61 protein-coding genes and 1 tRNA gene are annotated in these 55,365 nt (G+C 55.3%); 30 read left to right on the plus strand and 32 right to left on the minus strand.

Features of this window, described 5'->3' with window-relative positions:
* Positions 1-386: CBS domain-containing protein (locus tag V5A26_RS03160; protein ID WP_332322213.1), on the plus strand; the 386-nt coding region annotated here is incomplete at its 5' end.
* 242 nt (positions 387-628) lie between these two features.
* Positions 629-2,029 carry a heme o synthase gene (locus V5A26_RS03165; RefSeq protein ID WP_332320110.1) on the plus strand — a complete coding sequence of 467 codons (1,401 nt, stop codon included), beginning with the start codon at positions 629-631 and terminating at the stop codon, positions 2,027-2,029.
* A 31-nt stretch (positions 2,030-2,060) separates the two neighbouring features.
* On the opposite strand, the gene V5A26_RS03170 is transcribed toward V5A26_RS03165, so the two are convergent.
* A complete protein-coding gene (locus tag V5A26_RS03170) occupies positions 2,061-2,936 on the minus strand; it encodes a COX15/CtaA family protein (protein WP_332320111.1) in 876 nt (291 codons plus the stop codon).
* A 93-nt stretch (positions 2,937-3,029) separates the two neighbouring features.
* Here V5A26_RS03170 and V5A26_RS03175 point away from each other — a divergent pair, with 93 nt between their 5' ends.
* Complete coding sequence (locus V5A26_RS03175) at positions 3,030-3,572, plus strand: cupredoxin domain-containing protein (protein ID WP_332320112.1); 543 nt, start codon at positions 3,030-3,032, stop codon at positions 3,570-3,572.
* Between the two features lie 21 nt (positions 3,573-3,593).
* On the opposite strand, the gene V5A26_RS03180 is transcribed toward V5A26_RS03175, so the two are convergent.
* From V5A26_RS03180 to V5A26_RS03215, 8 genes are all read right to left on the minus strand, one after another.
* Positions 3,594-4,256 carry a DUF7546 family protein gene (locus V5A26_RS03180; protein WP_332320113.1) on the minus strand — a complete coding sequence of 221 codons (663 nt, stop codon included), beginning with the start codon at positions 4,254-4,256 and terminating at the stop codon, positions 3,594-3,596.
* Positions 4,257-4,317: 61 nt separating this feature from the next.
* Complete coding sequence (locus tag V5A26_RS03185) at positions 4,318-5,064, minus strand: ABC transporter permease (protein ID WP_332320114.1); 747 nt, start codon at positions 5,062-5,064, stop codon at positions 4,318-4,320.
* On the minus strand, positions 5,061-6,002 hold the full coding sequence (locus V5A26_RS03190; protein ID WP_332320115.1) for an ABC transporter ATP-binding protein: 942 nt from the start codon (positions 6,000-6,002) through the stop codon (positions 5,061-5,063). The genes V5A26_RS03185 and V5A26_RS03190 overlap by 4 nt, the downstream gene beginning before the upstream one ends.
* Before the next feature lie 313 nt (positions 6,003-6,315).
* Positions 6,316-6,642 carry a zinc ribbon domain-containing protein gene (locus V5A26_RS03195; protein ID WP_332320116.1) on the minus strand — a complete coding sequence of 109 codons (327 nt, stop codon included), beginning with the start codon at positions 6,640-6,642 and terminating at the stop codon, positions 6,316-6,318.
* 40 nt (positions 6,643-6,682) lie between these two features.
* Positions 6,683-7,267 carry a transposase gene (locus V5A26_RS03200; RefSeq protein ID WP_332320117.1) on the minus strand — a complete coding sequence of 195 codons (585 nt, stop codon included), beginning with the start codon at positions 7,265-7,267 and terminating at the stop codon, positions 6,683-6,685.
* Positions 7,268-7,276: 9 nt separating this feature from the next.
* Positions 7,277-7,885 carry a DUF420 domain-containing protein gene (locus tag V5A26_RS03205; protein WP_332320118.1) on the minus strand — a complete coding sequence of 203 codons (609 nt, stop codon included), beginning with the start codon at positions 7,883-7,885 and terminating at the stop codon, positions 7,277-7,279.
* Positions 7,886-7,970: 85 nt separating this feature from the next.
* On the minus strand, positions 7,971-8,489 hold the full coding sequence (locus V5A26_RS03210) for a plastocyanin/azurin family copper-binding protein (protein ID WP_332320119.1): 519 nt from the start codon (positions 8,487-8,489) through the stop codon (positions 7,971-7,973).
* Between the two features lie 194 nt (positions 8,490-8,683).
* Positions 8,684-9,028: a DUF7471 family protein gene (locus V5A26_RS03215; RefSeq protein ID WP_332320120.1), complete on the minus strand. Its 345-nt coding sequence runs from the start codon at positions 9,026-9,028 to the stop codon at positions 8,684-8,686.
* A 276-nt stretch (positions 9,029-9,304) separates the two neighbouring features.
* On the opposite strand from V5A26_RS03215, the gene V5A26_RS03220 reads away from it, so the two are divergent.
* The 5 genes from V5A26_RS03220 to V5A26_RS03240 are packed head-to-tail and all read left to right on the plus strand — an operon-like array spanning position 9,305 to position 13,261.
* Positions 9,305-11,038 carry a cbb3-type cytochrome c oxidase subunit I gene (locus tag V5A26_RS03220; protein WP_332320121.1) on the plus strand — a complete coding sequence of 578 codons (1,734 nt, stop codon included), beginning with the start codon at positions 9,305-9,307 and terminating at the stop codon, positions 11,036-11,038.
* Positions 11,035-11,748 (plus strand): cytochrome c oxidase subunit II, encoded by a 714-nt coding sequence (gene coxB / locus V5A26_RS03225; protein ID WP_332320122.1) that lies wholly within the window; start codon positions 11,035-11,037, stop codon positions 11,746-11,748. Before V5A26_RS03220 ends, coxB begins: the two co-directional genes overlap by 4 nt.
* Positions 11,749-11,750: 2 nt before the next feature.
* Positions 11,751-12,587 (plus strand): cytochrome c oxidase subunit 3, encoded by an 837-nt coding sequence (locus V5A26_RS03230; RefSeq protein WP_332320123.1) that lies wholly within the window; start codon positions 11,751-11,753, stop codon positions 12,585-12,587.
* Entirely contained in the window at positions 12,587-13,045 is a 459-nt protein-coding gene (locus V5A26_RS03235) for a DUF7541 family protein (RefSeq protein ID WP_332320124.1), read from the plus strand. The genes V5A26_RS03230 and V5A26_RS03235 overlap by 1 nt, the downstream gene beginning before the upstream one ends.
* A gap of 3 nt (positions 13,046-13,048) precedes the next feature.
* On the plus strand, positions 13,049-13,261 hold the full coding sequence (locus V5A26_RS03240; protein ID WP_332320125.1) for a DUF6684 family protein: 213 nt from the start codon (positions 13,049-13,051) through the stop codon (positions 13,259-13,261).
* Positions 13,262-13,375: 114 nt separating this feature from the next.
* On the opposite strand, the gene V5A26_RS03245 is transcribed toward V5A26_RS03240, so the two are convergent.
* Together V5A26_RS03245 and V5A26_RS03250 are read right to left on the minus strand one after the other, a co-directional pair.
* Positions 13,376-13,582, minus strand: coding sequence for a hypothetical protein (locus V5A26_RS03245; protein WP_332320126.1), 207 nt, complete (start codon positions 13,580-13,582; stop codon positions 13,376-13,378).
* Complete coding sequence (locus V5A26_RS03250; RefSeq protein ID WP_332320127.1) at positions 13,579-14,103, minus strand: winged helix-turn-helix transcriptional regulator; 525 nt, start codon at positions 14,101-14,103, stop codon at positions 13,579-13,581. Before V5A26_RS03250 ends, V5A26_RS03245 begins: the two co-directional genes overlap by 4 nt.
* A 234-nt stretch (positions 14,104-14,337) precedes the next feature.
* Between V5A26_RS03250 and V5A26_RS03255 the strand changes: the two genes are divergently transcribed.
* Genes V5A26_RS03255 through V5A26_RS03270 form a run of 4 tightly spaced genes read left to right on the plus strand, consistent with a single transcriptional unit; the run spans position 14,338 to position 16,648 of the window.
* Positions 14,338-14,502, plus strand: coding sequence for a hypothetical protein (locus V5A26_RS03255; RefSeq protein ID WP_332320128.1), 165 nt, complete (start codon positions 14,338-14,340; stop codon positions 14,500-14,502).
* Positions 14,495-14,746: a hypothetical protein gene (locus V5A26_RS03260; RefSeq protein ID WP_332320129.1), complete on the plus strand. Its 252-nt coding sequence runs from the start codon at positions 14,495-14,497 to the stop codon at positions 14,744-14,746. The genes V5A26_RS03255 and V5A26_RS03260 overlap by 8 nt, the downstream gene beginning before the upstream one ends.
* 5 nt (positions 14,747-14,751) lie before the next feature.
* Positions 14,752-15,390, plus strand: a complete 639-nt coding sequence (locus V5A26_RS03265; RefSeq protein WP_332320130.1) for a Rieske 2Fe-2S domain-containing protein — start codon at positions 14,752-14,754, stop codon at positions 15,388-15,390.
* A 1-nt stretch (position 15,391) separates the two neighbouring features.
* The gene (locus tag V5A26_RS03270) at positions 15,392-16,648 is read left to right on the plus strand and encodes a cytochrome b (protein WP_332320131.1); all 1,257 of its coding nucleotides are present in this window, start codon (positions 15,392-15,394) and stop codon (positions 16,646-16,648) included.
* 4 nt (positions 16,649-16,652) lie between these two features.
* Here the strand turns inward: V5A26_RS03270 and ilvD are convergent, their stop codons facing one another.
* From ilvD to gvpA, 6 genes are all read right to left on the minus strand, one after another.
* Positions 16,653-18,395: a dihydroxy-acid dehydratase gene (ilvD, locus tag V5A26_RS03275; RefSeq protein ID WP_332320132.1), complete on the minus strand. Its 1,743-nt coding sequence runs from the start codon at positions 18,393-18,395 to the stop codon at positions 16,653-16,655.
* Between the two features lie 89 nt (positions 18,396-18,484).
* Entirely contained in the window at positions 18,485-18,790 is a 306-nt protein-coding gene (locus V5A26_RS03280) for a MazG-like family protein (protein WP_332320133.1), read from the minus strand.
* A gap of 455 nt (positions 18,791-19,245) precedes the next feature.
* Positions 19,246-19,641, minus strand: a complete 396-nt coding sequence (locus V5A26_RS03285; protein ID WP_332321126.1) for a gas vesicle protein GvpO — start codon at positions 19,639-19,641, stop codon at positions 19,246-19,248.
* 38 nt (positions 19,642-19,679) lie between these two features.
* Positions 19,680-20,720 carry a gas vesicle protein GvpN gene (gene gvpN, locus V5A26_RS03290; protein ID WP_442908742.1) on the minus strand — a complete coding sequence of 347 codons (1,041 nt, stop codon included), beginning with the start codon at positions 20,718-20,720 and terminating at the stop codon, positions 19,680-19,682.
* Positions 20,717-21,931 carry a MucR family transcriptional regulator gene (locus V5A26_RS03295; RefSeq protein WP_332322214.1) on the minus strand — a complete coding sequence of 405 codons (1,215 nt, stop codon included), beginning with the start codon at positions 21,929-21,931 and terminating at the stop codon, positions 20,717-20,719. Before V5A26_RS03295 ends, gvpN begins: the two co-directional genes overlap by 4 nt.
* A gap of 61 nt (positions 21,932-21,992) precedes the next feature.
* On the minus strand, positions 21,993-22,211 hold the full coding sequence (gvpA, locus tag V5A26_RS03300) for a gas vesicle protein GvpA (RefSeq protein WP_332321129.1): 219 nt from the start codon (positions 22,209-22,211) through the stop codon (positions 21,993-21,995).
* A 176-nt stretch (positions 22,212-22,387) separates the two neighbouring features.
* Here gvpA and V5A26_RS03305 point away from each other — a divergent pair, with 176 nt between their 5' ends.
* The 10 genes from V5A26_RS03305 to V5A26_RS03350 all read left to right on the plus strand — a co-directional run bounded on the left by V5A26_RS03305 (position 22,388) and on the right by V5A26_RS03350 (position 29,685).
* A complete protein-coding gene (locus V5A26_RS03305; protein WP_332321130.1) occupies positions 22,388-23,923 on the plus strand; it encodes a gas vesicle protein GvpD basic region 2 domain-containing protein in 1,536 nt (511 codons plus the stop codon).
* A 35-nt stretch (positions 23,924-23,958) separates the two neighbouring features.
* Positions 23,959-24,594: a gas vesicle protein GvpF gene (gene gvpF / locus V5A26_RS03310; protein WP_442908766.1), complete on the plus strand. Its 636-nt coding sequence runs from the start codon at positions 23,959-23,961 to the stop codon at positions 24,592-24,594.
* Positions 24,595-24,596: 2 nt separating this feature from the next.
* Positions 24,597-24,848, plus strand: a complete 252-nt coding sequence (gene gvpG / locus V5A26_RS03315) for a gas vesicle protein GvpG (protein WP_332321132.1) — start codon at positions 24,597-24,599, stop codon at positions 24,846-24,848.
* Positions 24,845-25,375, plus strand: a complete 531-nt coding sequence (gvpH, locus tag V5A26_RS03320; RefSeq protein WP_332321133.1) for a gas vesicle protein GvpH — start codon at positions 24,845-24,847, stop codon at positions 25,373-25,375. Before gvpG ends, gvpH begins: the two co-directional genes overlap by 4 nt.
* 384 nt (positions 25,376-25,759) lie before the next feature.
* A complete protein-coding gene (gene gvpJ, locus V5A26_RS03325) occupies positions 25,760-26,056 on the plus strand; it encodes a gas vesicle protein GvpJ (RefSeq protein ID WP_442908743.1) in 297 nt (98 codons plus the stop codon).
* A 3-nt stretch (positions 26,057-26,059) separates the two neighbouring features.
* Positions 26,060-26,398, plus strand: coding sequence for a gas vesicle protein K (locus V5A26_RS03330; protein ID WP_332321135.1), 339 nt, complete (start codon positions 26,060-26,062; stop codon positions 26,396-26,398).
* Entirely contained in the window at positions 26,391-27,176 is a 786-nt protein-coding gene (gene gvpL, locus V5A26_RS03335; protein ID WP_332321136.1) for a gas vesicle protein GvpL, read from the plus strand. Before V5A26_RS03330 ends, gvpL begins: the two co-directional genes overlap by 8 nt.
* A 9-nt stretch (positions 27,177-27,185) precedes the next feature.
* Entirely contained in the window at positions 27,186-27,473 is a 288-nt protein-coding gene (gene gvpM / locus V5A26_RS03340) for a gas vesicle protein GvpM (protein WP_332321137.1), read from the plus strand.
* A gap of 11 nt (positions 27,474-27,484) precedes the next feature.
* On the plus strand, positions 27,485-29,023 hold the full coding sequence (locus V5A26_RS03345) for a bacterio-opsin activator domain-containing protein (RefSeq protein WP_332322216.1): 1,539 nt from the start codon (positions 27,485-27,487) through the stop codon (positions 29,021-29,023).
* Between the two features lie 143 nt (positions 29,024-29,166).
* On the plus strand, positions 29,167-29,685 hold the full coding sequence (locus tag V5A26_RS03350; RefSeq protein WP_332321139.1) for a PadR family transcriptional regulator: 519 nt from the start codon (positions 29,167-29,169) through the stop codon (positions 29,683-29,685).
* Positions 29,686-30,142: 457 nt separating this feature from the next.
* Here V5A26_RS03350 and V5A26_RS03355 read toward each other — a convergent pair whose 3' ends face one another.
* The 8 genes from V5A26_RS03355 to V5A26_RS03390 all read right to left on the minus strand — a co-directional run bounded on the left by V5A26_RS03355 (position 30,143) and on the right by V5A26_RS03390 (position 37,251).
* Positions 30,143-30,994, minus strand: a complete 852-nt coding sequence (locus V5A26_RS03355; protein WP_332321140.1) for an SAM-dependent methyltransferase — start codon at positions 30,992-30,994, stop codon at positions 30,143-30,145.
* Positions 30,991-31,386, minus strand: a complete 396-nt coding sequence (locus tag V5A26_RS03360; protein WP_332321141.1) for a 6-pyruvoyl trahydropterin synthase family protein — start codon at positions 31,384-31,386, stop codon at positions 30,991-30,993. The genes V5A26_RS03355 and V5A26_RS03360 overlap by 4 nt, the downstream gene beginning before the upstream one ends.
* 85 nt (positions 31,387-31,471) lie before the next feature.
* Positions 31,472-32,482: a zinc-dependent alcohol dehydrogenase gene (locus V5A26_RS03365; protein WP_332321142.1), complete on the minus strand. Its 1,011-nt coding sequence runs from the start codon at positions 32,480-32,482 to the stop codon at positions 31,472-31,474.
* Positions 32,483-32,771: 289 nt separating this feature from the next.
* Positions 32,772-33,317 carry a phosphatase PAP2 family protein gene (locus V5A26_RS03370; protein WP_332322217.1) on the minus strand — a complete coding sequence of 182 codons (546 nt, stop codon included), beginning with the start codon at positions 33,315-33,317 and terminating at the stop codon, positions 32,772-32,774.
* A 70-nt stretch (positions 33,318-33,387) separates the two neighbouring features.
* Positions 33,388-33,855: a metal-dependent hydrolase gene (locus V5A26_RS03375; RefSeq protein ID WP_332321144.1), complete on the minus strand. Its 468-nt coding sequence runs from the start codon at positions 33,853-33,855 to the stop codon at positions 33,388-33,390.
* A 26-nt stretch (positions 33,856-33,881) separates the two neighbouring features.
* Positions 33,882-34,652, minus strand: coding sequence for a CDP-alcohol phosphatidyltransferase family protein (locus V5A26_RS03380; protein WP_332321145.1), 771 nt, complete (start codon positions 34,650-34,652; stop codon positions 33,882-33,884).
* A 147-nt stretch (positions 34,653-34,799) separates the two neighbouring features.
* A complete protein-coding gene (locus V5A26_RS03385; RefSeq protein ID WP_332321146.1) occupies positions 34,800-35,186 on the minus strand; it encodes a DUF7475 family protein in 387 nt (128 codons plus the stop codon).
* Between the two features lie 94 nt (positions 35,187-35,280).
* Positions 35,281-37,251 carry an aldo/keto reductase gene (locus V5A26_RS03390; RefSeq protein WP_332321147.1) on the minus strand — a complete coding sequence of 657 codons (1,971 nt, stop codon included), beginning with the start codon at positions 37,249-37,251 and terminating at the stop codon, positions 35,281-35,283.
* 88 nt (positions 37,252-37,339) lie between these two features.
* Between V5A26_RS03390 and V5A26_RS03395 the strand changes: the two genes are divergently transcribed.
* Positions 37,340-38,209, plus strand: coding sequence for a sulfatase-like hydrolase/transferase (locus V5A26_RS03395; RefSeq protein WP_442908746.1), 870 nt, complete (start codon positions 37,340-37,342; stop codon positions 38,207-38,209).
* A gap of 48 nt (positions 38,210-38,257) precedes the next feature.
* On the plus strand, positions 38,258-39,370 hold the full coding sequence (locus tag V5A26_RS03400) for a glycosyltransferase family 4 protein (RefSeq protein ID WP_332321149.1): 1,113 nt from the start codon (positions 38,258-38,260) through the stop codon (positions 39,368-39,370).
* A 374-nt stretch (positions 39,371-39,744) separates the two neighbouring features.
* Here the strand turns inward: V5A26_RS03400 and V5A26_RS03405 are convergent.
* From V5A26_RS03405 to V5A26_RS03420, 4 genes are all read right to left on the minus strand, one after another.
* A tRNA-Gln gene (locus V5A26_RS03405) sits at positions 39,745-39,846 on the minus strand.
* Between the two features lie 57 nt (positions 39,847-39,903).
* Positions 39,904-41,121, minus strand: a complete 1,218-nt coding sequence (gene sufD, locus V5A26_RS03410) for a Fe-S cluster assembly protein SufD (RefSeq protein WP_332321150.1) — start codon at positions 41,119-41,121, stop codon at positions 39,904-39,906.
* Positions 41,118-42,545: a Fe-S cluster assembly protein SufB gene (gene sufB / locus V5A26_RS03415; RefSeq protein ID WP_332321151.1), complete on the minus strand. Its 1,428-nt coding sequence runs from the start codon at positions 42,543-42,545 to the stop codon at positions 41,118-41,120. Before sufB ends, sufD begins: the two co-directional genes overlap by 4 nt.
* A gap of 12 nt (positions 42,546-42,557) precedes the next feature.
* Positions 42,558-43,460, minus strand: a complete 903-nt coding sequence (locus V5A26_RS03420) for an ABC transporter ATP-binding protein (protein WP_332321152.1) — start codon at positions 43,458-43,460, stop codon at positions 42,558-42,560.
* A gap of 119 nt (positions 43,461-43,579) precedes the next feature.
* Between V5A26_RS03420 and V5A26_RS03425 the strand changes: the two genes are divergently transcribed.
* From V5A26_RS03425 to V5A26_RS03435, 3 genes are all read left to right on the plus strand, one after another.
* Complete coding sequence (locus V5A26_RS03425; protein ID WP_332322218.1) at positions 43,580-44,332, plus strand: SDR family oxidoreductase; 753 nt, start codon at positions 43,580-43,582, stop codon at positions 44,330-44,332.
* A 40-nt stretch (positions 44,333-44,372) separates the two neighbouring features.
* On the plus strand, positions 44,373-44,768 hold the full coding sequence (locus tag V5A26_RS03430; RefSeq protein WP_332321154.1) for a VOC family protein: 396 nt from the start codon (positions 44,373-44,375) through the stop codon (positions 44,766-44,768).
* 138 nt (positions 44,769-44,906) lie between these two features.
* Positions 44,907-46,685: a PAS domain-containing sensor histidine kinase gene (locus V5A26_RS03435; protein ID WP_332321155.1), complete on the plus strand. Its 1,779-nt coding sequence runs from the start codon at positions 44,907-44,909 to the stop codon at positions 46,683-46,685.
* 39 nt (positions 46,686-46,724) lie between these two features.
* Here V5A26_RS03435 and V5A26_RS03440 read toward each other — a convergent pair whose 3' ends face one another.
* Positions 46,725-49,409, minus strand: coding sequence for a DNA-directed DNA polymerase (locus V5A26_RS03440; protein WP_332321156.1), 2,685 nt, complete (start codon positions 49,407-49,409; stop codon positions 46,725-46,727).
* A gap of 100 nt (positions 49,410-49,509) precedes the next feature.
* Between V5A26_RS03440 and V5A26_RS03445 the strand changes: the two genes are divergently transcribed.
* Positions 49,510-49,692, plus strand: coding sequence for a DUF7331 family protein (locus V5A26_RS03445; RefSeq protein ID WP_332321157.1), 183 nt, complete (start codon positions 49,510-49,512; stop codon positions 49,690-49,692).
* Positions 49,693-49,734: 42 nt separating this feature from the next.
* On the plus strand, positions 49,735-49,980 hold the full coding sequence (locus V5A26_RS03450) for a DUF7322 domain-containing protein (protein ID WP_332321158.1): 246 nt from the start codon (positions 49,735-49,737) through the stop codon (positions 49,978-49,980).
* A gap of 15 nt (positions 49,981-49,995) precedes the next feature.
* Here V5A26_RS03450 and rad50 read toward each other — a convergent pair whose 3' ends face one another.
* Both rad50 and mre11 read right to left on the minus strand, forming a co-directional pair.
* Entirely contained in the window at positions 49,996-52,665 is a 2,670-nt protein-coding gene (rad50, locus tag V5A26_RS03455; protein ID WP_332321159.1) for a DNA double-strand break repair ATPase Rad50, read from the minus strand.
* A complete protein-coding gene (mre11, locus tag V5A26_RS03460) occupies positions 52,662-53,909 on the minus strand; it encodes a DNA double-strand break repair protein Mre11 (RefSeq protein WP_332321160.1) in 1,248 nt (415 codons plus the stop codon). Before mre11 ends, rad50 begins: the two co-directional genes overlap by 4 nt.
* Before the next feature lie 159 nt (positions 53,910-54,068).
* On the opposite strand from mre11, the gene pan1 reads away from it, so the two are divergent.
* A complete protein-coding gene (gene pan1 / locus V5A26_RS03465; RefSeq protein ID WP_332321191.1) occupies positions 54,069-55,280 on the plus strand; it encodes a proteasome-activating nucleotidase Pan1 in 1,212 nt (403 codons plus the stop codon).
* The last annotated feature ends 85 nt before the right edge of the window (positions 55,281-55,365 follow it).

A 55,365-nucleotide genomic window follows, 5' to 3' on the forward strand; every position in this document is an offset into this window, starting at 1 on the left:
CACGACTCATGACCTCGGATCTCATCACTGCAGATCCCGATACGTTTGTCGAAGAGACGGCACATACGCTCTTGGACAATCAGATCGGGTCGATAATCGTTTCGGACGTCAATGGCGAACTCGAAGGGATCCTCACAAACACCGACTTCATTCGCATCGTCGCAGAAAGTAAACCAAAGGCCAAAACCACCGTCGAACGGTACATGACCAAGGACGTGGTCACGGTGGGCGCACAGGACCACATACAAACGGCCGCCGACAAGATGATCGAGAAAAACATTTCACACCTCCCAGTCACGGACGAGGACGACATCGTGATCGGTATCATCACCAAAACCGACCTGACGGCGTACCTCTCAGCAGTAGAAGACCCGACACCGTCTTAAGCAAAAGAAAATCGGCGGCTGCCATTTTTCGTCCAATGTTTGTCAAAAACCAGCCATCGGGTTCTGCCGACGTCCCCGTAACTTAATAACACACAATACTAAGGGAATATTATAGTCTCAGTAAACACAATGGTTGCACACGAAAAGTGACTATCTGGAGCAGGATAGGGTGAATCAGTCCGGTATATCCCCCAAGCAAGCTACCCGGACAACGCTCAAAATAGCAAATGGACCTCTCAACTATGGCAAAACGCCGTTTCTCCACTCCAAGAGCGACCACGCTAATCGTTGCATCAAGCATTGGGACCTATCTGCTCATACTCACAGGGGTTTCAAACGCCCTTGCGAACACGGCAAACGCCTGCAGCGGATGGCCACTCTGTAATGGACCGTGGTTCGGATCTCCGGAAACAACCCTCGTCTTTGGACATCGAATTGCCGCCTTTACGGTGGGTCTGCTTTTGCTATGGACGGGTTACATCGTCCTGACACAGTCCCATTCCTCGAAAGTCCGATTCGGACTGGGTGCAGCGCTCCTGCTTTACCCCTTCGAGGTCTTCATAGGGGCTCAAGCAGCAGTTTCAGGAACAACGACAGCCATCAGCACCATTCATCTCGTATTTGCACTGACGATTTTTTCGGCGTTGATGGCCGCCTTGGTGTGGCAATTGGAGGCCCACGATAGTGAAAGAGTTGTTCAAACCGATGACCCCAATCCAGAACCATCACCGGACGATGAAGACGCCAAACCGGGATCCGCTGAACCGAAAAATCCAGGTCCACTAACTATCGGACGTGCCTACCTCAGATTGACAAAACCCTACCTTTGGTGGCTTTTGGGTCTGGTCGCACTCGCGAGTATGGGATTGGCGGCACAAGGGATTCCCCCATTCGGGACAGCACTGGCGACGATTGCGGGCGGCGTCCTCGCTATCGGGGCGAGCGGAACGTTCAATAACGTGCTCGAGCGGGATCGGGACAAATTGATGGCCCGAACGAACGATCGGCCGCTCGTCACCGATATCATTCCCCCACACCGCGCAGTCGCGTTTGGGTTTCTCCTCTTGGGCGCTTCGATGGCCGTGTTTCTCTCTTTCGTCAACGTGTTGGCAGCCGGATTGGGACTGCTCGCGGTTCTCTTTTACAGTGTCGTCTATACGGTGATTTTGAAGCCGAATACCGATCAGAACACCGTCATTGGCGGGGCAGTTGGAGCCCTCCCGGCGCTGATCGGCTGGGCAGCAATTACGGACTCGGTCGGTATGCCAGCGATCGTGTTGGGTGCCGTCGTGTTTCTCTGGACGCCGGCTCACTTCTACAATCTGGCCTTGATTTACAAAGCGGATTACGCCCGGGCAGGCTTTCCAATGCTGCCGGTGGTTCGAGGCGAACAAACCACGAGACGCCACATCGCTGCCTTCCTTGGGGCGACAATGCTCGCAGCGGTACTGCTTGGAACCGCGTCAGGGCTCGGGCCTTTGTATGCTACTGTTGCTGTGCTGTTCGGCGCCCTATTTCTCGTGGCCACCGTCCGATTGCATCGCATCCAAACCGATCTGGCCGCCAAGCGGACCTTCATCGCCGCAAATGCCTATCTCGGCGCGGTACTTTTTGCAGTCGTCATCGATACGATGATCGTTTAAATTCCACTGAAACCCTCTGCTAGAACGGCGTTCAGGTTCTTGACCCGGCAACCACAAGCCTCGCAAACAGCACCAGCTGGACGAAAAGCAGCATGTACACCACTACCTGTACTCCATCCGAAATCAGGAAAATACCGATCACGAGAAACGTGTTTGCGAGTCCAACGCCCACCCCAAGGCCACTTGCGATTCCGGCATCGACAGACTCGATCGATCGGGCCCAGAGCGCACCCACGAGGAACGCGGCCACCGAAAGGTGGGCAAAGAAGTGATAGCCAGTTTGGATGGCCGGCCAGAACGTGAATACGAGATCCGGAGCGAAAACCGCCTCTAAGCCTGTGAAACCGAGACCAACCATTCCAAGAGCATAGAGCCGACTATGTGTTCCACCAGTTGCTTCACGCTGGTCGATCCAGACCACGGCGGCGACCAATAAGAGGAACAAGGCCAGTGCAGTCCCAAGATGGGCCAATTGGACGGCCGGAGTGTATCCGTCCGGAAATAGCGTCGCGAAGGTGACGGTAACCCCGCCGAGAACCACTTGAATTGGCAAAAGCATCGCTGCAAGCCAACCGGCCCAGGAAATACGGGTCCCTCGATATCGGTACCATAAAACGAGGGCATTTGTGATGATGATGAATCCCACGAGCATCGCGAAAAATCGGTGGAACCATTCGATAAACTGCGGGATCGACAGGCCGATCGGGGACAGTTGTCCGGCACAGCCAGGATAGGTGAAATTACAGGTTGCGCCGGCCCCGGCAGCGGCCGTGAACTCTCCAATTAATACCAGCAGGAACGTGAGTCCCGCTGTTCCCATCGCCACGCCACGTGCCCGCGAGACAATCGAACGGCCGGCCCGATGGAGTACCGTCCCATTCGTCGATCTATCCGTCAACGAGGCCATTGTCCCTTGTTATCGGAGCATCCCATTTAGATGTTCACGATACCGGCATTCGACGGGCCGAAGATTTTTGGTTGACTGCAGCCTGCATCTGGTATGAAACGGCGCGAGTTTCTGGCAACAGGGGCAGCGACCCTGGGCACCGCCATCGCGGGCTGTGCGAGTGGGGAGGGTCTCGGATACGACATCGCGATGGTTTCCAATGCCTTCGTTCCCGGTAACACGAGCCCAGTTCCGGAAGACGCGCCAGAGTGGGTGCCCTCCGAGGATCCAACACTCGAAGTCAGAATCGGAGACACTATAATCTGGGAAAACACCGATTCACGGATTCATACCGTGACAGCAGCGACAGTCGATCACGAAGAAGCCGAGGCGATGCTGGGGACTGACGAGGGCGACGAAGGCCATCATGAGACCGGGCCAACCCTCCCGTCAGCGGGGACCTTTTTTGCATCAGGGGACTTCGACGACGAATTAACGGCTGTCGAGTCGTTCTTCGAGAACGTCAGTGGTGGCGGAGCGATTCCACCGGGCAAACAATACGCACACACGTTTCACACCCCAGGCTGGTACCATTACTACTGTATTCCCCACGAGACAGCGGGAATGATGGGGAACGTCCATGTCCTCGACGTGTGAGGCGGCCGGTTCGGGTTTCACTTAAATGAGCGGCCGATAATACAAGAGTCCGAGTGCCGTGACGAACACGACAGTACCGATCCCATAGGTTTGACTCAGTGCAAACGCTGTCACGGCAGACCCGCTGCCAAAAATCGAAGTCACGATGGTGCCCAGAATCGGCCAACTACAGGACAGACACGAGAACAGCCCAAGCAGCCCAGGAACGGCCCCAGCTGCGGCGTCCAGGACTGTTGCGTAGACGAAATAGGCCAGCGTGAGATATCCGATGACCGTGTAGGGCTCAAGCACCAGTTTGAACAATTCGTTTTCGAAGAGAAGTGCCGGGGCATATCCAGGCGGCGGGGCCCAATTGAGATGCAAGGCGACTGATTCGGCTCCGGTTCCAAACAGCCCCCCGAAATATCCCAGAACGACGAAATACCCGAGAGCGATGGTACCGGCTCCCAGTCGTTTTTGCACCGGGCCCACAGGTCGATTGGTTTTGTAAACGGCCAATAGACTGGCATTGATCCACACAAATGGATAGATCAGAACGAGTGGATCAGTGATGATCGCATCAGTGGTCAGGACGTAGGACCCCACAAGACCGGTTTCGAGAAAGACGAGCCACAGAAAAAGCGTTCCCGTCGATAGATCGGGCCCGAAATCGAACTGCAACCCGACGGCGGGCACCTCAACCATGGAGAAGTGTTCCTTATCTCGCCTCAAGAACCTCCGTTTCACAGCAGGACCCACTCCTTTCTCAATCGGGTTGTGGAACCGCCACCGCACCCAGAACGAAGAAAAGGATGGCAAAACCGACGAGCACGAGTAATTCGGAGGTCGCTGGCGCCTGCTGATATGTTACCTGACGAACACCCCGTGCAAAGTAGGTGAGCGGAGAGAGTTCGATGAGTAGTGACCCCCATGCTGGAAGTTGGTCAGGTGCTACGAACGTATCCGAGAGAAACACGAGTGGTAATGCCACAGAATTGCTCGCCGCGATAACCCCATCACGTGAATCAGCGATCCGGCCGAGAATAGCACCAAGTCCCACGAACACCACAACGCCAGCGACGATGAAAGGAACGAGGAATAGTGAAAGAGTGATCTGAGCGTCGGTCAACGCCATGAGAACGGCCAGGACCAACCCGCTGGCCAGGAGAATAATACCCGTATTGACGATCGTATGAGCCCCGAGCCATTCAGCGCCGCTCAATGGGGTCGTCGCCAGTTTTTCGAACTGTCGCCGGTCTCGATACCGGGCGACAGTACTCCCAATCCGCGACAGCGGCGTAAACAATACAATGACAGCGAGATACCCTGGGACGTAATATCCCACGGGCCGAGCGAACAATCCAGCACCCGTCGGGTCGGTCTGGACAATGACGCCGAAAATCCCCACGAGGAGGAGCGGAAACCCGAACGTGAAGAAAATCGCTGTTCGTTGCCGAAGAAACGAGTGCCAGGAGGCCTTTGTTTCGGCCCAAATGCGAGAGAGCCTGTTCATGGGTCACTGTATGCCGATGATTTCCGGTATCCGGTCGCCGACCCCAATGAGTCGTTCCCTGTCAGTTGGAGGTAGGCATCTTCGAGGCTCGGTTCCGTCCAGGTAATCGACCCGTACCGAACCTCCAGTTCGTTTAATTGGGTCACAAATTGCCCGATCGTGTCCGGTTGGACGTTCCGTATTTGAAGTCCAGATGGTGATTGCTCAACGTCGCCCTCGAATTGCCCAATCTGGGCTTCTGAGAGTGTTTCTTCGGTTTCAATCCGGAGCACCGAGTCCCCGCCATACTGGTCGATGAGTGAGCCAGGGGATCCGCTTTCGACCAGTTCGCCGTCATCAAGCAACGCGACTCGATCACCGAGAGTGGCCGCTTCTGCCATATCGTGTGTTGTAAGAACAATCGTTGCCCCATTGTCCGATAGCGCGTCCAGCAGCGACCACACCGACCGCCTGCCGACTGGATCAATTCCGGTCGTCGGCTCGTCCAAAAAGAGGACCTCTGGATCGTTGATCAACGCACTCCCGACACAGACACGCCGTTTTTGGCCCCCAGAAAGGTTCACGTACCGGGTCTCTGATGCCGCAGTCAAGCCGACATCTGAGAGCACCTTGGACACTGCAAGTGACTGATCGTACAACCCCGCATAATACTCGAGCAGTTCACTCGCAGTCAACCGATCATGTGGCGCAAACGATTGGGGGAGCAGTCCGATTCGTGATGGGTCCGTGTCGTTCACCGGCGTCTCCAACACCGAGACCAACCCTTCATCCGGCTCTATCGTCCCGGTAAGCGCCCGGACTAGTGTCGTTTTCCCCGCCCCATTGGGCCCAACTAGAACGAAAATCTCACCAGAAGAGACGGAAATCGACACGTCGCTGAGAGCGACGGTGTCACCGTAGTCTTTGGAGACACCGTCAGCAGACACGGCCGGGGTCATAGGGCATGCTTGCCCTCCCCAGCAAAGAAGGTTCCTCCCGGAGCGGTTTGGGCCGTTGAACCGAACATCCCGAGAGATCTGACGGTTCGGGTACTTACATACGGAGCGGGCCGCAGGTGACCGCTATGGATCATCCCGCCGCGATGGCGTTTTTGCACCTCGTGTTTGCAGGCATTTGGACCGGCAGTGTCGTTTTCTTGACTTCCTCCCCGCCCTGAAGGGGCTTGCCGAGACGCGTAGCGTCTCGTTGCACCCGAAAACGCTTCGCGTTTTCGAGGACGAGTATTCCTCCGTGGGCAATCCAACCAGTCGATTACCCTGGCTGTGAACTTGCGGGTTCGCTGACACTGGTTTGGTCGAGCGACCACGACTGTTCCCCAAAACCGAGGGGTGTCCACTCGAGTTCATCCCACTCCCAGTACGCTCCGTCACAGGATTCGCCCCTTTCGCGTTCAGCAGACAGGGCAGCGGGCCGAGCCATCGGCCCAACCTCTGACTGCAACAAATTCCACGCCCCAGCAACATCACTATGTGCTTCTAAGCTACACTCGTGACACCGGAATTTGTCACCGTTCCGGTGAACATTGTCTGAGCCACATTCCGGACACTCGCTGCTCGAGTCCGCTTCACTCCCTTCCACAATGGAGAGGCCAACATCGCCAAGCGTGAGTGCAAGACGGTCAGTGAGTTGCCCATGGCTCCAACGCGTGGGTTTTCTCGTTCACCGATGCCGACCAGTGCGTGGACAACACGTCTCTGAAGTCGCCCACGTATACCGTGTCCACGTTCCGTTCGAGCAGCCATTCAGTGGCGTGCTTCACGGCAGCGTTCCGACTGTGGTCGCGCTTTCGGGTTCGCTCAGCGTACAAGCGCCGTATTCTCTGACTCGAATGCCTGTCCTCAGGGAGTTCCGCTTGCAGTTCAGCGACACGTTCCGAATATTGGTGGAACTGTTCGAACTCCGGGCGTGTGTGGTAGACCGCGGTGTCTCCAGTACTGGTGACGATAGTGAGGGTATTGTTAGCTCCTACGTCGATAGCAGCTGTATGCGTCGTGTTCTCGGAGTCGAGTGTATGAGTGAAGGCATCCAATTGCTGTGCTTCAAGTTCGTCTGGTTGTATGCGAACTGGATGCTTGACACGGAACACATCAGCCGTTTCGTCGTAGATAATTTCTAACCGGCTATCGTCGACGTTCCACTCTGGGTTACCACGAACTTCGAGTGTAAGAGTGTTGCGTACAATCAGAGAGCCTGCGAAGCTCAATATGAACACTCAGAGAACAGCCCATCCATAGACATGATTCAGAAGGACGTAGGTAAGAATGCCCAACGCGAGACTTATCGACCAGACCCAAACGGCAATCCGACCAATCTGTGGATGCCTGGTTTCGACCAATTCCGTGGGCGTATGGGTAATTCCAAGCAGGACCGCATACAGGACAACAGGCACCGCCACGATAGAGAGGAAAACGTGAATCCCCAGTAGCGCCCAGTACGCGTAGGTGACGAGTGTTGCGTAGTCTGCAAGGAACTGCCCCTGGCTGATCACGAACTGCTTCGTGAAACCGCCCGCCTGTTTCCAGACATAGAGGACGAGAAAGAGGAGGATGAGTCCAAACGATGTCATCATCGCAGCCTGATGTTTTCTGACTGCCCCACGTTTGATGAACCACCACCCGGATAGCAGAGCTCCCAAGGCTATCGTGTTGATCACCACGATAGCATCTCCAAATAGTATCGTCGTCTCCTCTGTGAGCGAAGGAACTGGGACGAATCCCGCAAAGGAACCAATGACCACAGCATAGCCAATGAGACTGAGAAAAATAGTGACTCTGGCCGGATGATCGCGGGTGTAGGCGATGAGCGTGGTATCAGTGGACATCGGATGGCTCTGTGAGTCGGTTTCGGAGTGGGATCGACTATTTTTGGTCCGGTTGCCAGACCCCCATGTGAGGATCCTGAAAGTGTTACCCTTCAAACTCGCCGTATGAGACACTGCCTGAATCGACGATCGAACCACTTTCCGGAACGTCTCTATCGGGGGGCATACTCCCTTCAGCCGGACCACCTGGATCTCCAACGACGATTCTGCCGATCATACCAACTGTTTTGTGCGGGATACAAAAATAATCGTAGGTCCCTTCCGTGTCAAAGGGAACCGCTTCGGTGGCCCCCTCCTGAGTCAGCACCCCCGTATCGAATTGGGGCCCACCCTCTGGGATTCGGGTGACATCCGATTCCTCATGGCTCTCGTAGTATGCCGTGGCCGAGTGAGAACCGCTATCGTTGTTGAAGGTAACTGTCGTTCCTGGCTCCACATGGAGCCCGATCGGATCGAAGTAATACTCCTGTCCTTCTGTGACCATATCGACAGTGACACCCTCCTCGTTCGACCCATCATCCTCAGGGCCGCCGCCACTGCAGCCGGCAAGCATACCGATCCCAGCGAGACCACCAACTGCTTCTAAGTATTGTCGTCTTTGCATACGTGATAATCTTCGACATGTTTGTGAAAACCCTTTATGGTAAGGGAGTCGAACCTGGGGCACGCCCTGCCGGTAGCGGTGATGAATTGTGATTCTCGCCCCCAAATCATAACAGTTCTATCCGGCCGATAGATCGATTTAATCCGGCCTGTCCGGTCCCTCCTCCGGCCGGACAGAACAACGGTTCGACTAGCTCAATCCTCCGGGTCATCGATAGCGAACAAATCAAGAGTATTGGCCCGGCGGGAAACATACACGGCAGCGAGTAGGAAAGCCGCGATAAGGAAGTCAAACCCGTGTTCGACAAAGTGATGTATCTCAGTGCTCACTCCGCTAAGAATTGTCGCCCCGCCCACGACCGATTTGAGCAGGAATAACACAAATCCGATTGCGACGAACAAATAGGGCGTCGAACGGCGCCGTCGGTACGCAAGCATGGCAAATGCCGCGAGGGGAACCGAAGCAAGTGTCGAGAATAGCAGGATGACAGCAAGTAATGGCTCGGCCATCCCGCTGGGCCCCCCTTCAGCAAGGACCATTGAAACTAATTCTCACACGGCCTGTGTAAGGGTATTCTGGCTTGAACGTCGAACGATAGCGCCGAAATATCGCCTAATCGATACTGGGTCGATACTCGTGGTTTCAAGTCCCCGGTTTCCAACGTTGCCTCTTGCCCCTAATATTGTGGTTGTATTCCGCAGCGATGTTCCGTTTTTCATTGAGATGAATCTGCTATAAACCAAATAATTCGGCAGTTTTTCGGGATATGTACCAGAAACCAATTTTAGTGTGACTGCATAGCATAAACCAACCATATGGTGGGCCTCAAACAAGTCGTCATCTCGGCCAGTGTCGGGTTGGTCCTGCTGGGGACCGCAGTCATGTTACTCCGAGCTCGAAAGGCCCAGTCTGTCATGACTGATGGTGGAATACAGGGTGCAACTGAAACGGGGTACGAACATCGCGAGAAACCCGCTGGAATCGTCCGTTGGTTGACGACGGTCGATCACAAGGACATCGGGCTTATGTACGGAGCCTATGCCTTCTTTGCGTTCGCCTGGGCGGGGGTGTCAGTGTTGATAATGCGGACCGAACTGTTGACACCGAACTCGACAATTATCAGCGCCAACTCGTACAACACGCTCCTTACGACTCACGGGACGACAATGTTAATCGTCTTTGGCACACCGATTCTCGCTGCGTTTGCGAATTATTTCTTACCACTGCTGCTCGGGGCGGACGACATGGCCTTCCCTCGTGTGAATGCGATCGCGTTCTGGTTACTTCCCCCTGGAGCAGTTCTCATCTGGTCCGGCTTTTTCATGCCAGTCATCGAGCCTTCAGCGACAACCTGGACGATGTATACACCACTATCCTCTCAATCCGCGAATGCGGGGGTCGATCTGTTTCTCCTCGGCCAACATCTCATCGGTGTGAGTGGCATTTTGAGCGGAATTAACTTCATTACGACCGTGTTCACCGAACGAACCGTCTCTTGGAAGGAAATGGATATCTTTTCCTGGACGATCCTCACCCAAGCGGGCCAGATCGTCTTTGCCTTTCCCATGCTCGGTGCCGCACTCATGATGCTGCTGATGGATCGAAACTTCGGGACGACCTTTTTCGCCATCGACGGCGGGTCACCGATCCTCTGGCAGCACCTCTTCTGGTTTTTCGGCCACCCGGAAGTCTACATCCTCATTCTGCCACCGATGGGAATTATCAGTCTCGTGATTCCACGCTTTTCCGGCAGGAAACTTTTCGGGTTCAAATTCGTCGTTTATTCGACACTTGCTATTGGAGTCCTCTCGTTTGGCGTCTGGGCCCACCATATGTTCACGACCGGAATTGACCCGCGGGTCCGCGCCAGCTTTATGGCGGTCACGTTAGCCATCGCTGTCCCAAGCGCAGTGAAGGCCTTCAATTGGATTACGACACTCTGGAACGGTCGTCTCAGGCTGAAAACGCCGATGCTGTTCGCCCTTGGATTTATCTTCAACTTCATTATCGGAGGCATTACAGGCGTGTTCCTTGGCTCGATCCCCGTAGACATCTATGTCCACGACACCTACTACATCGTCGGCCACTTCCACTACATGTTGATGGGAGGGGCGGTATTCGCGGTTTTCGCCGCGTTCTACTACTGGTTCCCACTTTTCACCGGCCGCCACTACGACGAGGTCACTGGTAAAATTCATTTCTGGTTCACATTTGTTGGGACCCAACTGACTTTCGTTGCAATGATGGTCATGGGCTGGGGCGGAATGCCACGACGGTACGCCACCTATCTTCCTCAATTCTTCAATATGCACGCCCTTTCCACGGTCGGGGCGTTCATCATTGCAATCGGGATGGTCATCGGGCTCATCAACGTGATCCTTTCCTGGTTGTACGGTGACCGAGTCCGTGACGGCGATCCGTGGGATCTCGAACGAGACGGGCTCAAGACGCCGGAATGGGACTGGTTCGAGAAAGAGCGGATTGAGCCACTTCCCGAGGGGGGACCCAAGCCGAACGGTAAAACGGACCAACCGGAGGACAACTCATGAGACACACATTACTTCGCCGACTACTTGCAGCACCCGTCATCGGAACTATCGCTGTCATGGTGTTCGCCGCTCCAGTCGCTGCTCAGTCGACAACCAGGGACCTCATTATGGGCGTCAACCGCCAGCTCATGATTCTCGCGGTGCCGATCGGCGTTTTCATGACGGTGCTGTTGTTGTATACCGTTCTCAAGTTCCGAAAGCGAGAGGAGCCAAAACCAACCGGTGAAAACAGGGCCCTCGAGATTTCCTGGACGGTCGCGACTGCTATCGTCCTCCTATTCGTCGGATTGGCGTCTTACCAGGTGATGGCCGATCCCGCCGTTACAGCGCCTCATTCCGTTGAAGAAGTCGAGGGCGATCCCGTCGAAGTTGATATCACCGGACAACAGTACCTCTGGCTCTTCGAATACCCTGAGCACAACGTGACGAAGCCGCGAACGATGGTTATTCCGGTCAACCAGACGGTCTTCATGCGAATCGAATCGAGAGACATGATCCACGCGGTCCACGTGCCCGGCTTAGCATTGAAATCCGACGCCATACCAGGGCAGGTAAATACGTTACAAACCACTGCCACTGAAGAAGGGACCTACACGCTCTTCTGTGCTGAGTACTGTGGGGAAGGTCATTCTCAAATGTTGGCCGAAGTTAAGGTAGTGAGTCAATCGGAATACCAGCAGTGGCTCGATGACCAAAAAGAGGAGGGTTAACGATGGCGACCCAAGAAACAGACGAAACGAATCACGCGCTGCCGGCCCCAGACGATTGGCCGAAAGCGTTTGGTGAGGCCTCGTGGTGGCCATTTGGAGTCGCAGCAGGGGTCACAAGCATCTATCTGGGATTCGGCTTATGGGTTTTGGCCAACGCCGGTTCGGCATTCGGACCTGCACTCCTGGGTCCGGGCTTGCTTCTCGGAGGAGGGGTTGTGTTCCTCGGGAGTCTCTACGGGTGGCTCTACCAGGGGTTCATCGCTCATTTCTGGGACCGAGAGGGCTCTGCAGGCAAGTTCCGGTGGGCCATGATACTGTTCCTGGGGACTGAAATTTTCACGTTCGGTGCCCTCTTTGTCTACTACTTCTTTATTCGTGCCGGGACCTGGCCACCAGGTGAACTTCCCCATCTCGTGAGTTCACTCGTCCTCATTAACACAGGTATCCTGGTCCTCAGTAGTTTCACCCTACACTTCGGCCATACGGCCCTTCGGGCGGGCAATCGGTCACGATACACCCGTCTCTTGGGCGCGACACTGTTCCTCGGGCTTGTCTTTCTGGCCGGCCAGGTCTACGAGTACTACCAGTTCGTTATCGAGGAGGGCTTTGGTCTTGCCAGCGGCACGTTCTTCAGCGCTTTCTTTGGCTTGACGGGACTGCACGGCCTCCACGTCGCACTCGGAGTGGTTCTTTTGGCCATATTGATGGTCCGGACGGTTATCGGCCAATATTCCGAGAAAAGACACACCTCGATAGCGACGGTTACGATGTATTGGCACTTCGTGGATGCCGTCTGGATCTTCCTCGTCCTCACGCTTTACGTCGGAGGGACCCTCTAATGACTGATCAAACGACAAATTCGGTTGGTGAGCAACCAGAAGCACAGGTGAGTACCGACAAGATTGGATCACCAACGAAAATCCATCGCGTAAGTCCCTGGCCGCCCTTCGTGGCAGTCGGATTCGCCGTCTCGGAAATCGGGATCGTGTTGAACCTGGTGTCACTCGCAATTGGGGGAATAGTCTTGTTTGGAGGGAGCGTCGCAGGGATTCTAACCGAGACGAAGTACGTGAAAAATCCCTGGCGGCCATTGGTCGTCCTCGGTGTGTTCTTCGTCGTGGCGGGTGCCTACATTTATGCCTCGCAAGTCCCCCAATTCGGACTCGAGAAGCTCTTTTCCGCCGGACGGGCAAACGCCATTGCCATGCGTGGCGAGGCGATACTCATCGCAGGGGGCCTGCTCGTTGCCGGGTCGATTCTTGGAACGCTCCTCAAGCCGCTTCAAACGGAGGCCTAATGGATGCCACGAGAAACCTGGGATCGGGAAACACTCTTGGACGTGGTCGTCAACGTCGTGCCGATCGGTATCTTACTCGTGTTCATCGGCCTGTTTCTGGTCGTGACCCCATGGGGGCTCGATCTGACACCGGCGTCCCTGGTGCAATTCGGTCTCGCGGTCTCGATGATCGTCCTGTTAGTGTACGTAACCTCCCTCACGGCCGAACGGATCTAAGTCCCGCTATAGACTCCGTTATCCGAGTACTAACACGAATCCGGCAGTGAACATAAGCAGCGCCAATACCCCAAGAACCAGTGCGATGAGTGTTTTCTGTTGCATGCTCTGTTATTATCGGTCGTCGAACCCCGTCGAAAAGCTCAACCAACCAAGTCCAGTCATGAACAGGATCGGCGGCACAATGATGACTGCCCACAGGGGGTTGAACCCGGCATAAAGTAACAAGGACACCTCCGTGAGACCGAGGGCCAAGAATGGCGCAATGAGCAGCCCGGATCGGTACCAACTTCGGCCGGTCGAGGGTGTTTCGTGGCTCATAATTGGACGTCTTCGGCGAGCATTCTGTCGACGAGGCGCGTAAAGTGACCGACCATCTGTCCCAACAGGGTTGGGTCTGCCTTCTGGACGAGCTCGATCAGATCCTTCGGACGGGACACCTCGAGGACGACCGGTTCCGATGTCGTGTATCGCTTTTCGACGACGTCCTGTTCGACGAGATGGTTCACGTGCCACTCGAGGGTACTGCGAGCCAGGCCCAATTCCTCCACCAGTTCGTTCGGTCGAGTTGGCCCTGACTCGAGAATAACTGCAGCGACCTCGCGGGTGGTTTCTCGCCGCAAAAGGGAGAGGGTGGACCGCTCCCACTCATCGTATTCGGTTGGGAAGAAATGGGACCTGCCATATAGATCGGCCTTGACCAGCACGTCCTCCGAGAGCAGTCGGTCGAGATGATACTGAACCTGCCCGGTCGCCAGATCACACGTTCGAACGATGCCATTGAAGTGGATCCCCGGTTTGGTCTGCACTGTGTCGGCGATCCGCGTTCTGGTGTTTCCCATAAGACTAATCCCCATTTTCTGAGGGCCTTCTTGATATGATCCTAATTACCAACCTACACAACATAAACTGTTGGGTCTCGGCGGGGCTCACATCCAGCGAACGATTTGGACAGAACCCTGACCCTCGAAGGTCGGATCCGACCTTGCAATCGCCCCGTCTGGTCTAGTACACGCGTCACAATTCCCCATACAATTATTTACCAACGCATATAACCACACTATGTAGGTCCAAATATGCAATTTGTACCCAAAAACCCGATTGAACCCATTATTTTAGCGTCTGATGGGGGATTTGCCCTTGAAGCCTGGCAGATCGGAGCCGTGGCGTTCGCCTTCGTGGGCGTAATTTTGCTCGTCACGTTCCTCCTCGAGCGGTGGGGGGTGGGGCTCCATGCATGAGGTTATTTCACGAGTCGAGCCCTCAGATTCATCGATTTTGCTTGGGGGTTTCATCGTGTTAAGTCTCCTGTTGACCGTCTCGTCGATCGGATTCGCGATCGGCATTTTCCTGGAAATGGAGACAATGGTACTCGGAGTCTTGCTCGCACTTTCGTTTGCGTCGCTGGGTGGTATGGTGCTTGCAGTTCATCGCCTCTTCTACCCCCATCGAATCGTCCTCGAACACGACGAGGAACTCTGGTAAGACAAATGTCATCGACTGATTCAACAGTAACTGGGGATAACGGAGGATCGAAAAACCTCCTCAGACGACGGATCGTGCAGGTATTCGGTGGCCTCGGGGTGGTGAGTTTCGCTGGTGCCCTTTTGGCACCACTCAAAAACTTGGGGATCGCTAGTGGTTCCTCTGACTCGGCGCTTCCTGGACAAGAACTCATCCTCGCCGAGGAGTACACACCTGACGGGGGCACAACAACGTTCGAAACTGGGGCCAACGTTACTGAAGACATGTTGTCAACTCCGGGATCGACCTTGGCGTATCCCTCTAATCACGTCGAAGAAAACGACTATCTCGTCCGAGTTCACCGCCTCCCACCGAACCAAATCGGTGGTCCAACGATAGAGGAAATGACCGCAAACGGATATGTCGCCTATTCCGCAGTGTGTACCCATCTTGGGTGTACAGTCGAATGGAAAACTGACGAGACAACGCCCACTGGGACCCCAACTGACCTTTGTAACTGTCATGGGAGTCAATTCGATCCTTATCAGGGTGCAGAAGTGGTCCATCCACCCGCCGATCGGGCTCTTCCCCAGATCGGTATCGAACTCGGTAACGAAGGAACACTTCAATTGAGTTCAGACTTCGAAGAACGTGTGGGACCATAACATGTCGGAGGGCAGTGAATCCCGCTTAGATCTCGATCGGCTGTTCGCCCGCTTCGAGAAGAAGGCATTCCCGCTCCATGGGAGTTTTCTCCTCGGGGAACTGGCCTTGTTCGCATTCACCGGCATCGTAGCGACAGGGATCTTCTTGGGCCTGTTCTACGAACCGAGTACGGCCACCGTCACGTTCGAAGGAGAGTCCCTGCCGGCCGCGTACGCGAGCGTGCTACAAATTAACAGCCTCTCGATCGGGTTGTTGGTTCGACGCATCCATCACTGGAGTGCACACATCATGTTGGCGACCATCGTCGTCCACATGGCTCGAGTGTACTTTACCGGCGCGTACCGGAAACCGCGGGACATCAATTGGGTCTTAGGGACTGGACTCCTGGGTTTGACGATACTCGCGGCCTTCCTGGGGTACCTCCTTCCATTCGACGAGTTCGCCGTTACGGCAACCAGTATCGGCTACGAAATCGCTACCTCGGTCCCCTGGGTCGGGGAGCACTTGGCGAACTTGCTCTTTGCCGGACCGTTCCCGAACTCACACACCGTGCCGCGGTTTTTCACCTTGCACGTGCTTATTATTCCTGTCCTTCTCGCCACCCTCATTGGTATCCATCTGTTGATTATAATGAAGGTCAAACACACCCAAGACCCGGGAGTCACGGGTCGGCTCAAATCACAGGCAAATGCTGTCAAAGAGGGGCTTGTGGGCATTCCCTTCTGGCCGGAGCAGGTCGTCTTGATGGCAGGCGTCTTCTTCGCGTATGCAACCGCAGTGACCCTGTTAGCCGCGTTCGTCCCGGTTCATCCAGTCGAACTCTACGGGCCTTCGGTGCCAGGAACGCCACAAGTGAAACCGGACTGGTACCTGCTCTGGATCTATGGTATCCTACGTGTCATGCCCCCGCTCGATATCGGGGTGTTTGGGGCAGCGATCAACGCCCGATTCATCGCCGGTGTTGTGGTTCCAGGAGCCATCGGCGGGATGCTCGCCTCAGTCCCGATCGTGGACACCATCGTCACGGGCGATTCCGTCAAGGACCCGAATGTGAGTCGCATCCAGCACCCATTCGATCGCCCGGGCCGAACTGCGATCGGGGTCGGTGCCCTAGTGTTTTTCGTCCTCGCAGGAATGGCGGGGTACTACACGGAAATCGGGCTTGGCACCAACACCATGCGGGGGCTCATGATCGCCGGCCCTATCCTCGTTGGAGGTATCACCTTCGGGGCCCTCAAACGAAGATTGAATACCTGACCGGTTACTCCAGGTCCCACTGGACGCCTGGGTTCGTCACCGCTCCGTTTGCTGCTGATCCGAAGTCCCGATGATATTTTGCCATGATGCCGTTCTCGTAGGTAGGTGTCGGATCGTGATCTTCCAGTCTGGCTTCGAGTTCGGCCGCTGTCAAGTCGACGGATAATTCGAGGGCGTCGATATCGATCGTCACGGAATCTCCGTCTTCGAGTGCAGCAATTGGACCCCCGACATACGCTTCTGGGGCGACGTGACCGATGGACAACCCTCGGGTCGCACCAGAGAACCGTCCATCAGTGAAAAGCGCCACGTCCTCGGCGTGACCTTGCCCGGCTACCGCCGACGTAACACCAAGCATCTCTCGCATACCGGGCCCGCCTCTGGGCCCCTCGTTCCTGATACAAATGACATCGCCAGATTCGACCCGACCCTCCTCCACGTATTTCATTGCCGGCTCCTCGGACTCGAAGACCCTGACAGGACCGTCATGCCGAAGATGATCTTCTCCTGTGATCTTGATTACGGCGCCATTTGGAGCGAGATTGCCCGTCAAAATACGGATGGCACCGCGTTCGTGTATCGGGTCTTCGACTGGATGGAGAAAGTGAGCGTCAAGATCAGCAACAGCGGGCGGGTCCAATCGGTCAAGTTCCGACGCAAGTGAATCTCCGGTCACCGTTTCGGCGTCGCCATGAAGCAGGCCTGCCTGGAGTAATTCGTTGAGAACCACGGGGACACCACCGATTTCGTGCAAATCGTTCATGACTTTGGACCCCCCGGGTTGGAGGTGTGCAATTTTCGGTGTCCGTTGGCTGATTTCGTTGAATGTCTGTATGTCCAGATCCACCCCAGCTTCGGCAGCCATCGCGAGCAGGTGCAACACGGCGTTGGTCGACCCACCAACTGCCACCTGAAGGGCGATGGCGTTCTCGAAGGACTCCCTGGTCAGGAAATCCGAGGGTCGCCGCCGTTCTGTGACCGCCTCGACGGCGATCCGTCCAGCCCGTTCTGCCTCCTCGTATCGGGCTTCCTGTTCTGCTGGGGGCGAAGCCGAACCGAGTGGAGCAAAACCTAGCGTCTCGGCGACTGAAGCCATCGTATTGGCGGTAAACATGCCACCACAGGCCCCTGGGCCCGGACACGCCACCCGCTCCATCTGGTCCAATTCTTCGGGTTTCATGTCACCCGTTGCGACCGCACCCACCCCTTCGAACATGTTTTGGATCGTGATTTCCCGGCCCTCATGTTGCCCTGGCATGATCGAACCCCCATAGAGGAAGACCGAGGGAAGGTCGGTCCTGATGGAGGCCATCATCATGCCCGGCATGTTCTTATCACATCCACCAAGCGTGATCAGACCGTCCATTCGTTCGCCAAAGGCGACGAGTTCGACCGAATCCGCAATCACCTCTCGGGAGATTAACGACGCCTTCATGCCCTCAGTTCCCATCGAGATGGCATCCGAAATGGTGATCGTCCCGAATTCGATCGGCATTCCCCCAGCTTCGTCGACGGCGTCATAGGCCCGCTCAGAGACCGTATCGAGGTGGACGTTACACGGCGTTATATCCGCAGCGGGGTTGGCCAGGCCGATCAATGGCGAGGCGAGATCGTCGTCGTTGTAGTCCATCGCCCGAAACATTGCTCGATGTGGGGCTCTGTCTGCCCCTTGCACGACCTCGTTGCTCGGCAAGTCCGGGTCTTTGTCGTACTCGAAAAGTGACCGGTCCTTGTCCTGGTCAGTCATACCAAATCAAAGCCGGGACCGGACTTAAGTCCCGGCGTTTGGGACGATGACGCCAGGGCTGGGCCTGCGCTGCTGAAAGTAGAACAACCTCAATGCCCGGAGGACGGCTCTCCCGCGTCAGCGATTCGGTCGTCGTACTTCCCCAGGGCCTCGCCGAGTGCAGCGCCTGCATTGATGTCCAGCGCCTCAGAAAATGCAAGAAGGGCAAACAACACGTCTCCTATCTCGTCGGACTTGACCTCGAGCTCTGTTGGAGCAGACCCGTAGTCCGTCGATTCAGCCGCGTCTTTTGCGACTTCACCTACCTCAGAGATGAGGTCCAGGAGCCTGTAAGCAGGCGGAGCTTCCATTCCTTCCGCTTCAATAAACGCAGCCACTTGCTCTTGTTCCTCCATGCCAGCAATGCAAGTGGAACCAAGAAAATCGTTCGGGCAGAAGAAATCAACGCGGGTTCCCGGTCCCACGTTGAAATTACCGCCCGGGTGTATCTCTCAGACAGAGCCTATCCTGGTCGGTTTATTACCGTTCTTTCAAGTCACCTTCTCCCCCCTAAAGGGCGGAGCTTGTCGGTGGACTCCCGTACTGGCCGACCCTATGAGATCCGGAGATCCGTGATAAAATGACCGTATTACTGCCCCCTTCCCATCCTTCCGAGTATTTGTGGCTCAATCAGTGGGTTCAGCTTTCTGTCTCTTGGGTTGAAGAGGATTACTTCAGGATGATTTTTAGTAGTTGCTTCCGTGGTAATAGTGAGTTTATTTCAAACATCAATGTCGGTAGTATTCTATCGATCGAGGTTTGACAGGATGTAATGGAAACTCCGATTCCAACAGTTTTCACACAAAATGCGTTAAAATTCTTCTTTCAGTTCGTCCCGCCGGTACCGGTCGCTGAGTTCGTAGCCGGAAACGTTCCCTTTAGTGCCAACCGAGAACACGTAGCGGCCGAGGATATCTTGGGTGTCCGGGACGGCTTCCCGTTCAAGGACTTCGAGAACGACCCGCCAGCCCGCATCATTCGATTCAATCTTAATGACATCCTCTACCTGATGGTCAAGAAGTTGATCAGCAGCATCGATCACTATCTGACGCGCCTCATTCAGGTCTATTCGCTCTGACTCTGTCGACCCATCCTCGGTTGGGCCCGAAACAGTTTGTCCAGAATCGAGTTCGTTGCTGTTGGCTGTGGATTCCTCCCACGAACGTTCTGTTTCGGCCGACTCGTTCTCCGATGGAGTTTCAGTCATTGGTGTGTTGTTAGTGCCCTAACAACTAAGGCTAACGGTCATTCTGACAATTCCTGCGCTTCGAGGATATTTTCAACCTGTTCTCGAAGGTCTGATAATTCGTCTTGCTGTGCGACTTTTGAGGCCAATACGTCGACACAGATCTCACGGAACGTTTCCATGTCCTTTCGGTCGACTTCCGCGAGTCCTTCGGCAGCCATAATCTCAGCCCGCGTCCCGACATTGATTTCTAGAATGCCTCTCAGTTCCCGGAAGATATCGACGATCGATTCAATCTCCGATTGCGATAAGTCTTCGTCCACGTGTTTGCTGACGATCTTCATTTCCGTTTCAAAATCATAGAAATCCATATAGACCCCCACCAACCGGTCGAGCAGTGCGTCCTGTGGTTCGTGAACGCCTGCGTATTCGACGGAATTTGACGTGAGGATCGCTCGAAACTCCGGATGGACTTCAACGAATCGCGATTCACCTCGTTTGCCGGGTAGTTCGAGCACGCCTTCCTCAAAGACCGACAACAGGACGTTGTTCGCGACAGGTTTCGTCCGTGAAAATTCGTTGTAAACAAGCGTACCGCCCTCTTTTACCGCGAGTGTGAGGGGATTGTCAACCCATCGGTCGCGAATGATATCCTTGCTCTTAATGACATTGTGAATGTACTTGTCCCGTTCAGAGTACCGCTCTTCTTGAGCGTATTCCCCGACAAGGTCGTTCGTATTCAATTCAGCGTCCCCGTTGATCCAGACTACTGGGCGGTCCAGTTCCCGGGCAACCTCAATAGCTAGGGCTGTCTTTCCACAACCAGTCGGGCCTATGAGATGAATGGGATGGTTCGCCTCGATCCACCGATGAAGTCGTCGTTTCAGTTGTTGAATTTCGTCGGTTTCGACGAACGGCTGCTCGGCGATGGCGACAGATTCGGACAAATCCGATTGCTGGAGGTCCTGGGTTTCGTTATTGACCGCCTGGCTCATTCTCTGCAGTTCTTTTTCTTGGCGTGTGTGTTGTTTCTCCGATTGTGAAGTTCTGATTTGCGAGCCTCGAACCTTCCGGTCGTCGGTCCCTCCGTTTTGAGTCATTCTTCTTTGGGGCGAAGGGGAACATCTTCGCCGTATTCGTCACGATATTTTTCAATTGTCAGGTCGTGGGTTTGAAGATGCGGTTCTGTGATTGCCTTGAAGTACTCGCCACATATCTTGCACATGACCATATCTTCAGGCTCCGCTTCGGACGATTCAACATTTTCTTCCGCCGCTTCGACGTCTTCTTCCTCATATTCATTTTCTTCGACCGGCTCGGTCGTTTCTTTCGTCTCAGAATCTTCCTCGACATCAGGGGCTTTGGATGAGGATCTGGGTGACTCCTGTTCTGCTTCCGACTCCGATTTGTCGGTCACTTCCCCCTCCGTGACCGATTCGACTTCGGAACTGGCTTCGGAATCCGTCGTGGTACTTGGTTCGCCCTCGGATTCTTCCGCTCTTTCCGGTTCACGTTCGGCCTCCGTACCCGTCTCAGGTAAGTCGAACCCGTAGAACGTCTTGGTGTACCCCTCGAACGCTGCGAGTGATTCGGCCGTTTGGGCTTCGAATTCTTCGACTGCGTCAAAGAATGCCTCCACATCTTCATTTTGGAACCTCCGTGCGAATTCCGCTAATTCATCGGCTTCGGTGTCGATTTCCCCTTCGACGGAATCGACTGATGTCCTGAACGCATCAACATAGTCGCCGAACGAATCCTCAGCATCGTTGTACTCTTGCTCCAAGGCCTGAATCGCGTCTATCATCGCTCCAATATCTTTTATCTCCTCCACGTCAGCCATAAACCTCGGGCCGTAGTCATTGTAAGCCCCCACCTTCGTTTCTACGTCCTCACGATGAGTTTCAATCTTCTTCTGAAAGGTTTCTCCATACCCTTCGAATTCTTTTCCAGCACGGGAAAATGCCGTTTGCATATCGGCGATTGCGGACAGAAAGCCTTGAACGGAAAGCAGGTTTTCCACGTCACCTTGGAACTCTTCGTTGTATTCTTCGAATTCGTCCTGGCAGTCTTGGAGGTCCTGCCGCTGGGTAATAATTGATTCCCGAAAAGCGTCTACGTCGCCCGTGAAGGAGTTTCGATAGTCTGCGAATGCGTCTTCTGTCGTCTCAAAGTACCGTCGCGTCGATTCGAACTCCGCGTGTAAATCGGAAACATCCCATTTTCGGTCGCTGTCTTTTTCGAACCGGTTCACGAATTTCTCGAACTCTTCGGCCACTGCATCGAAAGAATCGAGTTTGGTATTTACGCTCATGGTGTGTTATGAACAAAAACCGGTAGTTGATGGTCGATACCTCCGTTGAACCTATGACCGGTTAGGCTTCCGCTCCGGCCGTCAGTTCGGCTTGTTCGATTTTTGCTATCTCTTCGGCATAGTGGAGGAACGTATCTACTGACGCCGCCACCACGCGTGCCTCGACGGTCAGAATCTCGATGCCTACCAGCGAAACTCTCGCCCAAATATCCACAACAACTCCTTTGTCGAGGACCCTGTCAAGCACTTCTGCAAGACTCGAACTGTCGGGTTGTGCCATTGTTTTTTTACTCCCCTTCCATCTGCAAATTTGGCTCCTATTCGTAAATACATCAGTATAATATCACTGCTCGTTTCATCGGCCATATCGTCGGTCGTAACTACGCATGTACTCGAAGATGGCACTATGGGGTTGGATATACAACCCCAAACTGAGGGCAAATACCATTTGGGACAATGACAACAAGTGCCGTCAGTCTAATAGAGCGGGAGTACCCGGGCTTCGAGCGATTGCCAAACGAAGTGGAAGACTTCTTTGCTGAGACCAGGGGCCAATCATTATTAGTCACCGGTGCGCCGGGAACAGGGAAGACACTATTCACCCTTCGTGTACTCGATTCGCTTGCAAGAGGTCCGGATGAAGCATTGTATGTCTCATCCCGAATCGACGAGGACGCCATTCACCGGTTATACCTCGATGAGTACACTTCGCTCGACAGGACAAACGTACTTGACCTGTCCCGGGGACCATTCGACACGCCATTGAACGTCGATTTTCCGTTTGACGATCTCTCCAGAGACACGTTTCTCGACTGGGTCCGGACGGTCAGTGATGTGAGTCATGGTTTCGCCCTCGCTTTCGACAGTTGGAAATTGATACAGGAGTCGTTGGGTCCCCCGGCCCGAGAACGGGGTAAGGACGAGGGACTTGTGGACAGACTGGCAGCCTTGGCTCGGCAAGAAGGAATCGATCTGGTACTGGTCGCAGAGAGCAAGAGCGCGAGCGCTCTTGAGTATATCTCTGACGGGGTTGTCCGTCTCCTGGTGAAAGAAAATAATGCTGGACAAACCTTACGAACGCTCCTCCTCGAAAAACTTCGAGGGGTTCATATTGGCAATCGATCAAAGCCCTTCACCCTAAGTGGTGGGAAATATCGCAGTTGCTCTCCTGTTCGAATCGAAGAGATCCGGGCAGGGCCTGACGCTGGACAATGGGAGCCGACATCGGGCACGAGATCGACGTTTGCCACGGGGATCGAAACGCTTGACGACCTGCTTACGAACGGTTACAATCGTGGAAGCCTCGTCCACGTCGAACTCGGGCCAGATTTGCCCCGCGATGCGTGGACACTCGTAGTCATACCAACGATCAGAAACTTTCTCGCCAAGGAACGGGGGGTCGCAGTCGTTCCGCCTCGAGAGAGTAGCCCGGGGTTGCTTCATAGTGATTTGAGTGCCGCCGTCTCACCAGATGTCTTCGAGGAAAAATGCACTGTGTTTGAGCCGTCAATGGACGTTTCAGCCATTGAAGGCGAGCCAAACGAGGAATTTGGGTGGCCAGTTTATCAGACCAAATTGGAGGGTGGAAAAACCAAGCTGCACAAGGGTGATTCGAAGATCGGACACGACGTGGGAGATAGCCGAGGAATAACCATACAGACGTTTTTGCAAGAAATCGAGAAAATCCGGCCTTCGGATGATGGGCCAGTCTTGCATGTCCTTGATACGGAAGCGATGGAAAGTAGAATCAAGTCCCGCTTAGGCGACTTGGCACGATACATCGCCCTCCACAACGATTTGGCCCTTTTTATCACGAAACCTGGCAGCGAACTCCAGACGGGAACAGATCGCGTGGCAGATGTCCATCTACGGCTCGAACGGCAAGAGGGAACAATTGTACTTTCCGGAAGGAACCCTGTCACGCCACTGCTCAGTGTCGGAGTCGACACCAAAAAATCAGTTCCAAGGGTGGTCCTCGTGGAGATGGTCTAAAACGGGTGACCGGTCCAAAAATCAAAGAGAGACTCATGACGAACGTGTACGCCTACGGCATTATCGAACAGGAAGACCTTGAGTTGGTCGTTGAAGCTGTAGCAGGGGCATCACGCGTGTACACGGTTGACTACAAGACACTCTCCGCGGTCGTTTCGCCTATTGATACAAAAGACCCGGAGCGGACCGATACGGATGTCAACCGGCATAACGAGGTGCTTCGAACTGTCATGGAACATGGCGATGGGCGGACTGTTGTTCCAATGAGCTTCGGTATGGCATTTAAAAATGAACGAACGCTCAAAGGCGTTATGCGGGGGGCAAGACGTGCCTTTCGCAAGGCATTGAACGATATCGAGGGAACAGTCGAACTGGGCGTCAAACTCATCGCGAGTGATTCGGCCGATCTCAACGGAGAAGCTATCCGCGATGATGTTGGAGACCGCCTTGGGCCTCATTATGTAAGCGAAACTGACAATGATCTGTTCAGTGAGAGACTCCTCCTAAATAAGTCGTATCTCGTGGAGAGAGACGGACGGGACGCATTCGACGATGCTATCGACAAGATTGAAGCTGAGTACGAAGACGTACTTACCGTCCAATACACCGGACCCTGGGCCCCCTACAACTTCGTAGACATCCATATTGGAGCCAACAAGGGAGGTAGATAAGTATGCTACTGGTCGACGACCTTCTAATTCGACCATTCATCTCCATCTTGGAAACCCTCCAGACCCTCGCGCTCAAAGAGATGTATGATATCGAATCCATTCAAGACGACCTCAAGGAAAATCAGCTCTTGTACGAACTTGGCGAGCGGACAAAAGCAGAGTACGAACAGCAGAAGGCTGAACTCGAGTCCGAACTCAAGATAGCCGAGTCGATTCAGAAACAAATGAATGGCCGGATCGAGGTGAAACGATGATACCTTTCGATGACGACCCCAATGGAATGGATCGTTCCGGAACGAACAACGGGGTTGATGGCCTGCTAGACGCCCTTCGAACGATCTTCGGATCTCTTTCGAAAATTGAGGCAGAAGGTGGACATCGGAAAGGGGAAGGTCACATCGATCAGAACTGGAGAAGTGTCGATTATCGTTACGATGTCTCTATCGGCCTCAGCGAATTCTCAGACGATTTTACCGAAGACGATCATCGGGGAAAGGAGCCCCCGAAAACGATCCGCTTTGAACCAGAATCGGCCGACAAGAGCTACGTTATCCGAGTGGACGAGACCGGTGACAAGATTCGCGTCTTCGCCGACCTACCTGGGACCGCAGAGAGGGACATTGACGTCTCCGTTACAGACGACGGGAATCTGCTGGAACTGACCGTCGAGGACGAAGTCGTCGAGTCCGTCCCTCTCAACTGGGACGAAACCACTTTGGTGGATGTCAGTTTCACCAATAAAATTTTGGAGGTTACCATGGAGAAAAACCATGACTCGTAAAAACGACAAGCGGGACCGCAAACAGGCTCGTGCAATTCGAAAAGCATCGGCGAACCGTAAGAAGGCACGACAAAAATTGCTCCAGCAACGGAAGAAATTAGCACGCCGTCGCCGGGAAAATCGAAAAAAGTCGGCTGAAAACCGAGACCAAGAGCAGAAAGATGAAGCAAACCCTACGGCCCGGTCGACGGTTCCAGACCAAAAATCGAACGCTGAGAACGCAGCTCGAAACTCTAATTCCACGGTTCCAAAAAAACCCAAACACTCCAGATCACCAGTGGAAAAGCGGTTATACGGGACCAAACTCCGGGAAGCCGGCGAAGGTACGGATCCATTCTCAAGTGACGCCCATAAGGAAGACGAAATGGATAGCGGTGAGACGTCATGAGCGATCCAAAACCGACACGAACACAGGGAGACCTTGCCGAATTGGTGGAAACACTGCTCGACAAAGGGGTCGTCATAAACGCCGATATCGTCGTGACAGTCGGCGACACTGAATTGCTGGGGGTGCAACTCCGAGCGGCGCTCGCCTCATTCGAGACAGCCGCGAAGTATGGTCTGGAGTTCCCCGCGGGAACGAATATGAAACGGGTTCAGAAGGAAGCTGACGTCGAACCTCTTGAGGACGACGAAACGAGGCCAGCCAGACCCCTATCAGATACAAACGAAGGTGACTGAGCAATGGAACTCGCTGTTGAGGACACTAACGGTGCCCATTCGGGGCTGGTAGGGCTGGTCTTGACGGTGGTCGAACTGCTTGCAGAAGCGATGGAGAAAGAAGCTATCCGACGGATGGAATCTGGCGAACTGACCGACGAAGAGATTGAACGCCTCGGCCGAACCATCAAATCACTGTGGGAAGAGATTGACCGACTGAAAGAAGAAGAAGGCGTCGAGGAGCAAGTTGATGATCTCCGCGGTGATCTGGATTCCTTAATTGATGACGCTGTTCGAGACCTCGAAACGTCAGGTGGAAGGCGCCAGCGAAGCGGAATACGGGAGGATCCCATCAATGACTGAAAACGATCAATACGTGTACTGTCTCGTCGATACTTCCGATGATTGCGATCTATCAATAAACGATACCGGGATGAATGGCGAACCAGTCGAGGTTGTTGATGTGGGCGGGGTCGGAATAGTCACACACACTACCGACGGATTGTATGACTCGGATAATTTGGATCAAATTCAGCAGTGGTTGCTTGATCATCAGTCGGTCGTAGATTCTGCTGGAGAAACGTATGGAACGCCGCTGCCATTACAATTCGACACAGTGTTTGAGGGAGGGATGGCGGCTGTAGAGGACTGGGTCTCCACTCATCACCAAGAAATCATTGAACACCTCAACTCTCTTGCCGGACACTGGGAATACCGAGTTCACTTACTTTGGGACGACGGGGCGTTCGAATCGACGGTAACTGAGGAAGACGGAAGACTAAAGCATCTCGCTCGTCGGAAGGAGGAAGCTACCGCAGGTAAAAGTTACATGATCGAGAAACAGTACGATCAACGATTGCGCGAGCGAAGACAGGAGCGGAAAAGCGAGCTTGTTAAAACCCTGATCAACGCGGTAGAACCAATCGCGGTGAATTACTTCGAAATGGATGACAGTGGATCCCTCATTACGGAGAGCCACAAAGAGGAACGTAATCGAGTGACCCGATTAGGGGTACTCACTCATAGGGACGACGAGCAGGCGCTCGGCGAAAGACTCGACGATGTCGCTGCGATCGATGGAGTGACAATCCGATTCACTGGACCGTGGCCTCCCTACGGATTCACACCGGAATTCGAATAAGGAGTGACTATGCAACCGGAGAAGAATCAGGACCATGCGCTCGTTGAACTGGTAGATGTGCTACTTCGTGAAGGGGCGGTGTTGCAGGCCGATGTGGTCGTAACCGTCGCCGACGTGCCGTTGATCGGCATTAACCTCCAAGCCGCTATCGCCGGAATGGCAACCATGACCGAGTACGGTCTCTTGCGGGAATTCGACACAGCAGTTCGAAAGCGACCAAAAACACAGCGGGACCGAAATAAAACCACGGGTAATATGGAGTCAAAGAAACATCAGCTCCGTCCAAGGGAAGATTAACAATCGGTAGAATGAAATCATCTAGCGTCGATCTGGGATTGCTCAATGACGGATTTCTCGACACGTTCGATCTTCCAATCCAGATAGCGATCATGAACGGTAGCGGTACGATTGTCGCAACAGACGACAACTGGCAGTCGTGCCCGAATAGCAATCCGATATGGATGGATGCGATTTCCCCAAAAACCGATTTACTCGCTGTTCTTGGGGATCTAGACGGTCGACACGCCAATGAAATTCGGAAGGGGATCAGCGAAATACTTTCGGGCGGCCAAGAAACATTCGAATCTCAATATTCATTCGATACCGAAAGTGGGATTCGGTGGTTCCGCCTGGCGGTCGGATCTTTGGGAGCAGGTGGCGAACAGTTAGTGAAAATCGTGCAGTTAGAGATTACCAAACAAAAACGGTTACAGAGAAGAATTCAACACCATCTTGCCAGTCAGGACCGGCTGATTACGGAGGCTCCATTCCCAATTTTTACCATTGACGGTGACTGGCAAATTCGTAAGATGAACGATCCGGCTGCAGAACTGGTTGGAGTGGAGAAACCTAGTGATTTGCGAGGGCAGGGTATCATGGAACTTGTTCATCCTGAAGATGAAGAATCGGTTCGTGATCGATTGAATCGACTTCTTGAAGGGGTGCCAATTGGACCAGGAACGAACACACTTCTCGGACTGGACGGCATCCAACGGACTTTCGTGTGGGCTGCAGTTCCGTTTGTCAGAAATGGCAACACGAGATTACTGGTGTTTGGAAACGAGGTTCCACATTTCAAAGACCGAGTGCGATCCTCCCAACAATTCCAAAAAGCTTCAAGAGATTTTATCAATGCAGAAACACCTGCTGAAGTGATTGGCGATCTCAAACGAAAGCAGGCCCTCATTGCTGCCCAATCAGTGGAACTCACGTTTCGGATCTCAGACCATGAATGCCTGTTTTCCAGGATGGCAGATATCTTAGAAGGTCAAATTAGATTCGAGAAACACATAGAACGGGAGAGCAATACAAAGATTTTTATCACTATTTACGATGTTGATCCAGAGACTGTTAGAGATCTTCCCGCTCACATTGATTCTATACATACGATTGATATTCTCCGCCAACGGGGCGCCAACAAGATTTCCGCCCGTATCAGTATATCCGAGCCGTTTCTCGGAACGGTGGTCTCAAAGTGGGGTGGGATGGTGGCAGAGATTACGACAGAGCAATCTTCGTGTCGGGTCGTGGCCACTGTTCCGGATATCGACATTGTCCCATCGATTAAATCATCCTTGGATGAGCACTTTCCAACAACTCAACTAGTATCAAAACGACCGTTAGAGAACGAAAAGGAGATAGTAAGTGATCGAATATCATTTAAGGACAAACTGACAGAACGACAACTCGAGGTTTTCCAAACGGCCTATCATGCCGGATACTTTGAGTCTCCGCGGGCAAAAAAAGGAGAGGAAATCGCCAGAATTCTTGACATAACATCTCAGGCGTTTTATCAACACATCAGGACGATTCAACGAAAGTTCGCCAATACAGTGTTCGGCAAGTAACCTACTGAAGATCGAATTTTAAAACCACTGAAGTATATATTTTATTTCATAATTATAGACCGTTTGTGCCGTAGTTGTTGGCACGCCAACTTAATTTTTAAACCAACAAAAATAAATCCTGTTAACTATTATCATAATATGGTATGGACTCTGAAAAAGAGTCTGCCCTTTCAGATTTACTTGATGCAGATAACGGGGGGACTGAGAACATACTCGCATTCAAAAATTCCGAACTTGCTCGAATAGGGGATCCTGACACTCAATTTGATATGCAAAATACCGAGGAGACCCTCTTGGGCAACAATCAATACAATCAGTCGAACGCAATAGTTTCATATCTCACAAAGGGTTGCATACATGATGAGATTCTCAAAACGCATCTTGACGACCTTTTACTTGTCTTGATCGCTACCCGGGAGGGTGCTTGTGGGAAGACATTGCGGTCCGACCTGTTTTCAATCGGATACGAAATAAGCCCTGGGACACTCTATCCACATCTTCACGCCCTCGAAGATGACGGAGTGCTGACGATGCATGAAGGAGTCAAAATAAAAGAGTTTAAACTTTCCGATAGGGATGAAGTTCACGATCGACTGGAAAAAAGAGTTAGCAACCTTATCAGGCTATCTATCGTCTTCAACGTTGCCAATTCATGCCTCTGAGTGAGGAATACCGAAATTAGGTCTTTCGAATGGCCGGTTTGAAAATTGAGGCCTCGGCAAGCGATGGTGTAAATTAGTTCCGTAAATCTTGTTAAAATGTACAAAGTCCGGAAATTGGGAATCGTAAGAGAGATTTTACATCGATCGAGTCATTTACAACGCCGTTGAAGGGACCCCGACATAAAATATGGGCCTCGAACTCAGCAGTTGACGCCCATACAGACACACGTCGCTCAATGCTACGCTATACTGTGTTTCGGCTACAGCCACTGGCCATCTGGCTCCAATGTTCGCTACTTTTCGTATTCACCTAGTCTTATTCTTCTCCTTGATCCCGGGTGATCGTCCTTTGTTGTTGCATGTTGCCGTAGGCAGAAGATGGATCGGTTAGCAACAGACGAGAATCCCAGGCGATGACTGTACTGGGAACCCTGGAGAGCGAAGTAGCCGAGTCAAATCATGACTGAGACGTCTGATAGAGGAGATCGTACTGATGGGCAACGTAGGTCAGTTCTCCAGCAGCCAATTGCTCCCGTCGGGTCTCAATCCAGTCTTCAGCCTCCGCTACCTCGGAATCCACCAGGACGGTCTCGACGAACCCAAGGATGGACGCCAAAAAATACGCCTCATCGGCGGGATATGTGTCTCCGTCTGGGCGGAGGACCCAGTCAGACCCTGCCATTGCAAGCAAGTCGCCGGCCCGACGACGACAGGCGTCAGCGAGGTGCCGACCGGCCTGAACATCCCGTCCGGGTTCCAAGTCGATCGCCGCGTGATACGCTTGTTCGACGGCCCGATCTGCTGGATGATCGGGCTGGAAAATCGTTCCAGCGTCAAAGGTGATCGGGAGGTATGCAAGCCCACCGGGGGTCAGCGCTGACTCGACACGCGAGAGTAACGTCGAAACCGGAACGAGATCGGCAAAGGCCTGAGCAACGAGCAGGTCGATACCATCCATGTCCTCGAGCATCGTCATCGCATCGCCGGTATCATAGGTGACCGAGAGGTTCTCGACAGTAAATCCACACTCTTGTTCTGTGACCGTATAGCCCGCCCGGCGAAATTCTGCCGGTCGCACCGCACGGCCGAACTCGACGACCCCGCAATCGTTGTCGATACCCCGATATGTGCCCGCGTCGATTCCCCATTCCAGCAACTTCGAAACAATCGTTCCCGTCCCACAACCGAGGTCAACAATACGAGGGTCCGGCCCGAGAGCGGACAACAGACGGTCCCGAACTCGAAGCGACCGCGCACGATTGTCCAGTGACCGTTTGGATTCCAGATATCGGGTCTCAGTGTGATTCATCCATCGAGCCGTCGTAAGTGGCCGGCCCAAGAGACATCGTCTTCCCACATCCGAATTCGGAGGTGATCTGGGTTCGGATCAGTCAACGCTTGCTCGACGCGGTCCCCAAACAATCGGGCGAAATGCTCGACGCTCGGATTTACCCCCTCGAACTCCGGAAGGTCGTTGAGTAACGCATCTTGATAGCGGTCCTCGAGATCATCGAGGATCGACTCGACGTCGTCGATGTTCACCAAATAGCCATACTCTCCAAGTTCAGGGCCAGCAAAACGAACTTCGACCGTGAAGTCATGGCTATGGACGTCCCCCTCTGAACCGGGTTCAGGCACCGTGAGGAAGTGTTGTGCGATGAATGTACGACTGACGGTCAGTTCGTAGGTATTGACTGTCATGAGTTTGTGTCCGTTTCAGTAGCAGTATCCCAAGCGGTTGTTTGTGAAAATGATCGCATCCGCTTCATGTCGGCATCGAGGAATCTCATTGGTAGGTAAGCAGCACCTGGAGTGTATCTTCGGGGTGGTCTTCAATAAGTCGATACCCCTTGGCCGCGTTTTCGAACGGGATCCGATGCGTGACGAGCGAATCAACAGGTAGCTCCTTCAGATTCTGGAGGGTTACCGCTGACCGGCGATCAAACGTCCAGCGACCGCGAAGTGATGGTGCGAGTGTACTCACCTGACTGGATTGTATCGAAATCCGGTCCCGATGGAAATCCCCGCCGAGATCGAGGGTGGTTGGCTTGGTCCCATACCAGGATCCAACAACAAGACGGCTATCGTAGCCTGCAAGATTAAGTGCCTGGTCGAGCGCTGGCGGGTGGCCTGACAGTTCGAAGAGTAGATCCGCGCCGCTCGGGCCGGTCGCATCGTCCCATCGGGTCTCCGAGAGTTCGCTCGGTGCTACCACCCTATCTGCACCCAGTTCCCGTGCCCGTTTCCGACGCTCCGCCAGCGGTTCGATCACGAGCAGTTCTGACAGCGGGAACGTAGCAAGGAGCCCAACCGTACAGAGACCGATGACGCCCGCACCAAAGATCGCAACCCGTTCACCGATCTGTGGCTTTCCGTCGAGGACGAGGGTGGTTGCCGTCTCGACGGTCGGATACAGTGCCATTTCGCCGGCTTCGACCTCTTCTGGTACCGAAATGACATCTGACGGCGCTGCACTGAAGTACGTTTCGTGGGGGTTGAACGCCAGCACCCGTTCTCCCAGCCACTTGTCTTCGATAGCCGAACCAGTCTCGATAACCTCGCCGACAGCAGCGTACCCGTACCGCAAGGGAAACGAAAGATCGCCATTCAACGCATCGAGGGTCTCATCAGCAGGAAGATCATTCGGAGCCTCACCGCGATAAATAAGCATCTCCGTGCCGCCACTAATTGCGGAAACCTGTGTCTCAACGAGTATCTCATCGGCGGAGTACGTCGTGGCCGTCTCGCGCAGGTCGATCGTTTCAGGTGCGGTGAAGTAAAGCGACTCCCGATGCATTAGCTATCAACTTGCGGTTTGGTTGCCCGGGGTCTCCGCGCGCCGTTCGCTCGATACTGTTCGTGGGCCGTTTTCGACTCCGCGAAGTCAGCGAACAGCGAGCTCAGCAGGGACCGACCATCTCTTTTCGCTCCAGAGAACGGGTTGAGGAACCGAGGCCCGAACTCATCGAAATGCTCCAGCGCGAACTGTTTCACTGTTTCACCATGTCAATATGAGCCGGGGTTCCTAATCACATTTCGGGCTGTTACACTACCTGTCCGAGAGAGACCCCGGAAGGTGGGACCGTTCAGTAGGAGATGGGGAGCCGATCTGAATCAAGCATTCGTTCAGCGACAAGGACCGCTCCGATCCCGATCAAGACACCGAACACTGTGTCCGAAAGGTAATGCGTGCCGAGATAAAATCGCGAGAACGCGATCAATATAGCGGCCGACGTCGTGATTACAAACGGGAGGATCTTTGACCGGTGTGCGACCATCGCGTAGACGGAAACGGCTGCCGCGTGGCCGGACGGAAACGAGTGGGCGATCGTCTCGGCACCGCCAGTCAGACAAACCGGTTGCGGCGGATACGGTCGCTGAACGAGGAGCATCAGCGATCCGACGATGACACCGCTGAGTATCAGCGCGGCCAGTGTGAGTTTGAACTCTCGGTGCCAGTCAGCCAAATAGAACAGTCCGAGAAATACCAACCCGGCCGATGCCGACCCGAGCCCGGTCACCGAGTTCATCACTTTCGTGAATAGTGGCCTTCGAAGTTCGACGACGATATCGACAGCCATGGCGTCGATCCGCAACACAAACTGCACGAGTTCCTGAAGTAGGTGGTCCATGTGATACGCGTGTCTACTGTCGGGGGATATATGGAATCTCTGCCGGGAAGGACTCCGATCCGAGTGGGAGTCAGTTACAAATGAAAAGCGAGTTGGAAAGCCATGTTACGAAAACAACGATTCCCACCAGTAGCCACAGGCCGGCTTCAAGGAAAAACGACAGTGAACCGACGTAATAGGTGACAAAGGATCCCGGCGGAATTGCAAGTGGATCGGGCGGAGTCGCGACCGGCCAGGCCAGCGATAAGAGGTCCGACGGCCGTCCGTTGAGGACCACGTGCAGCGCGTCGAGAGTGAGGTGTGACCCCCACCCGACCGTCACTGCAAGACCGGCAGTGCTGTAAAGCGCAATGGGCACGAAGACAGCCACCAGCAGAATCGAGTGACCGGCCGAGTGATAAAGATCGACTGCCCCGACAATTGCAAGGGGTTTGTCGACCACGTCCGGAATCGCCGCGCCAACTACCACCCCCGGAATCGTCAGTCGAGAAAGCCGTCCTAGCAGGGCGCCAACGAGAAGATGCGTCGGGAAGAGCATGAATAAATGATGAGTCTGGACTCACTTTACTGCTCCTGGCCTGACATCCGACCAGTAACGACCAGAAAATCCCGGGCGAACACCAAAAGCGAGGGTGTCAGGACGAACGGAGCAACTGTCCAGACCAACTCCGTCGGCGCGGCCGGTGTGAGGGCTATAGTGAGAAACACCATCTGCATGCCGGCCAAGTATTTTCCCAGGTCGCTATCGGGCGGATCGAACACCGGTTTCCCCCGGCGACGTCGCCAACTGATGCCGCCACGATAGACGTATCTAGCTGCTGAGAGGGCGAGATACCAGACCGGCAGCTGCCCCCAGAGCACTGCAACCAGCGGTGCAGCGACGAAACCGAAGGTATCAAGCGTCATATCAAGCCCTTCCCCCAGATTCGTCTCCTGCCCCACGGACCGTGCGACTATCCCGTCGAGTTTGTCGAGGATGATCCCGCTCCCGTACGCTACAGCTGGCACCACCGCGAGGCGCGTATTGGGCGGAACGACCACAAATCCAGCCACGATTGCATAGAGCACGCCTCGAACCAATGTCAACGTGTTCGCCAGCCCGAATAATCCGGCCAGTGACCCCTCAGCGGTCCGGGACGGGACGAGACGATAACTGACGTACCACAGTTGGCCCGCCAAAACGATCCCCGCGACGACCGCCGGGTCGAGGATCCAGGTGTTGACCCCGTCAAGTGGATATAGTCCCCGGAGTACCACTGTGAGTGCAAGTGCGCCTAACAGCGGAAGCCCAATCTGCATGCCGACGGAGAGGGACAGATTAGGGCGTTGTCCCATCGTCTACACATCTCGCCCACATGTTGTTACCATTCCGATTGGCCGTCAAGATCAAGCGTTTTCGTTCACCAGTGGGCCCCTTCCACGACTCCATTTGGGAAGCTGTCTCGGGAGTTGCCCTGAACACCTACCAATGGAGCCCACCATTCAAGAACGCAACAGCGCCACAAGGACGGCGAGGAGCACGAGCTGTGCGATCTTGTCGATCGCCCCAAGCGTCCCAATGTCCGCCGGGAAGCTCTTTGGGCCGGTCGCAAAATTGATGACGAACCACAGCACGAATTGAACGAGGACGAATGGGATTCCGACAGCGTACACCGTCCGGCGGCGGTACGCAATCAGGACGAGCGCAATCGCACCCAAAAAGCCCAGTCCGGCAAGGACGAAACTGATTCCCATCCCAGACGGGACCATCCTAACCCCAAGAAAGAGATGGATTCCAGCGGTGACAAGGGCCGCGACGATCCCGATCCAGTGTATCCCATCGAGGGAGTGGGTCCGTAGTCTCACCCCCTCATTCTTGTTTGTTGGCATGGAACACACTTTGGGAAAGTGCTACAAAGGTGTGGTGTCGTCGGCCCGACTTACCGCAAAATCGAACCATCGGCGAAGCCCGGAACGTCACCGTTTACCGCTCGAAATTGGTTTTTCGGAGTGAATCGATGCGCTTGATCTCCTCGGGTCCGAGCCGGGTCTTCGCTGCGGCCAGATTCGAGACGATATGGGACCGTGTCGTGCTTGAGGGGATAGGCACCACATGGTGCGTGACGTTCCACGCGAGAACAACCCCGGCCGGCGAGAGTCCATAGCGGTCCCCGATATCACGAAGGGTCGGTTCATCCAGCAGACCGGGTGCAGACAGCGGGGAGTGCGCGACCACCCTAATTCCCTCCTCGTGACAGAGCGAAACGAGGTCATTTTGGGGCCTGTATGGGTGTCGTTCGATCTGGACGATCGACGGCCGAACACGGGCCGTTTCGAGTATCCGTTCCAGTTGAGGGGTAGTAACGTTCGAGACGGTGAGCGTGCGCGTAAGCCCCCGATCCGCAATCGCCTCGAGGTTCTCCCAGGCCGTTTCGAGCGAAATGGCAGCCGTTTGGATGTTTCCCTCGTCGTCTTCGGGGAACGTCAGCGCCTCCTGTCGCTCGACAGGGTGATCGGCCAACCGGTTCAGTTGTCCACGGTGGACCCACGCTTCGGGCCAGTGGAGTGCATAGCTGTCGAAGGCGTCGATGCCGAGTTCTTCGAGACTGCGTTCTGCGGCCTCGAGCATCTGCTCCCATCGATGGTTGGTCCGCCAGACCTTTCCGAGGATGAAGACTGCCTCCGGGTCTGGTGCTCCTGGAGCGGCCAGTAGCTTTCCGATCCGATGTTCATTGCCATAGAGTTCGGCGCTGTCGAGCAGGCGATAGCCCGCATCCAAGGCCGTCGCAATGGATTCCCGTCGATCCACGTACTCACCATCGCGAAATCTCGAACAGCCGAAACCGATCGGTGGGAGTCGAATTGCCATTCGATCCGACGATCCATCGAGGGCCCCGGGTTCGACAACTGGGTGAGGAAAGGGGTCTGCTGATGTATTATACCTGGAAACCTCGACCGGGCCACGGTTTTCGGTGGCGTCCTCGATACCGTTGCAGATGGCGACCACGTGAGCACCTCGCCGTCCGGTTGCTCGCGAGGGCGCCCCATCCGCGACGCTTTGGGCGAGTCGTTCGACCGCGTCGGCATACTCGATCGATGATGTCGGCGATTGAGGCGGAACTGGGGTGTACTCGTGGCCGTTGCGCCCGAATTTGACGTTATCGATGGCTGTATCCATTGCACCGGTGCCCTCAAGGTAAAGCGATCCGTCGTCACCGTGGAGTTCTAGTCCGTAGAACTCTCGACTCCGATGTGGGGCGTAAAAACTGGCTGTCAGACGGACTACCGGACCCGATTCGAAGGCAAGTGTCGCCTCGACGTGGCTCGAAGCGGCTGGACGTTGGGCTTCACGGTTGGGCCAGACATCGAGTGCGTCTGCGATGCGGACGGTTTCGACGGGACCGAACCACGAGACGAGCAGAGTCAGCGGGTAGACGGCCCCGTCGTAGAGTGGACCGATATCCAGAAACGAGTCAGGTCGCTCGTGCCAGTCGGTGACTCGACCGACGTGTGCATGCGCATACCCAAGTTGGACAGGCCCCAACCGCCCGGACGCGAGGATCCGTGCCGCCCGGCGCTGAGATGGCCCCTGCGGGTTCTCCGGGGCAACGCCTAACGCGAGGTTCCTGTCGCGTGCCAAAGCCAGCAGTTTGCCCGCGGTATCGGCCTTGAGCGCGAGGGGTTTCTGGGAGTAGACGTGACGGTTGGCCTCCAGGGCGGTTCGGGTTACGTCGGCGTGGGCGGCGTGACTCGTCAGGTTCACCACGATCGGAGCGTCGATGTGTGCGAGAGCCGTTTCCAGGTCGGTAAACGAAGGGCAATCGTATGCAGCCCCGAGTGTTTCGGCTCGCTCACCGTCGATGTCACAGACACCTGCGAGCGAGAGTCTCGTCGACTGAAGACTGGCGGCGTACTCCGAGGCGATCGCCCCAGCCCCGACGAACAGACAGTCCATGACCATACGCCAAGCGGAACCCACATAGGCGTCCCGGCGATGGCATTTTGTCCCCGGAGGACGAACCGTGACCGTGACTGAACCGGGAATGAGCCGGCTCGGGGCCGCCTTTCTCCGGGGGCTGCAGGCGATGGGCCGGCGTATCGACTACGGGACGAACGTTTTCGAACGCGACTGGGACGTTCTCGTCGTTCTCGACGCCTGTCGTGCGGATCTCCTCCAATCGGTCGTCCCCGAAACGGACCTGTTCGATGATGTCGAGACGATGCGGTCGGTCGGGAGTTCCTCTTCGGAGTGGCTCGAGAACACGTTTCCAGGCCATCCGGAGACATCCCGGACGGTGATGGTTACTGGCAATACCTGGACTGATCGATACGTCGACGCCGACGCCTTCGCCAGTTTAGACGAAGTCTGGAAGTACGCCTGGGACGAGGAGCTTGGGACGGTCCCGGCGTGGGCCGTCACCGATCGGGCGATATCAATGGCCCGAAATCACAACCCGGATCGGCTGATCGCCCACTACATGCAACCCCATCACCCCTTCGTCCCAGATCCCCTCCCAGTCGACGATGGCATGGTCCGAAACAGTACTAATAGCAATCAGGCGAACCCATGGGTTGCACTCCGAAACGGCGATATCACGACTGAAAGGGTGTGGAAATCATACGAGGCCACGGTTCGGTATGTCCTGAATGCGGTTGAAACGTTGGTGGAGAACATCGCGGGCCAGGTCGCAATAACTGCCGATCACGGGAATCTCTTTGGGGAGTGGGGATTGTACGGTCACCCGATGAACACGCCGCTTCCGGAGGTCTTGACCGTTCCGTGGGCTGAGACAACTGGCGAAGACCGTCAGCTGCATTCGACAAAACTCGAACCCCCCGAGCCACTCCCGGTGAGCCACGTCTACGGGGCCGAAGGTGACCAGGCTCGACTTGAAGCGCTCGGTTATCGCTGATTTGTGAAAGCCGACAATATATTTCAGTCCCGCTGAAAGGTTGATTAGATGGCACAGGTCGCAGTGGTCCACAATACACTCGACTTTCAGGGTGGGGCAGATGCAGTATGCCTGGCGACCTGTGAGGCGCTCTTGACAGAACACGACGTCACGCTGTTCACCCTTGGAGAAACAGCTCCCACCGACCTTGCCGATCGGTTTGAGGCGGACGTGGCCGACATCGTGGTGCGGACACCGCTCGCAAATCCGTGGATAGCGAAGACACTCTCCCGGTTAGGCCCGACATTCGGCCCTCAACTTGCCTTCCGAAGCGTTCTCGTCGGTCAGTACTTCATGTTCCACGCCGACTCGTTTGACCTCACGGTAAGTACCGCAAACGAGATTTCGCTTCCGGTTCCGTCCCTCCAGTACGTTCATTATCCCCAATTCCATCTCCGAAATCTCGAACATGCAACCCACGGCCGGCTGAACCAGCTATGGAGTTGGATCGCCGGGCCCGAACGGGAAACGCTTCAGAACACGACACTTTTGGCAAACTCCGCGTGGACCGCGGACACCGTTGAGGAGATTTACGACGTCCGTCCAACTGTTCTACATCCGCCAGTCGACTCTATCGATGGAGGTCTCAATTGGGAACAGCGCGAAAATGGGATCATTATCCTCGGACGGATCGCCCCCGACAAACGTGTTCTGGAGGCGATTACTATCGTCGATCGTCTCCGTGATCGGGGCCAGGATGTCCACCTTCATATCGTCGGATCAGCACCGCGACTCTACCGGCCGTACGTCGAGCGTGTCACAACGGAAGCTGACCGCCGCGCACATGTTACGCTTGAGCGGGATGTCTCACGCGAGCGACTTGAAGCGCTGCTGCGAACGCATCGGTACGGACTGAACCTCAAAAGTAACGAGCACTTCGGCATGTCAGTTGCGGAGTACGTCGAAGCAGGAATGATCGCATTCGCACCAGACGGGGGCGGCCAGCGGGAGATTCTCAATGGACGCTCCGATCGGTTGTTCGATTCGATAGCAGCGGCCGTCGACACCATCGAAACGAGTCTAGAGCGAGACGATCGACCATCAGTACCCCGAGATCGGTTCGATCGCGAGCGTTTCAAATCGAAAATCAGAACACACGCAAATCGAACGCTGGACCGGTAGGCCGGCGGTAGCAGCGATTTAGGGGTAATAGGGATCGTTATTATGGGCGCCAGTGACCATCTCATATCCCGTAATGCGGTGCAGGAAGGATTCGTTTCGGGATAAAACACTTCTCGTCGTCCCGTTCCCAATTCCGCGCCTCGGTCCAAACACGGCCTCCGTCAGAACGGACCCCGTGCACCGGCTCCAGCCGTAACTAAGACAACTGTGGCACCCTCCGTCGAGCCGGACTCCCATCTGACCCAGGTCCGGAAAATGCTACCCTGACTTTATTTATAAATGTTACATTACCGGGTTTGGGACCGATCGTAAGCGAGGCTGAAACAACCGAATTGGCAAAATGCACCTACCGAGGGATTTATAAGAAGTTTTAGTAGTCCCGGGCGGATTCGAACCGCCGTCATGGGCTGTCTTCCCACCGCGGAATTCCACGACAGTCCAAAGGCCCATATGATTGGCCACTACACCACGGGACTTCACCCGGGACTTTGACTGAGTCGGATAAATGTGTGACGGCTTCGGCTCGGGGACAGTTACGTATCGAGCCGTTCGGTCACGCCCACCTCGAAGTCGTTTCGAAGGGCTTCGACGTCCATCTCCTCGAGGACTGGAACGAAAAAGCCCTCGACAAGCATGTTTCGAGCAGTCTCTTCGGGAACCCCACTGGAGGTCATGTAGAAGAGGTCTCGGTGGTTCACTTGCCCCACTGTCGCCGAGTGTGAGGCTTCCGTATCGTGGTTGTTGATGATCAGTTTCGGCGAGGCGTCGGCCTCGCTCCGGTCTGAGAGCATCAGCGTGTTCTCTCGCTGGTAGGAACTCGTGTCCCACGCATCCTGACCCACGTCCTGGGTTCCTTCGTAGACCGACCGTGCCTGGTCATCGACCACGCCCCTGGTGACGAGATCTGCGGTGGTATGTTCGCCTCGATGCCAGACTCTCGCATCGAGATCGAAGTGCTGGTCCTCACGACCGAAGAACGCACCGACAGTCTTCGTTTCTGAACCGTCACCAGCCAAGGTGGTCCCGATCTCTGACTTACGAAGCTGTGAGCCGAGATTGCCCTCCAACCAGTTGACGGTTGCATACGTGTCGGCTGTCCCCTGCGACTTGGTGTATGCGTATGTGTGGTCGTCGAACTCCTGAAGTGACCCGTAGTTCACTGTCGCGTTCTCTTCGGCGACGACCTCAGTGACGCCGCCGTAATATCGGGAGTCTTCGACTTCATCGCTGGAGGAACGTCGATCGGCGACCGTGACGGAGCTGTTCGGTTCGGCCACAACAAGTGTGTAACCCAGTCGCGAACGCCCTTCCATTGCCGTCTCAATCTTCACCGTCCCTGCATCGACTCCTTCGGGGACGTGAATGACTGTCCCACCGGACCGAAGCGCGGTTGCAAGCGCGATCAGCCTGTTGTCGAGTGTGTCGATAACTGACCCGTAATACTCCTGTACGAGTGCCGGCAGGCGCTCGAGTGCCGCGTCCATCGAAAGGACCTCGACCGCGTCGCCCCCACTCCGCTGTGATTCGGCCGGTTGTGAGAGTGGGTCTACGAGTGCTTCAAAGTCGAGGCTCTCGAGGTCGGTCCACTTCCGACCTGGGGTCTGGATGACTGGCGGGAAGTCGAGTGCTTCGACCGCTTCGAGGGCTTCCAGCCGTTTCTGAACCATCCAATCAGGTTCGTCGAACTGGTCTGCAAGTGCCCTGACCGTCCCACGGTCGACCGCTTCCCGGAACTGTGCCGTTGTCGTCATCCGAGGCTCCCCTCCATTTCGAGTTCGATCAGTCGATTCAGTTCGACGGCGTACTCAAGTGGCAGTTCTTCGGTGATCGGCTCGATGAAGCCAGCGACGATCATCTTCTTGGCGTCATCATCGTCCAGGCCGCGGGATTGGAGGTAGAAGACGTCCTCGTCGCCGATCTTGCCGACAGTCGCCTCGTGTGCGACGTCCACTTTGGACTCGTTGATCTCCATGTACGGCATGGTGTCCGACGTGGATTCGTTGTCGAACATCAGGGCGTCGCACTCCACGCTCGTCGAGGAGTTTTCGGCACCGTTCCCGATGTGCACCAGTCCGCGATAATTCGTCCGGCCACCGTCCTTACTGATCGATTTTGACTCGATAGTGGACTTGGTGTTGGGGGCCGTGTGGTACACCTTGGCACCAGTGTCGATGTCCTGGCCTTCACCGGCGAATGCGATTGTAATGTGTGTGTCAGTCGCCCCTTCTCCTTTGAGGACCGAACAGGGGTACAGCATGGTTACTTTTGAGCCCATGCTCCCTGAAATCCACTCCATGGTCCCGTTTCCGTCGACGAGAGCGCGTTTCGTGTTGAGGTTGTAGGTGTTCTTCGACCAGTTCTGCACGGTCGAATACTGGACGTGAGCGTCCTCTTTCACGAACACCTCGACAGCGCCCGAGTGAAGGTTGTGGGTCGCGTACTGCGGTGCCGAACAGCCCTCAATGTAGTGGACTTCCGAGCCGGGTTCGGCCACGATGAGCGTGTGCTCGAACTGGCCCATCCCTTCCGAGTTCATTCGGAAGTAAGCCTGGACCGGCATATCGACTGAGACGTCCTCCGGGATGTAGACGAACGAGCCGCCGGACCAAACCGCTCCGTGGAGCGCCGCGAACTTGTTGTCACTCGGGGGAACAGCCTTCCGCATGAAGTACTCCTTCACGATGTCCGGGTGCTCCTGGACGGCCCGGTCCATATTCATAAAGATGACCCCTTTCTCCTGCCACTGTTCTTTCATATTCTGGTAGACGACCTCGGACTCGTACTGCGCACCGACTCCCGAGAGAGCGTCTTTCTCCGCTTCCGGAATCCCGAGTTTGTCAAAGGTATCTTGAATCTCGTCGGGGAGGTCTTCCCAGTTTTCCGCTTCGCCACGGGTCTCGACATCAGGCCGGATGTACGGGATGATCTTCTCGACATCCAGACCCGAGAGGTCGGGTTGGCCCGGCCAATCCGTCGGCATCGGCATATTCTGATAGTGCTCGAGTGCCTTCAGGCGACGCTCGAGCATCCATTCCGGTTCGTCCTTGTCATCGGAGATGACTCGAACGGTCTCCTCGTTCAGTCCGATCTCTGATTCGAAGGCCGAGGATTGCTCCTTCTTGAACTCGAAGCGCTTCTCCGTGTCGGCGTTTTCCAGATTTTGATCTGAACTCATGTTGGGTTCACCTTAGGCCGCCCCGTACACCTGATCGCGGACCCAGTCGTAGCCGTGCTCTTCAAGATCCTTCGCAAGGTCGGCGTCGCCTTCTTTCACGATCTCGCCGTCGAGCATGATGTGGACCATATCTGGCTCGACGTAATCGAGAATCCGCTGGTAGTGGGTGATCTGCAGGACACCCGTACCCTGTTCGTCACGAAGCGCATTGATGCCGTCGGAGACGTCTTGGAGTCGATCAATGTCCAGCCCGGAGTCGATCTCGTCCAGGACGGCGACTGCCGGTTCGAGAAGGGCTGCCTGCAACACTTCGTTTTGCTTTTTCTCGCCGCCGGAGAACCCGACGTTGAGATATCGGCGGGCAAAGGACGTGTCCATGTCCAGAAGGTCCATTTTCTCTTCAAGAAGGTTGTGGAACTCCTCGACGCTGACAGGGCCTTCGTCCTCTGGGCCCGCTCTCGGGTCGGACTCGTATCCCTCGTCTTCGTCCGTTTCATCCTCGTCTTCATCCAAAATGAGTGCTTCACGTTCCTCGAGTTTGGCATTGAGTGCCGTCCGGAGGAAATTCGAGAGGGTTACCCCTTCGATTTCGACGGGATACTGGAAACCCAGGTAGATCCCGAGGGCCGCTCGCTCGTGGGGATCGAGATCTAAGAGACTCCATGTTCGTTTATCAGGCGGAATCTCGATGTCGTCGAAGTCATCCTCCTCAAGATGAAGGAGAATATCGCCCTCGGTAACGGTGTATTCAGGGTGGCCAGCAATGACCTTCGCCGTTGTCGATTTGCCGCTCCCATTGGGCCCCATGAGGGCGTGGATCTCGTTCGAGGAAACCTCGAGATCGACGCCCTTGAGGATCATTTCGTCCTCTTCTGTCACAGTCGCGTGAACGTTCTGTAATTCGAGTGTCGCCATCGATTAGGTCATCCTAAATAACGGCTGAGAAACGTTTAATGCTTGCGCATCCGGCGGCCAACAGGCGTTTCACCTGAGAATACCCAACGCTGAAACCCACTGCCCTGGAATATTCACTAATGACGATATCGGGACGACTGGACGGTGACACCGCAGTAATTACTGGGGCAAGTGCTGGAATCGGACAGGCGACTGCACGAGCCTTGGCTGGGGAGGGTGCGGCAGTGGTTCTTGCAGCCAGACGTGAAACGCGGTTGAAAACCGTTGCCGACCAGATCCGCGCTGATGATGGAACTGCGCGAGTCGTTCCAACGGATGTGACGGACGAAGCCGCAGTAAACGCACTCGTCGAAACCACTGTCTCCGAGTTTGGTGGCCTTGATATTGTCGTCGCCAATGCCGGCATCGGCCGAGGAGAGGGTGTAAAAGATCTCGAAACGGACGCCTACCGCCAGATGATGAATGTCAACGTGGACGGGGTCTTTTATTTGACCAGGGCGGCCCTCTCCCATCTAACCGACACCGAGGGGAATTTGATCTTTATCGGAAGTTTCGCCGGCCAGTTTCCGCGTCCCTTCAATCCGGTCTATGCAGCGACGAAATGGTGGGTTCGAGGATTTGCAAAAAGTGTCATGGCAGACGTCGGTGGCGAGGGAGTCGGCGTCTCGATCATCAATCCATCCGAGGTCCGGACCGAGTTCGGATTCGAGGAGGGGGATTCGTTCGAAGCCCAGTACAAACCCGGCACCGTCACCGAACCCGAGGAAATTGCTGACGCAGTCACCTTCGCGGCCAGCCAGGATAATTCGACAGTGGCTGAGCTAGACCTCTTCCGTCGTGACAAGTTTGAAACGTTCGGGTCGAACCGCTAAACGGAGAAGTCTTTTCAGTCGGTATGAAGACCCTTTGAGCATGGACGCCCTCGCCATCGACCACGTCAATTTACGGATCCCAGCCAACGGAATCCCGCAGGCACTCGAATTTTACCGTGACGTGCTTGCCTTCGAGATCGAACGGCGGGACGAGTTTGAAGCGGGTGAAAAGCCGTTTATCGCCGTCCGACTCACAGACACGTCAGTCATTCATCTCTGGCCAGATCCGAATTTCGAGCCCCCGAGCGGGTGGAATTACGACCATATTTCGATCCATCTCGACGAATCAGGCGAGGCAATTCGAGAGACAGTCGAAGACGCAGCCGTACCGATCGAAGATGACCGTAGGGTCGCCGGCGCTGTCGGTCACAAACGAGCGATATACGTCAGGGATCCGTTTGGGTACCTCGTTGAATTGAAAGCCGCACACACCTGAGACATACGACACTTGAGGATTAGTACCACTTCGTCTTCGGTAGTCCCTATCTGGACACGGTGCTCGAATCGGAGCAACCAATTTCGTTTGCACTGATAGGAAGCCTTTTCCGAATCTCACACAGAAGCGTTATTACTAATGGCCACGGCTCCTGATCCCGACAAATTCTATCGGGATCTACTCGAATCCGTGGTGCAAAAAGCGCCGGACCTTATTTACTTCAAAAACCCGGCCCACGAACTTGTGTACTCCGGGGATATGTATGCCGAAATCTTGAACAAGGACCCGGCATCGGTGGTCGGAAAAACCGCCTGGGATCTATGGCCTGAGGCGGAGGCCGAATCGATCATCGAAGACGAAACGCGTGTCCTCAACGGCAACCCAGTCGTCGGACGCGAACGGGAGGTTACCCATGCTGACGGAACAAAACACTGGTATTCGATCAACAAACATCCCAGATACGACGACAATCAGGACGTCATCGGCTTTTTTGCGATCGATCGGGAAATCACGGATCGGAAAGAATACGAGCTCGAACTCGAACGCTATCAAGCATTCGTGGAACATTCGGGCGACGTAATCACGCTCGTTAACGAGCAGGGTGTGATCGAATACGTCAGTCCCGCGGCCGAAGACAGTCTCGGCCAGTCACAGAGCGCACTCGTCGGAAACTCACCACTGGAGTTCGTCCATCCGGACGATTTGGAGCCGGTGGAGGCTGCCCTCACCCAACTGCTCGCTGAACCATACGATATCGGCACACTCGAGTTCAGGTTCCGCGGAGCCGATGGGGGGTGGACGTGGGTCGAGACGAACGGCGTTCACCGTCCAAATGTCGATGGAATTGGAGGGATTTTACTCGTAGCCCGGGACATCTCCAAGCGAAAAGCACGGGAAGAGCAGTCAAACCGGTTGAAACAGGCAGTCGACGCCTCCGGACACGCGATCTACATGACCGCACCCGATGGGACAATCGAATACGTCAACCCAGCCTTCGAATCAATGACCGGGTTTTCGGCCGACGAAGCAGTGGGGCAGACACCACGGATCATGAATTCCGGCGCGATGGACCCGGACCATTACGACGCGCTTTGGGGGACTATCAAACAGGGGAAAGTGTGGGACGAAGAGGTCATTAATCAGCGAAAATCGGGGGAGCAGTATACAGCCCAACAAACGATCGCTCCGATCGAAAAGAACGGCCAAATCTCAGCATTCGTCGCCATCCAAACGGACATCACGGATCGGATAGAGCTCGAAGAGCGACTCTCGGTCGTCAACCGGATCCTCCGCCACGATATCCGATCTGCAGTGAGTGTCATCCGCGGCAACGCCGAATTGGCACTGGACTCGGATCGAAATTTACCCGGGCTCTTGGAGAATATTCAGTCTGAAGCAAACCGACTCCACCGCCTCGGAGAGAACGCTCGCTACATCGAGAGTGTCTTATCCGAAGGCGAAACGGACACGACGGTCGTCGATCTCGCAGACATTGTGCCTGCCAACGCGTTACACCTTCGTGAGGAGTATCCAGACGCCACAATCAGCTTCGATGTCCCCGATTCGGCTCCAGTCTCAGCATCGAGACGGCTCGAAGAGGCAATTACTGAATTGTGCACGAACGGGATCGTTCACAACGTCGGGGACCATGCCCAGGTGACAATGACCGTCGAATATTCACCCGACCAACCCTGGGGTATACTCGAGGTGGCGGACAACGGTCCTGGGATCCCACCGGACGAGATCTATCCACTCGAACACGGGATCGAATCGAGTCTCGAACATTCGAGCGGACTCGGCCTGTGGGTGGCTCAATGGATCGTACAAGAGTCCGGAGGCAAACTCGAATTCGAAACGGATGAGTCAGCAGGGTCGCGTGTTCGCATCAAACTGCAAAAATCCGAAGCCGGGGCCTAAGTGCGCGCAGCAGGTCGCCACACCCCAACACGCACCAACTCACATATACTGACCGAGACCGGTCTGTGTCTGGCCGTCTCGAACCTCAGCCCAGGAGATATCGAGGGCCTCGAGGACACGTGATATCGGTCCTTTGAGCGTCTTTTCGAGCATTTTCGGCCAATCGATCTCGAATTCCTCTGGCACCTGGTCCGCGTACTCGTAACAGATGACATCCGGATCTCGTTTGAACTCGATATAGAGGTCCGTTTCTTCGATCCCCGACTTCTCCTCCTCGATTCGGTGCCAGAACGAGGGATGTACTTTCTTCAGGTAGAGCCGTTTTGGTTTACTTCCACGCGTGAAGTTTGTCCCGAGAAGGAGATTCGCGTATTTGGCCCCGCGGACGTGGGCCGTATCAGTTTCGTAATCGTCCAGACGCTTGCCGATCCCGCCTGGAATTCCAACGTCGTCGAGGCTGACCTGGCCCGCCTGGTACTCCTCAATGACTTCGTGGACGTATTCCTTCACGCCCTCAATGTCGCCCTCCGTGACGATCCGTTCGATGACATCTTTTTGGACTTCTTTGGTAATCGGCGCAATATCAGAGCGCTTGTACTCGAATCCGGTGATGTCGATGTCGTCGACTTCCTTTCCTTCTTTCCAAACGATGTGACCGGCGTACCGTTTCTTCTTGCCGGCCTGGAAGAACCGTCGGTAAAGCTTCTCGAATTCGATCTGGAAACGATGCTCCGCAGCCTGAAGCTCTCTGCTGGCGAATTCGTCGTATGAATCGTTGATATAGTCCTCGAGGTCGTGGGACCGTTTGATGGCCTCTCCAGCGGACACGTTGGACCCGAGTTCCAGCATGACGCTGTCAGTGTCCCCGTAGATTACCTCCAACCCCTGTTCGTTGGCCGCCTGTTCAGTGAATTCGATGACGGCACGGCCCGTCGCGGTTACGGCGGCTCCCATTTCCTTATCATAGAGGCGGAACCGCTCCCAGCCCAGCACACCGTACAGGGAGTTCATGATGACTTTGACCGCGGCTTGTTGTTGGTCGTAAAGCCGGTAATCATCGCTCTCCGGGTCGTGCTCGTTTCGAAGCGTCTTCCGCTCTTCGCGCTCGGAAAGCAGTTCCGTGACCATCTCGCGGATGATTCCATCCGGTTCGGTCCGGAAATGAGTCCCATTTGGCGCTCGATACGTGTCCCCCCCAAAGGCCTCGGGATCGACTTTCGTTTCCGGTGACGCGTTCACTGTCACCATACACATCGGATAGAGGCTCTTCAAGTCAAGAACCGTCACCATTTCCCGGACCCCCGTGATCGGATCGAAAACGGCCCCACCCTCGTAGTCTTCGCTCTCTTGCTGGCCCTTCGACGGGACCGCGAACTCCCCGTGGACCTTATGAAGGACGTACATATCCACGGCATCGCCGGGGGTCGTCGCATCCTCCAGTTTGCAGCCCACGAACTCCGCAACCTCTTCCCAGAAGTCGATGATGTTCTGCCGACGGTCGATCTCGACACACAATTCGACGTCACGCATATTATACTCTAACAGCCGCTCCGGATCGGTCTCCCAGAGGTCACCAATGTCTCCGGTGTACCGCTCTTTCCCGACCCCGACCTCCTCTTCGGCGACCGCTTCGAGTCGATAGGAGTCCAGTTCCGAGAACTGGGTTCGCTGGTAGGCATACAGAAGATCGAAGACGACCCGGCCTTTCACACTCGGGCCCTGCCAATCGCTTCGCCATACCTCGTTCACACGCGAGAGTCGGTCGGAATCAAGGCCGAGGACTTCGAGTCGGTCGAGAAGATACGGGGCGTCGAAATCCGAAAAATTCCACCCAGTCAACACGTCGGGGTCCGTCTCGTCGATGTACTCGAGAAACGAGTCGAGCATGTTGGCCTCGTCCTCAAACGTTCTGACTTCGATCGACGCGTCTGACTCGAGAAATTCGTGGTCCGGGAGGTCTTCCGGGGCCGCCTCGTCGCGAACTGGTGGATCGTAGAGCCAGGCGATGTACTCGTCCCGATAGGAGTCGTGACTCGAAATACTGATGAGATCCTCCTCGCCGTCCTCTGGGAACCCGTTCCGATCGTCCACTTCGATGTCGAACGTATTGACCCGGAGATTCGGGCTCATCTCGACTGGGTCGACTTCGTCGGCATGGGCGTAGATAGCCCCATCATCCCCCCGGCGCACTGGCACCGAAACCCCACTAGTGATATCCCGATCGACCAAGAATCGATTGGGGAACAGGATGTCAGCCTCGTAGTGGTCAAACTCATCACGTACATTGCCCACGTCCCGGGGCGTCTGTGCGTAAATCCGGGTTAATAACTCCCCACGGATGCTCTCGTACCCGTCATCGTGCCCAGTAATGGTATTGCGAGCAAAATCAGTCTCGTCCAGCGAGTTAGTTGGGGCATAAAAATACGGCTTGAAGCCATGCACCCGGACGTGTTCGAGTTCGTCTTGCGCTGTCCGACCGAACACATGGATCACTGGCCGTTCGTGCTCACCTGACCCCTCAATTGTGTAATCGACCTGTGTTACGGCAAGTTCGAGGTGCTCCCCGACAGTTGGTAATGCGTCAGCTTCGGCTGAAATGATCTCCGTGACGACAGGGTCAGCATCACCAGCCACGGCCTGGGCCTCGGCCATACGTGAGTCGGTCGACGGTCCGTCCGGCGGATTCGACTCGCCGCCGAAGTCCGAGAGGTCCGTGTTCGTCATTGCCAGAGGTTGGGACGCGCCGCCTGAAAAGTGGTCCGGGACTGAGGTTGGGGAAAGGCCTTTACCATGTGACTCCATACCACATATCGAGGTGCCACCTGTGGACGATCCCGCCAAGGGCGAAAATCGGCGTGCCGATGTGCCGCAGTTACCCGATGGGCAAGACTCCACCGAAGCGATCGAGGCCTACGAGACAGTAGACGGAGTCGTCTTTTATGACGGTGAAAACCCACTCGCCTGGCTCCAGTCCACATCAAAGGTCGAACTATCCGAGCAGCGCTAAGACAGCGAAACCGTTTTCGAAGTCCCCCTCGCCCTCCTAATTGTGACGGGTTCCGAGGGAGATGTCGACGCAGAGGACTTCGCCCCAGCCGAACTCCCCGAGGAGACTCGACGAGAGTTTCTTCTGCAAGCAGGATTGCTGAACCTTGGCGTATTAGCCACCGGTGCGGGCCTAATCGTCGTCGCCTTTACAGACCAGTTGTTCGGGGGCGTTCTATTGGCCGGCTTGGGGACCATCCTTCTCGGACTGACTGTCTGGCGATACCACCAGCAGTCACCCTCGAAGTGACCCGTCGGGACCGTGTCAGTCCGCTTGCCCTGGAAGTTGGGGGGGCACAGACTCGACCGACGATCGATTCGTCGTTGGATCTTTCTCAACTCGAATGAGGTCGTCTGCTGCACCGATCAGCTCCGTATCGTGACTCACCACAATGATCTGTTCGACGCCCAGATCACGCATCGATTCGACGAGTGAGACGAGTTGTGTCACGTGACCTGCATCAAGGAACACGGTCGGCTCGTCGAGAATCAACGGTGGCATCGGGGCCGTTCCCTCAATTCCCTCGACGAGAAGCCTGTATATAGCGGCTCTGAGACTCAAGTTAAAGAGGGCCCGTTCGCCACCGGACAGTTGGTCAGGGTCGAGCGGGGAGCCATCTTTCTGGTAGATCGTCAATTCGTATGCGTCATCGAGTTCAATACGGGCATAGGAATCGTTCCGGTATACGAGGTCGAAACTCTCATTCAACAGTGTTTCGAGCCGTTCGACGTTGCGCTGTCGGAGGTCCGTTCGAAGCGTCCCATACATGGATTCGAGTTCGGAGACCTCTTCGTGGGCCGACTCCAGAGACTCGACGGTTTCAAGCACCGATTCACGCTGTGATTCTACCTCTCGAAGCTCTTCCAATTCATTCGTGACACCGCCGAGCTCGGTTTGTCGTTCATCCCGTTCGGCCCGCTTTTCGGCCAATTGCGTTTCGACCTCTTCCAGGTACGCCTCAGCATTTTTCCGGTTCTTTCTCGCCTTTGTGACAGTCTCCTCGTCGATTTCCGTCTCCAGAGCCTGTTTTCGCTCCCGCAGCTCACCAAGGGTTTCTCGGCGTTCGTCGTTTCGATCAGCCAGTTCCGAACGGGTTTCGCGCTGGCGCTCAAGTGTTTCACGTTTGTCTTCGAGTTCCGAAACGGCCTCTTGAACCGAAACCAGTGCATCGATGCGTTCGGTGAGTTCAGACAGTTCTTGGTTTCGGTCACCGATCTTAGAGCGGTATTTTTCCACTCGTTCTGTTGCCGCTTTTGCGTCCACTTGGGCCGATGTTGCCTCCGATTCGAGACGGTCTGCCTCCTCGTGTAATTCGGAAACACGCTCTTTTTTCGAGTCCCAAGTGGCGCGTTTTTCTTTCAGCCGGTCCCCATGGGTCTCGATTTCGGAAACAAGACGGTCGACAGCCCGCTCGTGTTCGCGAAGCCCTTCGGCGCGTTCGATTTCGGATTCGATCTCCGTCTGGCACTCTCCAAGTTCGGCCAGCTCCGATTCCAACTCCTGTAGCCGTGTTCGATCCTCCTCGAGGGATTCAACATGTGGCGAGCCCTCGACTGGTTGGCCACATTCGGGACACTTCCCGGCTTCTTGCAAATCCTCGGCTTCCTCGATCGACTTCTTCAGGGTGGCGACCTCCTCCCGAAGTTCGGCTTCAGCCTCCCGGAGGTCCGCAATTGCCTCGCGTCTGTTTTGGATGTGCGCCTCGGCCCCTCCAAACTCGACACGGGCGTCCTCGAACGCTGCCCGGTGGGATTGGATCTCCTCACCAGCCGTTTTGAGTGTGTCTTTTTCCGCTTCGATAGTGGTTTCGAGGTTTGCAATTTCGTCTGTAAGTTTGTCCGCACGATCTCGACGTTCCCTTGCTCGCTCGGCTAACTCTTCGGCCCGTTCCGAAGCCGTTTCGGCCTCGTGTTCGGCAGTTTTGACCGTCTCCCGGAATTCCATGATTTCCGCAGTTAGCTCCTCTTTGCGTTCTCGTGCAGACTCGATGGCAGCTTCGAGGGTTTCCTGATCCGGTTCTTCGATGCCGAGATCCGCTGCGGTTTCGGTCACTGCGGCTGCTTCGGTTTCGATCGTTTCACGGAGATCGCCTATCGAATCAGCGAGTTTCTCACGCCGGCCCTCGGCCGCTGCGATCCGCTCTCGAAGGTCACCGATCCGTTCGGTGACCGTCTCCAGTTCTTCCTGTCGCTTGTCATACGTTTCAAGCGTGGATTCCGCCTCCGAGAGGGTTTCTCGGGCCTCAGCTCGGCCAGACTCTAACTCCTCGATCGTCTCCTCGAGGGCCGCGATTTCGGTTTCAAGCGTCGACTTCCGGGTGTAGAGTTCCGATTCGTCCTTGGCTTCGATCTGTTCCTCGAGTAATTCGAGGCGGCTTTCGCGTCCGTCTTTTACTTTCTCGACGCCCAGTCTGGCCTCGCGTGCCCGTTCACGGTAGGTTTCTAATTTCCCTAGTTGCAGGAGCCGGTCGATCATCCGCTTGCGGTCTGCTGGGCTCGCCTCGATCAGTTTGTTGATCTCGCCCTGGCGAACAAACGCCGAATTCACAAAGGCTTCGGCGTCCATACGGAGCATCGAACGGATCTCAGTTTCAACGTCACCCACACCAGTCAGCGTCGATTCTGGTCCTTCGAGCGTGCATTCCGCTGTTGCCGCCCGGTCTCCAGTCGCCCGAATACGTCGGTAGAGATGGTAGGACGCACTGTCATGAGTGAACCAGAGATCCACCTCGGCCTCCTCGGTCCCGATAGTGACGATTTCCTCGAGGGTTCGGTCGATGGCTGTGGCCCCATAGAGTGCAAAGAAACACGCCTCCAAAAGCGAGGACTTCCCGCTCCCATTGATCCCGTGAACCACTGTCACTCCTGGGTTCAGGTCCACATCTGCGTCGGCGAAACACTTGAAGTTCCGCAATGCAAGGCGTTCAAATCTCATAGGAAGTCCCCCATCGTTGTTTCCGTTGGCCCATCGGCCTCGGCCGGGTCCTCAGCTGTCTCATCTGTAACTGTTTCGCCTGTCTCGGTCGGCTCCTCGGCATCATTAGGTTCTGTGTCTGGCTCCGATTCCATAGTCGCCGATTCAAAGGCACTCGGGTCATCCAGAGTCTCTGTCACCGTTTCGACGACCCGATTCCGGATGTTGCTTTTGGCGAGGTCCTCGTCCCGAATCAAGCTCTCGACCGAGCGGGCGGCGTCGCTCAACCCGAGTTCGCGGACCCGGTTCGTGACAGCGTCATCGGGGTCCACAAACGAGACGGACATCTCAGACTCGGAATCAACGTCCCGTCGGTCGTTCACGCGAGTGACCAAAGCTCCTTCCGAATCCCCTACTGCCTCGATATCAGCGGGTGGAATCGAATCGCCCGCACCTTCGATCGTCACGATCACGACTGCATCGTCGACGTCAGTCTCTCTGATTCGCTCCCGGACCAACGAGTCCCCTTCCGAAGGGCCCAGTTCAAGGTCGATAAAAACGAAATCTCGCGTGCCAATATCCCGACGGGTGATCGAGACGTCCTCGTCGAATGTGACGAGGTTGTACCCCCGTGGCTCTCGCTGGGACGCGCTCGTCCGTTCGGTCGAGCCACAATAGGTCGCCCAAGTCCCTTCGACCTGTATCTGGTTTGGTGTATGGTCGTCTCCGAGCAGTAGCCCGTCGAAATTCACAGTCGCCCGGGAAAGGATCTCCTCCAGGTCCCAGTCACCGTGTGGAAAGGGCTCGAACAGACCGTGGGCCACAAGGGCACTGAATTCCGTTTCAGGGGGTTCAAAGTCGTATTCGAGTGTGGCTCGTTTTGCTCGCGGGACGTGGTCCAACCCATAGAATGTGGTGTTCCCGACGACAGTCCCCGTATTATCGAGATGCGTGGCGAGACCCAATTGTTCGAAGAGATCGATCCATTGCCCGTCACGGGCGTCCTCGTGATTTCCAACAATAGCGAGAAACGGGATCTCCGCGGCCCGAAGGTCTTCCAAGATATCGATCGACCCGCGAAGGTCAAGGAGTCCCGGTCGCCGGTCGTTGAAGAGGTCCCCTGCATGGACGACTGCATCGACGTTTTGATCGATGGCGTCCTCTATGACCTGTCGAAACGCGTCGAGAAAGTCCTCGCGGCGCTCCGGCCGATGATATTGCCGGTAGCCGATGTGGGTGTCACCCGTATGTATGACCCGTGTCATTCAGTTCTCGAAACATTGTACCCGATCACATTTATTATCGATGGACGGACCGCGAATTATCGCCAGCGAGCGGCCGGACCCGACAAACGGGCCGCAAAGGGGCAGCAGACGGTGCCACCACCCGAACCCTCTTATGAGACAGAACCCTACCTATTTTTGATGACTGAAACCGTGGATGACGTCGAACTCCCCTACGACGAGGAGGCGTCTCAGCAGGAGAAACTCGACGTCCTCCAGGAACGCCTCGAAGTTCTCGAGGAGCAAAACGAGGAAATGCGTGACAAACTCCTCGATGCGAACGCGGAGAACAACAAGTACCAACAGAAACTCGAACGACTTTCTCACGAGAACAAGAAGCTCAAACAGTCTCCCCTTTTCGTTGCGACCGTTCAGGAACTCAACGAGGAAGGCGTGGTGATCAAGCAACACGGCAACAATCAGGAGGCCCTGACCGAGGTCACCGACGAGATGCGAGAGGATCTTGAGGCAAACGCTCGCGTCGCGGTGAACAACTCCCTCTCGATCGTCAAACGTCTCGATGACGAAGCTGACGTGCGAGCGAAAGTGATGCAGGTCGAAGAGAGCCCGGATGTCGGCTACGAAGACATCGGTGGACTCACTGACGAACTCAACGAGGTCCGAGAAACAGTCGAGTTGCCACTCGACAACCCGGAACTCTTCGATACGGTCGGAATCGATCCGCCCAGTGGCGTCCTGCTCCACGGTCCGCCAGGCACCGGCAAGACACTCATGGCCAAAGCCGTGGCCCGCCAGACGGACGCGACATTCATCAAGATGGCCGGGTCCGAACTCGTCCACAAGTTCATCGGCGAGGGGGCGAAACTCGTCCGGGACCTCTTCCAGGTCGCCCGAGAACACGAGCCAGCCGTCCTGTTCATCGACGAGATCGACGCCATTGCGTCCAAACGGACGGACTCGAAGACCTCCGGTGACGCTGAGGTCCAGCGGACGATGATGCAACTGCTCTCGGAGATGGACGGCTTCGAGGACCGGGGCGACGTGCGTATCATCGCGGCGACGAACCGCTTTGACATGCTCGACCGCGCGATTCTCCGGCCCGGCCGATTCGATCGACTCATCGAAGTCCCGCTTCCGGACGAAACGGGTCGCGAGAAGATCTTCAAGATCCACACCCGGAACATGTCGACAAACGAGGCGTTGGATTACGAGCAGCTCGGTCGGGACACGGACGGAATGTCCGGAGCCGACATTCGAGCGATCTGTACCGAAGCCGGGATGTTCGCGATCCGAGACGACCGGGAAACGATCACGACACAGGACTTCCGGGAGGCCCGGGAGAAACTGGAAGCCGAAGACGAGGACGACGACGTGTCCAAAACCTTCGCCTGAGCTTTCAGGCGTTTTTATTCCCGTCAAGAGACGTTTCGATTGTCCCAACCGTGTGGATAACAACTAAATCCATTCCACTGGCTGG

This window comes from Halodesulfurarchaeum sp. (assembly GCF_036626455.1).
Lineage (GTDB): Archaea > Halobacteriota > Halobacteria > Halobacteriales > Halobacteriaceae > Halodesulfurarchaeum.

Bases quoted from the DNA above. Each gene is read 5' to 3' on its own strand.
- V5A26_RS03165 (WP_332320110.1), top strand. From the start codon at position 629: ATGGCAAAACGCCGTTTCTCCACTCCAAGAGCGACCACGCTAATCGTT.
- V5A26_RS03170 (WP_332320111.1), bottom strand. From the start codon at position 2,936: ATGGCCTCGTTGACGGATAGATCGACGAATGGGACGGTACTCCATCGG.
- V5A26_RS03175 (WP_332320112.1), top strand. From the start codon at position 3,030: ATGAAACGGCGCGAGTTTCTGGCAACAGGGGCAGCGACCCTGGGCACC.
- V5A26_RS03180 (WP_332320113.1), bottom strand. From the start codon at position 4,256: ATGGTTGAGGTGCCCGCCGTCGGGTTGCAGTTCGATTTCGGGCCCGAT.
- V5A26_RS03185 (WP_332320114.1), bottom strand. From the start codon at position 5,064: ATGAACAGGCTCTCTCGCATTTGGGCCGAAACAAAGGCCTCCTGGCAC.
- V5A26_RS03190 (WP_332320115.1), bottom strand. From the start codon at position 6,002: ATGACCCCGGCCGTGTCTGCTGACGGTGTCTCCAAAGACTACGGTGAC.
- V5A26_RS03205 (WP_332320118.1), bottom strand. From the start codon at position 7,885: ATGTCCACTGATACCACGCTCATCGCCTACACCCGCGATCATCCGGCC.
- V5A26_RS03210 (WP_332320119.1), bottom strand. From the start codon at position 8,489: ATGCAAAGACGACAATACTTAGAAGCAGTTGGTGGTCTCGCTGGGATC.
- V5A26_RS03215 (WP_332320120.1), bottom strand. From the start codon at position 9,028: ATGGTCCTTGCTGAAGGGGGGCCCAGCGGGATGGCCGAGCCATTACTT.
- V5A26_RS03220 (WP_332320121.1), top strand. From the start codon at position 9,305: ATGGTGGGCCTCAAACAAGTCGTCATCTCGGCCAGTGTCGGGTTGGTC.
- coxB (WP_332320122.1), top strand. From the start codon at position 11,035: ATGAGACACACATTACTTCGCCGACTACTTGCAGCACCCGTCATCGGA.
- V5A26_RS03230 (WP_332320123.1), top strand. From the start codon at position 11,751: ATGGCGACCCAAGAAACAGACGAAACGAATCACGCGCTGCCGGCCCCA.
- V5A26_RS03235 (WP_332320124.1), top strand. From the start codon at position 12,587: ATGACTGATCAAACGACAAATTCGGTTGGTGAGCAACCAGAAGCACAG.
- V5A26_RS03240 (WP_332320125.1), top strand. From the start codon at position 13,049: ATGCCACGAGAAACCTGGGATCGGGAAACACTCTTGGACGTGGTCGTC.
- V5A26_RS03245 (WP_332320126.1), bottom strand. From the start codon at position 13,582: ATGAGCCACGAAACACCCTCGACCGGCCGAAGTTGGTACCGATCCGGG.
- V5A26_RS03250 (WP_332320127.1), bottom strand. From the start codon at position 14,103: ATGGGAAACACCAGAACGCGGATCGCCGACACAGTGCAGACCAAACCG.
- V5A26_RS03255 (WP_332320128.1), top strand. From the start codon at position 14,338: ATGCAATTTGTACCCAAAAACCCGATTGAACCCATTATTTTAGCGTCT.
- V5A26_RS03260 (WP_332320129.1), top strand. From the start codon at position 14,495: ATGCATGAGGTTATTTCACGAGTCGAGCCCTCAGATTCATCGATTTTG.
- V5A26_RS03265 (WP_332320130.1), top strand. From the start codon at position 14,752: ATGTCATCGACTGATTCAACAGTAACTGGGGATAACGGAGGATCGAAA.
- V5A26_RS03270 (WP_332320131.1), top strand. From the start codon at position 15,392: ATGTCGGAGGGCAGTGAATCCCGCTTAGATCTCGATCGGCTGTTCGCC.
- ilvD (WP_332320132.1), bottom strand. From the start codon at position 18,395: ATGACTGACCAGGACAAGGACCGGTCACTTTTCGAGTACGACAAAGAC.
- V5A26_RS03280 (WP_332320133.1), bottom strand. From the start codon at position 18,790: ATGGAGGAACAAGAGCAAGTGGCTGCGTTTATTGAAGCGGAAGGAATG.
- V5A26_RS03285 (WP_332321126.1), bottom strand. From the start codon at position 19,641: ATGACTGAAACTCCATCGGAGAACGAGTCGGCCGAAACAGAACGTTCG.
- gvpN (WP_442908742.1), bottom strand. From the start codon at position 20,720: ATGACTCAAAACGGAGGGACCGACGACCGGAAGGTTCGAGGCTCGCAA.
- V5A26_RS03295 (WP_332322214.1), bottom strand. From the start codon at position 21,931: ATGAGCGTAAATACCAAACTCGATTCTTTCGATGCAGTGGCCGAAGAG.
- gvpA (WP_332321129.1), bottom strand. From the start codon at position 22,211: ATGGCACAACCCGACAGTTCGAGTCTTGCAGAAGTGCTTGACAGGGTC.
- V5A26_RS03305 (WP_332321130.1), top strand. From the start codon at position 22,388: ATGACAACAAGTGCCGTCAGTCTAATAGAGCGGGAGTACCCGGGCTTC.
- gvpF (WP_442908766.1), top strand. From the start codon at position 23,959: ATGACGAACGTGTACGCCTACGGCATTATCGAACAGGAAGACCTTGAG.
- gvpG (WP_332321132.1), top strand. From the start codon at position 24,597: ATGCTACTGGTCGACGACCTTCTAATTCGACCATTCATCTCCATCTTG.
- gvpH (WP_332321133.1), top strand. From the start codon at position 24,845: ATGATACCTTTCGATGACGACCCCAATGGAATGGATCGTTCCGGAACG.
- gvpJ (WP_442908743.1), top strand. From the start codon at position 25,760: ATGAGCGATCCAAAACCGACACGAACACAGGGAGACCTTGCCGAATTG.
- V5A26_RS03330 (WP_332321135.1), top strand. From the start codon at position 26,060: ATGGAACTCGCTGTTGAGGACACTAACGGTGCCCATTCGGGGCTGGTA.
- gvpL (WP_332321136.1), top strand. From the start codon at position 26,391: ATGACTGAAAACGATCAATACGTGTACTGTCTCGTCGATACTTCCGAT.
- gvpM (WP_332321137.1), top strand. From the start codon at position 27,186: ATGCAACCGGAGAAGAATCAGGACCATGCGCTCGTTGAACTGGTAGAT.
- V5A26_RS03345 (WP_332322216.1), top strand. From the start codon at position 27,485: ATGAAATCATCTAGCGTCGATCTGGGATTGCTCAATGACGGATTTCTC.
- V5A26_RS03350 (WP_332321139.1), top strand. From the start codon at position 29,167: ATGGACTCTGAAAAAGAGTCTGCCCTTTCAGATTTACTTGATGCAGAT.
- V5A26_RS03355 (WP_332321140.1), bottom strand. From the start codon at position 30,994: ATGAATCACACTGAGACCCGATATCTGGAATCCAAACGGTCACTGGAC.
- V5A26_RS03360 (WP_332321141.1), bottom strand. From the start codon at position 31,386: ATGACAGTCAATACCTACGAACTGACCGTCAGTCGTACATTCATCGCA.
- V5A26_RS03365 (WP_332321142.1), bottom strand. From the start codon at position 32,482: ATGCATCGGGAGTCGCTTTACTTCACCGCACCTGAAACGATCGACCTG.
- V5A26_RS03370 (WP_332322217.1), bottom strand. From the start codon at position 33,317: ATGGACCACCTACTTCAGGAACTCGTGCAGTTTGTGTTGCGGATCGAC.
- V5A26_RS03375 (WP_332321144.1), bottom strand. From the start codon at position 33,855: ATGCTCTTCCCGACGCATCTTCTCGTTGGCGCCCTGCTAGGACGGCTT.
- V5A26_RS03380 (WP_332321145.1), bottom strand. From the start codon at position 34,652: ATGGGACAACGCCCTAATCTGTCCCTCTCCGTCGGCATGCAGATTGGG.
- V5A26_RS03385 (WP_332321146.1), bottom strand. From the start codon at position 35,186: ATGCCAACAAACAAGAATGAGGGGGTGAGACTACGGACCCACTCCCTC.
- V5A26_RS03390 (WP_332321147.1), bottom strand. From the start codon at position 37,251: ATGGACTGTCTGTTCGTCGGGGCTGGGGCGATCGCCTCGGAGTACGCC.
- V5A26_RS03395 (WP_442908746.1), top strand. From the start codon at position 37,340: ATGAGCCGGCTCGGGGCCGCCTTTCTCCGGGGGCTGCAGGCGATGGGC.
- V5A26_RS03400 (WP_332321149.1), top strand. From the start codon at position 38,258: ATGGCACAGGTCGCAGTGGTCCACAATACACTCGACTTTCAGGGTGGG.
- sufD (WP_332321150.1), bottom strand. From the start codon at position 41,121: ATGACGACAACGGCACAGTTCCGGGAAGCGGTCGACCGTGGGACGGTC.
- sufB (WP_332321151.1), bottom strand. From the start codon at position 42,545: ATGAGTTCAGATCAAAATCTGGAAAACGCCGACACGGAGAAGCGCTTC.
- V5A26_RS03420 (WP_332321152.1), bottom strand. From the start codon at position 43,460: ATGGCGACACTCGAATTACAGAACGTTCACGCGACTGTGACAGAAGAG.
- V5A26_RS03425 (WP_332322218.1), top strand. From the start codon at position 43,580: ATGACGATATCGGGACGACTGGACGGTGACACCGCAGTAATTACTGGG.
- V5A26_RS03430 (WP_332321154.1), top strand. From the start codon at position 44,373: ATGGACGCCCTCGCCATCGACCACGTCAATTTACGGATCCCAGCCAAC.
- V5A26_RS03435 (WP_332321155.1), top strand. From the start codon at position 44,907: ATGGCCACGGCTCCTGATCCCGACAAATTCTATCGGGATCTACTCGAA.
- V5A26_RS03440 (WP_332321156.1), bottom strand. From the start codon at position 49,409: ATGACGAACACGGACCTCTCGGACTTCGGCGGCGAGTCGAATCCGCCG.
- rad50 (WP_332321159.1), bottom strand. From the start codon at position 52,665: ATGAGATTTGAACGCCTTGCATTGCGGAACTTCAAGTGTTTCGCCGAC.
- mre11 (WP_332321160.1), bottom strand. From the start codon at position 53,909: ATGACACGGGTCATACATACGGGTGACACCCACATCGGCTACCGGCAA.
- pan1 (WP_332321191.1), top strand. From the start codon at position 54,069: ATGACTGAAACCGTGGATGACGTCGAACTCCCCTACGACGAGGAGGCG.